This window comes from Nonomuraea sp. KM88, from assembly GCF_052245635.1.
Lineage (GTDB): Bacteria > Actinomycetota > Actinomycetes > Streptosporangiales > Streptosporangiaceae > Nonomuraea.
Window position 1 is genome coordinate 1,184,029 of record NZ_JBQQCC010000001.1, and the last position, 53,564, is coordinate 1,237,592.

Sequence of the window (53,564 nt, forward strand, 5' to 3'; positions counted from 1 at the left end):
CCGACGTGCCCTTCACCCTGGACACCCTGACCCTCCTCGCCCCGTACGCGCTGGCTTTCGCCCTGGTCGGGCTGATGGAGTCGCTGATGACCGCCAAACTGGTCGACGACATCACCGACACCCGCTCCTCCAAGACCCGCGAGTCCATCGGCCAGGGCATCGCCAACATCGTCACCGGCTTCTTCGGCGGCATGGGCGGCTGCGCCATGATCGGCCAGACCATGATCAACGTGAAGAACGGCGCCCGCACCCGGCTGTCCACCTTCACCGCCGGCGTCATGCTCATGGTGCTGTGCATCGTCTTCGGCCCCTGGGTGTCGCAGATCCCGATGGCCGCCCTGGTCGCCGTCATGATCCTGGTCTCGTTCGGCACGTTCGACTGGCACTCCGTCGCCCCCGCCACGCTCAGGCGGCTGCCCGCCGGCGAGATCACCGTCATGGTGATCACGGTCGCCGTCGTGGTCGCCACGCACAACCTGGCCATCGGCGTGGTCGTCGGCTCCCTGACAGGCCTGATCATCTTCGCCCGCCGCGTCGCCCACCTGGCCCAGGTCTCCGCCGTCATCGATCCGGACGGCGGCCAGGTCGTCTACGCCGTCACCGGTGAGCTGTTCTTCGCCTCCAGCAACGACCTGGTCTCCCAGTTCGACTACGCGGAAGACCCCGACGACGTGGTCATCGACCTGACCGACGCCCACATCTGGGATGCCTCCTCCGTGGCCGCCCTGGACGCCGTCGAGTCCAAGTACGCCGCCCGCGGCAAGACCGTGCGGATCATCGGGCTGAACCAGGCCAGCGCCAAGATGCACGCCACCTTGTCCGGCGAACTGTCCGGCAGCCACTGACGCCCACGCCGCTCCCGCACCGGCCCGTCCTGCCACGGAGCCGCGTCGTGCCCTACAACTGGGCGGTGATCTCGCCGGCCAGCTGCCGGGCGGTGCGGCCGGCGCCGATGAGGGTGGCCGAGGCGGGACCGGTCCAGTCGCCGTAGCCGAGCAGGTGCAGGCGCGGTTCGGCCAGGGCTCGGGTGCCGTCGGTGCCGATCAGGCCGCTGGGGCCGCGCAGCCGCAGCGGGGCCAGGTGGGCGAGGGCGGGCCGAAAGCCCGTGCACCACAGGATCGCGTCGAAGGCCGCGGCGCTGCCGTCGGCCCACGCCACCCCGGTGGTGGTGATGCGCGAGAACATCGGCTCGGCCTTGAGCGCACCGCGGTCGCGAGCTTCCCGAACAGGCGCGACGGCGACGATGTCGCCCAGGTCTGCGATGCCGCCGGCGCCTACGGGGTGCTGCCCGGCCAAGGTGGCCCGGTGGCGGCGGGTGGCCAGGTCGAACAGGGCGCGGCCGTCGACCTCGTCGGGCAGCAGCCGGGGCGGGCGCAGCGTCGCCCAGGTGGTCTGGGCGACCTGGGAGAGCTCGGCGAGGATCTGCGCGGCGGAGTTGCCGCCGCCGACGACCAGTACCCTGCGGCCGTGGAAAGGCTCGGGGCCGCGGTAGCCGGCCGTGTGCACCTGCTCTCCGCGGAAGTCGCGCATGCCGGGGTAGTGCGGCACGAAGGGGCGCCACCAGGTGCCCGTGGCGCTGACGACGATGCGGGCGTGCCAGGTGCCGGCTGAGCTCTCGACGGCGAGCCGCGCGCCGGCGCGTCGCACGGTCCGCACCGTGGCGGGGCGGATGATCGGCAGCCGGTAGCGCTGCTCGTAGTCGGTGAGGTAGGCGACGACATGGGCGGCGTCCGGATAGCCTCCGCCGGCCGGGATCGGCATCATGCGGCCGGGCAGAGAGCTGTACTGCGCGGGCGAGAAAAGCCGCAGTGACGGCCAGGCGTGCTGCCAGGCGCCGCCTGGGACCTGCTGGGCGTCCAGGATGACGAAGTCGGCGCCTGCTCGCCGCAGGTGGTAGCCGGCAGCCAGCCCTGCCTGCCCGGCCCCTATGATCACGACATCGGCCGGCCGCGGTGCCGCACTCATACGGTGAGGGGTTCCACGTCCACCGAACCGCAGGCCGAAGCCGTCGCGGCGAGCGGGGCGAACAGCGCTCCAAGCTTGTTCACCACCTCAGGGATGATGCGGTAGTAGACCCAGGTGCCGCGGCGTTGGCCGTCGATCAGCCCGGCGGTGCGCAGGACCTTGAGGTGGTGGGAGATCGTGGGGGCGGTCAGGTCGAAGGCGTCGGTCAGGTCGCAGACGCATGCCTCGCCGCCGGCGTGCGAGCCGATCATCGACAGCAGGCGCAGCCGCACCGGATCGGCGACCGCCTTGAGCAGCGCGGCCAGCTCGGCGGCGTCGTTCTCGGAGAGCGGCTCGCGGGCGATGGGCGCGCAGCACTGGATGGTTACGGGGGCGGCCATGACGCGACTCCTTAATTCGATGTCGGTCTAAATTATAGGCGGTGGTAGGCGAGCAGCGCGAACGCCGCCATCGCGCACGCCGCGGACACCGCGCCCATCACCCACCCGTACCCGGCGGCCTGGGCGAGCGCGACCGCGCCGAGGGGAGCCAGGGCCTTGTCCGAGACGGAGAAGACGGCGATCCGGCCGGCCAGGGAGGCGTAGGCGGCGGTGCCGTAGCGTTCGACCAGCAGGTGCGGCAGGGTGACGGAGGCGATGCCGAAGCCGAGCCCGAACAGCAGCACCGCACCGATCGCGCCCGTCACGGTGTGCCCGATCAGCGGCAGGAGCATCGCGGCGACCCCCTGCAGGGCGAAGATCACGGCGGCGATGAGGGCGGCGGGCAGGCGGGTCCGCAGGCCTGTGATGATCACCCGGCCGGTCACCGACAGCACGCCCAGCAGCCCGGCCAGGGCGGCGGCCAGGACGGGCGAGTGCCCGAGGTGGATGAGATAGGTGATGAGCAGCACGGCCATGACGGCGACTGCGCCGCCGCTGGCGGTGAAGGCGATCACCAGCAGCCAGAACGGCCTGCCACGGGTGGCCTCTTCGACGATCCCCGCCCGCTCCTCGGCCGCGGCGGACGCCTCCGCCCTGCCGGTCACGGTGCGACGGCGCACGACGAACGCGTGCAGCGGGATCGCCGCCACGCCGTAGATCAGGGCGAGGAGGACCAGCGCGGTACGCCAGCCATGGCGGTCGACGAGCAGGCCGGTGAGCGGCAGGAAGATCGAGGAGGCGAACCCGGCGACGACGGTCAGCGCCAGCAGCCCGTTCGCCCGGCCGCGCTCGTCGCCGGCGAAGATCGAGACGATGACGGCGAAGGCGGCCTCGTACAACACCATGGAGCAGGCGACGCCGATGGCGGCGAACGCCGCGTACAGCTGCGGCAGGCTCTCGACCCTGGACCAGGCCAGCACCGCTCCGGTGCCCAGCAACGACCCGGCGGTCATCAGGGCGCGCCCGCCCCGGGCGTCCAGCCACCGGCCGACCAGCGGCGCGCACAGGGCCGCGATCAGGACGGACAGGGTGAGGGCGGCGGCGACCTGGGCGCTGGTGGCGCGCAGGTCGCGGGCCATCGGGGCGAGGAAGACGGAGAAGGCGTAGTAGAGCACGCCGTAGCCGATGGTCTGGGTGACGGCCAGCGCGGCCACCACCGACCTGCCGCGCGACGGAGCGCCGCCCTCGACGGCGGGGACGGCGCTGCCGGCTGTGGCGCTCACGCGCGCTCGCTGGAGCAGGACATGGACCCCCGCTCGCCGGCGGTCGCCGCCCACGCGCCGTTGCCGGTGGGGTATCCGTCGGACATGCTCAGCGTTCCCTCCAGCCGCAGCAGCCGCCGCCGGACTCCGCCGGGGCGGTGGCGCCCACCGTGGCGAGCGGGAGCGGGGCGGACAGCAGCCCGCCGCTGATGCCGGTGGCCAGGCCGACGCGCTGCTCCTGGGCTTCGGCGAGGTTGGAGGAGCACACGCCGGTCTCCGGCAGGTCGAGCTGGACGTCGCGGGCGGCCTCCCAGTCGCCGGCCAGGGCGGCGACCACGGAGCGGACCTGCTCGTACCCGGTGGCCATGAGGAACGTGGGGGCGCGGCCGTAGCTCTTGACGCCGACCGCGTAGTAGCCGAGCTCCGGGTGCGCGAGCGCGTCCGCGCCGTGCGGCGGGACGGTGCCGCAGGAGTGCTGGTTGGGGTCGATCAGCGGTGCCAGCCGCCGGGTGGAGCCGAGGACCGGGTCGAGGTCGAGACGCAGTTCGGAGGCGATGGAGTGGTCGGGGCGGTAGCCGGTCGCGCTGATGATGCGATCCGCCGTCACGCTCTGCTCGTGCCCGGACGGGTCGCGGCTGACCACCTCGACGCCTTCCGCCGTGGCGTTCACGCGATGGGTGAAGAAACCGGTCAGCAGGGTGATGCGGCCGGATTCGACGTGAGCACGCAGCCGCGTGCCCAGTGCCCCGCGGGCCGGGAGCGCGTCGGCGTCGCCGCCGCCATACGTGCGGCTCGCGCTGCCGCCGCGGATCGCCCAGGTGATCGGCGTGTCCGGCAGCTCGGCCAGGGCCAGCAGGGTGGTGGCGGCCGAGTGCCCCGCCCCGACCACCAGCGTGTGCCTGCCCTCGTAGCGGTCACGGTCCGCGCCGAGCACGTCGGGCAGGGCGTGGTCGACGAACACCGCACCCTCGCCATGCGCGGGCAGGCCGCTCGCCCCGAGCACGTTCGGACTGGTGTAGGTGCCGGACGCGTCGACGATCGCCCGCGCCCGCAGCTCTTCGCCGCTCTCCAGGCGGATCAGGAACGGCACCTCCTCGCGACCTGCCGTGCGCACGCGGTCGTAACCGAGGCGGCTGATCGCGGTGACCTTCACGCCGAGGCGCACCCTGTCGCCGAACAGCTCGGCCAAGGGGGCGAGGTAGTCATCGATGAGCTCGGCGCCGGTGGGGAGCCACTCGCCGTCCGGAGCGATCCAGCCGCCGTCCTCCAGCAGGCGGCGGGCGGCGGCGTCGATGTTGTACTTCCACGGGCTGAACACGCGCACATGTCCCCACTGCGCGACCGAGGCGGCGACCTGGTCGCCCGCCTCCAGGATCAGGAAGTCGATGCCGCGCTCGGCCAGATGGGCGGCGGCGGCCAGGCCGACCGGACCGGCGCCGATCACGACGACCGGCAGCGCGCCGGTCTGCTGAGGGGTGGTGAACTGCTCGATCTCGATGGTGGTGGTGCCACAGCAACTGTTGCTCATGACTGCTCTCCATGCAGGGGGCGGGGTTAACGGTACGACAGGCTGTAGGTACGGGCGCGCTCGCCGGCGGCACCGGCGCGGCGGGTGGTGTCGCACGCCTGAGCGGCCCTGGCGTCGAAGATGACGTCCGAGGTGGGCGAGGCGCTCCGGCGCGGGAGGGTGAACAGAGCGCGCATCGCCACCTCCTGAATAGAAGTTCATCTAACCAGTGGCCATCATGCTCCGCTGATTAGAGGATTGTCAAATTAGCCGCGCGTCGAAGCAGATGGTCAGAGGCCGGCCTGCGCGGGGGCGTCCCGCACGTGAGCGGCCAGCGGGCCGACGACGTAGGCGGCGTCCCGGCTGACGCCGCGCAGCGTGTTGGAGGCGAACGAGCGCTGGAACTCCAGCCCCAGATAGACCAGCCCGGGCAGCACCGTGGAGACGCCGCCCTGGTGCACGGGCAGGCCTTCGGGGGTGAGGGCGCCGAGCGGGCGCAGGTAGTCCAGGCTCGGCAGATAGCCGGTGGCCAGCAGGACGACGTCCACCGGTTCGCGCTCGCCGCCCTGCCAGACGACGGCGTCGCCGTCGAAGCCCGTGAACATCTCCCGCCGCTCCAGCCGGCCGGACTCGAGCGCGGCGCGGTAGTCGCCGGTGTCCATCACCAGCGTCTGCCGCACGCTGTGGATCAGCCATTCGGGCGGCAGGTCGTCGAATCCGCTGCTGGTCAGCCAGTGGTGCACGTCGTGGCCGTCGCGCCGCTGGGGCAGGAAGGCCAGCGGCCGGCGCGAGGCGATGCTCACCCGCGCGACCTCGCCCAGCTCGTAGGCCACCTGGACGGCGGAGTTGCCGCCGCCCACCACCACGACGCGCAGCCCGGCCAGGTCTCTCGGGTCGCGGTAGTCGGCCACGTGCAGCACCTGGCCGGTGAAGCCGTCCTGGCCCGGCCAGGCGGGACGAACGGGCCGGGAGAAGGAGCCGCTGGCGGCCACCACGCCGCCGGCCCTCACCTCCTGGCCGTCGGCGGTGCGCACGACGAACGCCCGGCCGTCTCGCTCCACCGCCTGCACCCGCGTGCCGGTGCGGATCTCCACGTCCAGGCCGGCGGCATATCTCTGCAGGTGGTCGGCGACCTCGTCGCGGCGGGGGTAGCGGTCGGGATCGCCGGGGAAGTCCAGGCCGGGCATGGCGCTGAAGCGGGCGGGCGAGAACAGGGTGAGGCTGTTGTAGTAGCCGGGCCAGGAGCCGGCCGGCCGGTCGCCGGCCTCCAGGACAAGCGGGGTGAGGCCGGCGTCGCGGACGGCGTGGGCGGCGGCCAGGCCGGACTGGCCGCCGCCCACGATGGCGACCGGGTCAGGGGATCTGTGCATGACCGGGACGATATATCTCTGTTTTTAGATATGTCAAAGCATAGATATGGTGGTGGAATGACTCGGCAGGAGGTGGTGATGGCCCAGCAGACGGCACCCGGCGCCGAAGCCGCGCCGGACAGCGCTCAGTGCTGCCCGGCCGCCCCGCAGCCGGAGGCGACCGCCGAGATCAGCCCGGCCGTGCATGCCTTCCTCAAGGCCCTGGCCAACCCAGCCCGCCAGCGCATCATGCTGCTGTTCGCCCGCGGCGCCGAACTGTCGGTCAACCAGGTCGCCGAGCTGGCTCACATCGGCCAGCCCCGCGCCTCCGAGCAACTCGCCGAGCTCAAACGCGGCGGCATCCTGACCTCGCGCAAGCAAGGGAAGGTCGTGCTCTATCGCGCGGACAAACAGCGCGTCGTCCAAGCGCTTGCCGACCTGCAGGAATACCTGCGCTACTGCTGCTGACCAGGCCCAGCTGGGGGACGGTCGCCAGAACTCGTCGGCCTGCCCCTCGCTCCACGCCGCCCCGACGGTGTGGCCGCCACGGCCGCGAAGGCCCGGCACCCTGCCGTTCGGCCAGGTCTCCGGCAGGGCCGGCAGCAGGTGCAGTTCACCGGTGTGGCTGTGCAGCAACATCTCGGCGATGCCGGAGGTCGCGCCGAAGTTGCCGTCGATCTGGAACGGGGCGGTGCAGGTCGAACCTGTTGGGCGCGAGCCGGGCCGGCGTGACGAGGGCGCTGACCATGTCGTGAGCTCGCCCGCCCTCCTCCAGCCTGGCCCAGTAGTTGATCTTCCAGGCAGGCGGTCGTGCCGGGAGGAGCCTACGAACCCGCGGCCCGGCAGCTGGTGTGGCGGCCCGCTCCCACCGGATCGTTCGCGGTCGCGGTGGTCACGGCGGGAACGTCCGACGGGCCGGGTGCGTCCGGACATCGGTGTGCCGGTGTGCCTTCGCGGCCGGTCAGGACCGGCTCCATGGCCTGCCCCGGATGGGATCCGCCGTCCGAGGGAGGCGACAGCGTGACGGTGAACGCAGTGTCGGTGTCGCCGAGCGGCAGTCCCTACGTGCGGGTCCATCGCTGGTTGGACGCGCCGGTGCAGGTCCAGATCTGCAGCCTGGTGCCGTTGGCCGTGGCGTTGCCCGCCACGTCCAGGCATTTGCCCGCCCCGACGGCGGTGATGCTTCCGTCGGTGTTGAAGCGCCATTGCTGGTTGCTCTGGCCGTTGCAGTCCCAGATGATGACGCTGGTGCCGTCAGCGGTGGCGGCGTTGTTGACGTCCAGGCACTTGTTGCCGTAGACGCGCAGCTCGCCGGCGGTGGTGGAGGTCCACTGCTGGTTGTTCTGCTGGTGGCAGTCCCAGATCACCACCTGGGTGCCGTTGGCCTGGGAGGCGCCGTTCACGTCGAGGCACCTGCCGGAGCCGACCCCCTGGACGCGGGTGGCGGGCGGGGTGGCGGTGCCGCCGCTGACCCGGTACACGACGGTGCCGTGCGCGGGGACGCTCGCCGAGATGCTCCCTGTTGTCGTGGTGACGGCGTTCGTCCAGGCGTCGCGGAGTGTGAACGGGCCGCCGGTCAGGCCGATGGCGGAGGCGGTGGTGCTGATCGTGGTGGTGCTGCCGCCCTGGTTGAACAGCGCGACCGCGACGTCGCCGTCGCTCAGCCGCTTGGCCAGGATGCGGCGGGTTCCGTCGTTGGTGACCTGGGTGGCCTGGAGGCCGAGCGGGTCCTGGTTGATGGCGATCAGATTCTGGTTCTTCATGATCGTCGCGGTCGCGTCGTCCATGTTCCGGACGTCGTTCCCGGCGATCAGCGGGGCGGCCATGACGGCCCAGAGGGCGAAGTGGCTGCGCATCTCGGTGTCGTTCATGCCGCCCCGGCCGACGACCATCATGTCGGGGTCGTTGAACTGCCCGGGCCGGGCGTTGCCCGCGAGGGGGACGTTGACGTTGACGATGTTCTGGATGCCCATCGGGTAGCCGTTGGTCTGACCGGTGTTCCAGGCGTTGGTGATGTCCTCGGTCGTGCGCCAGATGTTGGCGACGTCGCCCCAGTTCCGCTGTGGGCCGGTCTTGTCGTGGATGCTGTTGGAATTGATGCTGTAGAGGATCGGCCGGCCGGTGGCGGCCAGCGCGTCGCGCATCTTGGCGAAGGTGCGCACCTGGTCGTCGATGGTGCCGGTGGGGGAGCACCAGTCGTACTTGAGGTAGTCGACGCCCCAGGCGGCGAACTGCCGGGCGTCCTGGACCTCGTGCCCGAGGCTGCCGGTCGCGCCCGGGTAGGCGCCGAAGTACTGGGCGCAGGTCTTGTCCAGCGGCGCCTGGTAGAGGCCGAACTTCAGGCCTCTGGCGTGCAGGTGGTCGCCGAGCGCTTTCATGCCGCTGGGGAACCGCGACAGGTTGGCCTGGAGGTTCCCGGCCGAATCGCGGTTGGGGTCGAACCAGCAGTCGTCGACCACGACGTACTCGTATCCCAGGTCGCGCATGCCGGAGCTGACGAGCGCGTCGGCCGTCTGTTTGATCAGCGTTTCGTTGATGTTGCAGCCGAAGGTGTTCCAGGTGTTCCAGCCCATCGGCGGGGTGCGGCCCACGCCGTTGTCCAGCGCCTGTGCCGGAAGAGCCGAGCCGGCCGCCGCGGCGCCCGTCGTCAGGGCCAGCAGCACGGTGACGCTGAAGGCGAGTCGTTTCCTGCTCATCGATGTCTCTCCTCAACGGGTCGGAAATGCCGGCTCAGGGGACAGGGCTGTGGATCCGTCCCCTGAGCCCGCCGGTCAGGCGCAGGTGAGTGCGGGGAGTCGCCGCGCTGCCGGTGGCGGTGAAGCCGAAGGTGGTGCTCGTGCCGGCCGCGAGCGAGCCGTTCCACGACTCGTTGCGGACCGTCATGGAACCCGCCCTGCCAGGTGCTGGTGACGCGGATGGTCGCCGTGCAGGTTCCGAGGGGTCAGGGTGCCCTCGGCGGGCTCGGGCGGGCTCTGCGCTCAGGGGCACGGAATTCCTTTCCACGGATCAGGGGGCGCAAGGGGAAATGTTAACGCTAACATTCTGTCCTGCAGGGACGCATGGGCATCTTCTGGTGACGTGTTGCCGCGGAGTACATCCGACCGGCCGGCTGGTCGTCAACGAGGGTGAACCCCTGCCGATCCCAGACGCTGCCGCCGGAATGCCTCTCGCCTGGAGTTTCGTCTCCACGGAGAACGCGTCGCACCGACCGTGCAGGTGAAAGTTTCACTCGTCGGCGCCCTATAGCTTGTGGCGGATCTGGAGTTACGTTGCTGCCGCCCACGCCGGGGCACCGGCCCTGCCCAGCGGTCCAGCAGGCGTGTCACCGCGGTCGCCGAGCAAAAGGCCCGCGGCTCTTCCGCCGGGCCGATACCGCAGCGTGGTGCCGTCGCCGGCGCGAGGGCTTCGGCGAATCCGTCGGTGCGCGTCCTATCGCGACGTCAGGAGTGGCGCGGTGGCGTTCAACAGCGCGCGGGACAGAAAGGGTGGATGATCTTCATTAAGTTTCTGTCAGGCGAACGGTTGACGAGCCGCGTCAGGGGCCTTTACCTTCCCTCCAGAAAGCGTTGGCGCGAACAACGGTGCCAGGGAGACAGTCGCTCGTCCGCGACGCCCGGTGCCGGACCTGTTGTTCGCGTTCTGCGGGCCCGGCCGAGACATCGTTCGACAGCATCCCCCGTCTGGGAACCGGCGCGGGCCATTCCGGATGGGAGCGCTCCCGATACCGGTGTCGCCCGCGATCACCCGAACCGACGGGCGCCAAGGGGGCGCGGATCAGCGCCGACAAGCCAGAGGAGGAGACATGACGCATGTCCGGAAAGAGCCCGCGAGCAGGGAGCGGATGTGGCCGAGCCGGAGAAGCGTGCTGGCCACGATGGGGGCCCTGCCGGTCCTCACGGCCTTGACATCGGCCGCGACCGCCGCGCCGGCCGCGGCCGCCACGGCGGTCATCGATCCGACGGCGCGGCGGCAGACGATCCGGGGCTTCGGCGGCATGGCTCACGCGGCGTGGATCGGCGACCTGACGGCCGCCCAGCGCGAGACGGCGTTCGGCACAGGCGACGGCCGGCTGGGGTTCAGCGTGCTGAGGATCCCCGTCCCCGAGAACCAGGCGGACTGGAGCCGTGACCTGGCGACGGCCAGGCGCGCGGTCGAGCTAGGGGCGACGGTCATCGCGTCGCCCTGGAATCCCCCCGCCTCCATGGTCGAGACCTTCGTCCGCGGCAGCCAGACGGACGCCAGACGCCTCAGGCACGACATGTACGGCGCCTATGCCCAGCACCTGAACGACTTCGCCGCCCACATGCGGAACAACGGCGTGAACCTGTACGGCATATCCGTGCAGAACGAGCCCGACTACGCGCACGACTGGACGTGGTGGACCCCCACCGAAATGGTGCGGTTCTTACGCGAGAACGCCGGCTCGATCAGCACCAGGGTCATCGCGCCCGAGTCCTTCCAGTACCTGAAGAACATCTCCGATCCGATCCTCAACGACTCCGCGGCGCTCGCCAACGTGGACATCATCGGGGCCCACCTCTACGGCACGCCGTACGCGAACTTCCCCTACCCCCTCTTCCAGCAGAGGGGCGCGGGCAAGGAGCTCTGGATGACCGAGGTCTACCACCCCAACAGCTCCGATTCGGCGGACCTGTGGCCGCAGGCGCTCGACGTGGGGGAGCACATCCACCACGCCATGGTGGACGCCGAGTTCCAGGCGTACATCTGGTGGTACATCCGGCGTAGCTACGGTCCCATGCGGGAGGACGGCCAGATCAGCAAGCGCGGCGCCTGCATGGCGCACTTCGCCAGGTTCGTCCGGCCGGGGTACGCGCGGATCGAGGCGACGGCGAACCCGGCGTCGAACGTCTACGTCTCGGCGTACGCGGGCGGTGACTCCACGGTCGTCATCGTCGCCGTCAACAAGGGCACCTCCGCGACGAGCCAGCAGTTCAGCCTGGCGAACAGCTCCGCGTCCAGCGTCTCGTCCTGGCTGACCGACGCGAGCAGGAACCTCGCCTCCCAGGGCGCGACCGGCGTGTCGAACGGCTCCTTCACCGCCACGCTGCCCGCTCGCAGCGTGACGACCTTCGTGACCGGCGTGACCCAGACCCCCGGCGGCATCGACACCAGCGCCTGGTACGTGCTGGTCAACCGCAACAGCGGCAAGGCCCTCGACGTCTACAACCTGTCCACCGCCGACGGCGGGCGCATCACCCAGTGGTCGCGTAACAACGGCAACCAGCAGCAGTGGCAGTTCGTCGACTCCGGCGGCGGCTACTACCGCGTCAAGTCCCGCCACTCAGGCAAGGTCCTGGACGTCTACGACTTCTCCACCGCCAACGGCGGCGCCATCGTCCAGTGGGCCGACCACAACGGCGCCAACCAGCAGTGGCGGACCGCGGACAGCGGCGGCTACCTCCGCCTCATCAGCAGGCACAGCGGCAAGGCCCTGGAGGTCCAGAACGCCTCCACCGCCGACGGCGCCAGCATCGTCCAGTACGACGACTGGAACGGCGCCAACCAGCAATGGCAACTCGTGCGGGTCGGCTGACAGGCCCTCCCGCCACCCGTGACGGCACACGGACCACCCGGCCTCCAGGAGTGTCCGGCGGGCTGGTGCCGAAGGACTGAGCCGAGCGCAACCCCTCATGGAACGAGAAGCGAGATGTCTGATCTATCGCGAAGACAAGTGCTGAGATTCGGCGCGGCCGGCGCCGGAGCCGCGATGTTGCCGCTGTCCTGGACGGCCGCCGCCCGAGCCGCCTCGGCGCCCCCCGCGGAGGTGCGCGCCGCGAACGACCTGGCGCTATGGTACGACGAGGAGGCAGGCACGGACTGGCTGCGCGCGCTGCCGATCGGCAACGGCCGCCTGGGCGCCATGGTGTTCGGCAACGCCGGCACCGAGCGCCTGCAGCTCAACGAGGACACCGTCTGGGCCGGCGGGCCCTACGACCAGAGCAACCCCCGGGGGGCGGCGGCGCTGGGGCAGATCCGGCAACTGGTCTTCCAGAATCAGTGGAACCAGGCCCAGACCCTGATCGACGAGAACATGCTCGGCAGGCCCGCGGGCCAGCTGGCCTACCAGACCGTCGGCGACCTGCGGCTCGCCTTCGGCGGCACCGCCGGCGTCTCGGAGTACACCCGGCACCTGGACCTCACCACGGCCATCACGTCCGTGTCCTACCTGCAGAACGGCGTGCGCCACCGGCGCGAGGCGCTGGCGAGCGCGCCGGACCAGGTGATCGCCGTCCGCCTGACCGCCGACCGGCCGGGCTCGATCACGTTCTCCGCGACGTTCGGCAGCCCTCAGCGGACGACCCGCTCCAGCCCCGACGCGGCGACGGTCGCGCTCGACGGCGTCTCGGGCGACTTCGAGGGAGTGACCGGCTCCGTCCGCTTCCTGGCACTGGCCAGGGCCGTCGCCGAGGGCGGCACCGTCACCAGCTCCGGCGGCACGCTCCAGGTGTCCGACGCCGACAGCGTGACCCTGCTGATCTCCATCGGCTCCAGTTACGTGAGCTACGACGACGTCGGCGGCGACCACCGGGGCATCGCCCGGCGCCATCTCGACGCCGCGGCCGGCAGCGCGTACGACGACCTGCGCGACCGGCACGTCGCCGACTACCAGCGGCTGTTCGGGCGCACGACGCTCGACCTCGGCCGCACCGCGGCCGCCGACCAGCCGACCGACGTGCGCATCGCGCAGCACGCGAACACCGACGACCCGCAGTTCTCCGCGCTGCTGTTCCAGTACGGCCGCTACCTGCTGATCTCCTCCTCACGGCCCGGCACCCAGCCGGCCAACCTGCAGGGCATCTGGAACGACTCGCTGACGCCGGCGTGGGACTCGAAATACACCATCAACGCCAACCTGCCCATGAACTACTGGCCGGCCGACACCACGAACCTGGCGGAATGCTACGAGCCGGTGTTCGAGATGATCAACGACCTCGCCGCCAGCGGCGCCCGCACGGCCCGGGTGCAGTACGACGCCGGCGGCTGGGTCACCCACCACAACACCGACGCCTGGCGGGGGACATCGGTCGTGGACGGCGCGTTCTGGGGCATGTGGCAGACCGGCGGCGCGTGGCTGGCGACCCTCGTCTGGGACCACTACACCTTCACCGGCGACCTCGACTTCCTCCGGCGGCACTACCCGGCCATGAAGGGCGCCGCGCAGTTCTTCCTCGACACCCTCGTGGAGGAGCCGAGCCTGCGCTACCTGGTCACGAACCCGTCGAACTCCCCGGAGCTGGCCCACCACTCGGGCGTCAGCGTCTGCGCCGGCCCCACGATGGACAACCAGATCCTGCGTGACCTGTTCGACGGCTGCGCCCGGGCCTCCCAGGCTCTGGGCACCGATGCCGACTTCCGGACACGGGTCCTGACCGCCCGGGACCGGCTCCCGCCGATGAAGATCGGCTCGCGCGGCAACGTCCAGGAGTGGCTCCACGACTGGATCGAGCCCGAGACCAGCCACCGGCACGTCTCCCACCTCTACGGCCTGCACCCCAGCAACCAGATCACCAGACGCGGCACCCCGGCCCTGCACACCGCCGCCCGGCGCACCCTCGAACTGCGCGGCGACGACGGCACCGGCTGGTCGCTCGCCTGGAAGATCAACTACTGGGCGCGGCTGGAGGAGGGCAGCCGGGCGCACGCGCTGCTCCGCCTCCTGGTGCGGACGGACCGGCTCGCGCCGAACCTGTTCGACCTGCATCCCCCGTTCCAGATCGACGGCAACTTCGGCGCCACGTCCGGCATCGCCGAGATGCTGCTGCAGAGCCACGCCGGCGAGCTGCACGTGCTGCCCGCCCTGCCGGCGGCCTGGCCGACCGGCACGGTGCGAGGCCTGCGGGGACGCGGCGGCTACACGGTGGACGTGACCTGGAGTTCCGGCGCGGCCACCGAGACCCTCGTCACGTTCGACCGCGACGCGACGATCAACGTCCGCAGCCGCTCGTACGCCGGGACCGTCCAGGTGACCGACACCACGACCGGCGGCGCCGTCACCGTCACCAGACCCGAGCCCGACGTCGTCGCCCTGACCGGCCAGGCCGGCCGCGCCTACCGCGTGACGGCGTCCGCCCCGCCCGCCGCCTACGTCCGCCTGGCCAACGTCTCCACCGGCCTCGTCCTGGACAGCGGAGGCAACGTCGCCTCCGGCTCGGTGCTCAAACAGTGGAATTATGACGGCAGCCCCAACCTGCAGTGGCAGCTCCTGGACCTGGGCGGCGGCTGGTACCGCATCGTCAACCGCACCAACGGCATGGTCATCGACAGCTGGGGCGACACCGCCAACGGCGCGAGCGCGCGGCAGGCGGCCTGGAACGGCGGCAACAACCAGCAGTGGCGGCTCAACGCGGTGAGCAGCGGGCGCTATCAGATCATCAACCGGGGCACGGGGACCGCTCTGGACGGGATGGGCAACAGCACCGTCGGCTCCACCGTGGCGATGTGGACGCCCAACAGCAGCACCAACAACCAGTGGACCGTCACGGGCACGTGAGGGCCCGGCAAGCCAGGCGGCGAAGCCGTGGACGTGGCGGAGCGCGGGGCGTCGCGGGGGCCGGTGCCGGGCTGGGAGAGCGTCGCCTCGCCATCAGGTCCGGCGGGCGTGCGACGCGAGGCGGTCGGCGAACCAGGGGCGTGGATCGAAGCCGGTGCGGAGTTCGGCCGGGGAGCGTTCTCCAGGCCGGCTACCGGCACAACCCGAAGTTCACCGGGGTCATCGGCGCGGTCCGTCTCACCTGTCGTGGAGGATCGGGCGCAGGACCTTCTCGTACGCCTTGGCGTACGTGACCATGCCCAGGTCGCTCGGATGCGATCCGTCGACCATTTCCTCCGCCTGCGGGAGTTTGTCGGCCTTGAGGTACCAGAGGTGCTTGACGCCGGAGGCGCGCAGGTTCATGTACGCCGCGTGGAGGGCGGCCGCGTTCTGGGCGTTGCGATCCCGGCGGAACTGGACGAACTGACCGTCCCCGTACCGGCGGTCCTCGACGAGGAGGATGGGGGTGTCCGGGCGCGCCTCGCGCAGGATGCGGACGAAGGGTTCGGCGCGTTCGGAGATCTGCTGCGGGTTCATGTTGGGGGAGCTGTCGACGGCGTAGACCGACGCCTCGAGCTCGGTCATCAGCTCGGCGATCTCGGGTTCCATCCTCGCGTTGCCGGAGAATCCCAGGTTGATGGTGGGCATGTCGAAGCGGCGGCCCAGGAGCGCCGTGATGGACATGCCGGGCCGGGACGCCACCCCGCCCTGCATGATCGAGCTGCCGTAGAAGACCGCGGGCCTGGCGGTGCGCGGGGCGACCCCGGCGAACGAGGCGCCGGCCTCGACGCCGATCTGGAGCTGCTGCGGGCTGTTGTACAGCGGGAGGTAGGCGGTGTAAAGGCGCTCTCCGGGGTCGACCGCGAGGCCCATCTGCTGGTCGACGGTCTGCGCCGTCGGGTGCGTGTTGGCCAGCCAGGCGTCCTGCCCGGCTCCGGTGCGCGCGTACAGGTCCACGCCGCTGTGGCCGATGGCCGGCATGTGGTACATCGCGGTGGTGGCCAGGTTGAGCCGGTAGCGGGCTCGGAAGATCGTCGAGTTGGTCACGAACCGGGTCGAGATCCCGGAGGAGTTCCTGCTCCGCACCCAGACCTCAGGGGTCACGAGGCCTTCGGCCCTGGCCGGCAGCCGGTCGTAGAAGGCTGCCGTGTCGGACCAGCCCTTGCCCTCGACGCCCCAGTGGGACACGTCGTACCAGGCGACGTCGCCCTCGACGGTGGGCGTCACCTCGACGAACTCCGTGGGCCACGCCGCGGGCGGTTGCGGGGCGGCGTGGGCCGGCGTGGGTAACAGGCCGGGTATCGCGAGGGCGGCTCCGCCGGCGCCGGCGAGTCCGAGGAGGTGACGGCGATTGACCATGTGGTTTCCCATCGGTGCTCCCTTGTCGATCGATGTTTCTCAGGGCTCGGGCCGGACGGGGAAGGCGCTGGTCGAGGCAGGGTGGTCATGCGTCGGCCCTGATGCGACGATGATCGGACCCGGCCTGACGGTCGCGGCCAGCCGTGGGACGGAGGAGTGGCGGTGCGTCGGCGCTCCGCCATGGTTCACCGGGAGGTCATGATTCCTCGGTGACTTTATGAGCTGGTATACAAGTCGTCAATACCACTTCATGGCCGTGGCGTAAAATGCGGGATAAGCGAGGGTGCCGCCGTGAAGGGCTGGAGGGGGTGGACGTGAGCGACGCAGACGCTCGTCGCGGGCGCAAGCACAACATGGTCCGGGAGCGGATCATGAGCCTGCTCGAGGACCTCAACGTGGGCGATCCGATCCCGCCGGAGCGGGTGCTGGAAGAGGACTGCGGGGTCTCCAGGCTCACGGTGCGGCGAGCCGTCGACGACCTGGTCAGGGACGGTCATCTCATCCGCAGGCAGGGCAGCGGGACCTACGTCGCGCGGCCCACGATCACGCAGTCGCCGGCGGCGTCGTCGTTCTCGATGAGCCTGCGTCAGCGGGGGATCACGCCGTCGACCCGCGTCGTCGGGGTGGAGCGCTCGGACGCGGGCGTCCGGCTGAGCTGGCGGCTCCAGATCGCGCCCTCCGACGCGATCGTGACCGTACGGCGGCTGCGGCTGGCCGACGGCGATCCGATCGCGATCGCCACCACTACGCTGCCGGACGCCCTGGTCCCCGGCCTGCCCGCCGGAGAGCTGGAGGAGAAGTCCCTCTACCGGCTGCTCGCCGATCGGTACGGGCTGAAGGTGGCCTCGGGGACCCAGACCATCGAACCGACGGTGCTCAGCCCGGAGGAGTCCGCGATGCTCGACGCGCCGCCCTACTCTCCCGCGTTCCTGTTCCGGACCGCGACCCGCACGTCGGACGGCGTTCCCGTCGAGTTCACCCGGACGTTGTTCAGAGGCGACCGGTACATGATCACATCGGAGCTGGACCTGACGGCCACGCCGGAAGAGGACCTCGGGCACCCCCGCGGGGTGACGCACACCGCGACGTCCCTGGGCTGACGGCGGCCCTCCGGCGACTGCAATTGGTGTACAAGAGGTATTGACACCTAGGGCCTTAGATATCACCATTTCGTGCAGCGTGACCTTGCGCCCCTCTCTTCGCGGGCCTATCGATCCGAAGGCGGTCACTCATGCGCACACCCCTGTTACGCGTCGCCGCAGGCGCGTTCTCTCTCGCACTCCTCATGTTCGGGTCGGCGGCCTGCGGATCCGGCGGCGACGATGACGCCGCGTCCGCGTCCGGCGGCCCGGTGACGTGGTACACGCCGATGCCCGAGGAACCCGCTCGACGGCTGGCCGAGGCGTACGAGGCCGAGTCGGGGATCGAGGTCGAGGTGCTGCGGCAGAGCGCCGGCGAGCTCCTGGCGAGGCTGAAGGCCGAGGCCGGCCGCCCGGCGGCCGACGTGATCGGCCTGGCCAGCGGGGACGCCGGCCCGCTCGCCAAGGAGAAGCTGATCCGGCCCCACAAGTCCACCGTCGAGGGCGTCGACAAGCGGTTCGTCGACCCGGCCGGCTACTGGCACGCCAACGAGCTCATCCTGATGACCGTCGGCGTCAACGCCGAGCGGTGGAAGGAGGAGACCGGCGGGGCCCCGCTCCCGAAGACGTGGGACGAGCTGCTCCGCCCGGACCTGAAGGGCCAGCTCGTCATGCCGAACCCGACGCTGTCCGGGACCGGGTACACGTTCGTGGCGACGCAGTTCTTCCGGCACGGCGACGACGCGGCCGCGTGGAAGTTCCTCGACTCGTTCCACGAGCTGGTCGGCCAGTACACCGACAGCGGGGGAGCGCCGTCCCAGCTGGTCGCCACGGGTGAGTACGCGGCCGGCGTGTCCTTCGCCCACGACCTGCTCAACGTGCGCGGGGCCGGGTTCCCCATCGAACTCGTCTACCCCAAGCCCACCGGCGTCGTCATCTCCGGCAACGCGCTCGTCCAGGGGTCGCCGAATCCCCAGGGAGCCGAGAAGTTCATCCAGTGGCTCCAGGGCAGGAAGGCGTCCCAGATGATCGTCGACCTGGTCCACTCGTACCCCGTGCGGAACGACGTCGACCTCCCCGACGGCGCGCAAGGGCTCGCCGAGCTCGACCTCGTGGACTACGACCCCGTGCGCGCCGGCGAGATGCGCGACGCGGTGTCGAAGGAGTTCGCCAAGCGGTACGGGGTCTGACGCCGTGCCCTCGACGACCCGACGCGCCGTCCAGGAACAGCGGACCGAGCAGGAGCCGGCACCCGGGACCCGGCCGGACTGGCAGCGGCGCAGCCGCAGGCGGCTCCTGGCCGACCGGATCACGGTCGGCACCCTCGCGGTCTACGTCGGCGGCCTGCTCATCCTCCTCGTCCTGGTGCCGACGGTGGCCATGCTGTTCGAGCCCGACGGCGAGGCATGGAGCGGGCTCGCCGAGCCGCGCGTGGCCCAGGCCGCGAAGAACACCGTCGTCATCGGCGTGGCCTCGACGCTGAGCGCCACCGTGGTCGGCTTCCTGTTCGCCTACGCCCTCAGCCGGCCCGACATCAGGGGCCGGGCCGTGCTGCGGGTGATGGCCCTCCTCCCGCTGATCTCGCCGCCGTTCGTCGTCGGTCTCGCGGTGCTGCTGCTGTTCGGGCGGCGGGGGCTGGTCACGCACGAGCTGCTGGGGCTGGACGTCAGCCTCCTGGGACTCGGCGGTCTCTGGCTCGTCCAGACGCTCGCCTTCTTCCCCATGGCCACGCTGACCCTGCTGCCGACGCTGAAGAACATCGGCTCCACCCTGGAGTGGGCCAGCCGGGACCTCGGCTGGACGTGGTTCCAGACCTTCCGCCGGGTCACGCTGCCGCTGGCGTTCCCCACGATCCTGAACGCGCTGCTCCTCGTCGGCATGTTCGTCATCACCGACTTCGGCAACCCCGTCCTCATCGGCGCCGGGTACCAGGTTCTCTCGGTCGAGGCCTACGTGCAGGCCGTGGGCAGGCAGGACTTCGGGATGGCGGCGGTGCTGTGCGTGCTGCTGTTCGTGCCGACGCTTGTCCTCTTCCTGATCCAGCGCCGCGTCCTCGCGCGGCGCTCCGCGGTGACCGTGTCGGGGAAGACCGGGAGCCTGCCTCCCGCGCCGCTCCCCGCGACGGTGCGGCGCGGGCTCCTCGCCGTCCTCGGCATGGTCAGCGTCCTGATGATCCTCATCTACGGGAGCATCCTGGTCGGCTCGTTCACCCGGGCGTGGGGCGCGGACTGGAGCCTCACGCTGGACCACTGGCAGACGGCTCTCCTGCGCGGGGACGACATCCGCAACTCCGCGCTGTTCTCCGCCACGGCGGCGATCATCACGACGATCAGCACCCTGGTCGCCGCCTACGTCGTGCACCGCACGAAGGTCGTCGGCCGTGGCGTGATGGACGGGCTCGCGGTGCTGCCGTCGGCGATCCCCGGGACGATGATCGGCATCTCGTGGCTGCTCACGTTCAACGAGGCGCCGCTCGCTCTGACCGGCACCGCGCTGATCCTGGTGCTGGTCATGGTGGTCCGCGCCATCCCGGTCGGCTACCGGACCGCCGTGACCACGATCAACCAGATCAGCCCGTCGATCGACGAGGCCGCCACCGATCTCGGCGCCTCGCGGGCCCGGGTCATCGTCCAGATCATGTTCCCCCTGCTGGGCGGCGCGTTCACCACGTCGCTCGTGTTCGGGTTCCTCCACGCGATCAACACGCTGAGTGCCGTGATCTTCCTGACGTCGCCGGGAATCGGCCTGGGCGCCCCCACCATCGTCAACCTCGCCGAGTTCGGCCAGTGGGGCGCCGCGACCGGCGTCGCGGCCGGCCTGATGGTGGTCAGCTTCGCCGGGCTCGCCGTCGCCAAGCTCGCCCTCGGCTCCCGGCTGCGGCTCTACGACCTGTGACACCTGCTGATGGAGATTCCATGATCGAACTGAAGTCGTTGTGCAAGTCGTTCGACGGGGTGCCGGCCGTCCGTGACCTCGACCTCGTCGTCGGCCGCGGCGAGTTCCTCTGCCTCCTCGGCTCCAGCGGGTGCGGCAAGAGCACCACGCTGCGGATGATCGCCGGCTTCGTCCGGCCCGACAGCGGGACCGTGCTCATCGACGGCGTCGACGTGTCCGGCTTCGGCCCGGACGCCCGGCCGACGTCCATGGTGTTCCAGGACTACGCGATCTTTCCGCACCTCACCGTCGCGGAGAACATCGAGTTCGGGTTGAAGGCCCAGAAGCTCGCCAGGGACGAGCGGGCCCGCCGCACCGAGGAGGCGCTCGAACTCGTCGGCCTCACGGGCCTCGGCGGCCGGCGGCCGAACGAGCTCTCCGGCGGGCAGCAACAGCGCGTCGCCGTCGCCCGGTCGCTGGCGATCCGGCCGTCGGTGCTCCTCATGGACGAGCCGCTGTCCAACCTCGACGCGAAGACCCGCATCCAGTTACGCACCCAGCTGCGCGAGATCCAGCGCGACACCGGGACGACGATCGTCTACGTCACCCACGACCAGGAGGAGGCGCTGGCCCTCGGAGACCGGATCGCCGTCATGAGGGACGGCTCGCTCGAACAGCTCGGCAGCGCCCACGAGATCTACCTGGCCCCGTCCAGCGGGTACGTCGCCGACTTCGTCGGCATCACGAACTGGCTGGTGGGGGAGTTCGCCGGCGAGTCGGCCGGGTCATGGGAGGTCGACGTCGCCGGCGCGGCGCTCCCGGCGACGCCCGCGGGCGCGTCGGCCTCCGTCGCTCCCGGCTCGCTCGTCGACGTGTCGGTACGCCCTGAGGACGTGTCCCTCACCGAGGAGGACGCCACCGACGGGCGGGCGCTGCGCGGCGTCGTCCGCGACGTGCAGTTCCTCGGCCCGGTCGTCCGCACGTACGTCGACGTCGACGGCTCGGTCGTGATCGTGCATTCGGCTCAGAGCGACTGGTCTCCCGGAGCGGCCGTCCGGCTGGCCGTCGGGAACGGCGCGGCGCGGGCTTTCGCCAGGACCGAGGGGGCGTGGCGCCCACCGGCTGCCGCCGCCCGGCCCGGGAGCGCCGTCGCGACCGCGGCGAGCTGACGGCATGCGCACCGCACACGGAGAGGCGGACCTGCGCGAGCTGCTCGTCGAGCGGAGCCTGTCCGGCGACATCCGGACCACCCGCCGGCAGTCGCTGGCGTACGCGCTCAAGATGCTCGGAGGAGATCCGGACAACACCTTCGGGCTGCAGGACTGGCGTACGGCGACCGTCGACGAGGTCGTGACCGCCGTCGACGCCGGCATCGGCGACCGCATCACGCACGGCGATCCCGACCTGGGGTACATCGCGCCGGAGAACACGCTGGCCGGCATCCGGGCCCATGCCGACGCCCTGGCTCCCTTCCTGCGTGACGGCGGCGCCGCGGTGCTGCTGGCGACCGGGCACCCGACCGGGCTGCTGGAGCACTACGCCGAGCTGGCGCGCGCCCTGCGGAACGCGGGCAACCGGATCGTACGCGTCCTCGACGACCACCGTCTCGGCCTCGCCGTCGGCGCCCACTCCGCCGGTGAGTCGGGGATCCGGTTCTTCGGCGGGGTCGGGTGCGCTTTCCACGACGAGGCGATCCTGCACACCCACCGGCCCGAGTACATGGAGGCCATGATCGCCGCGGCGGCCGATGACGGCGTACGGATCGATCTCGTCATCGCCGACCACGGCATGGCCGGCGCGGCGATCGCCGCCGGCCTGAACACGCTGTCGATAGCCGACGCCAACGACATCGCCCTGTTCCTGGCCCGGGCCCGGGGACGGCACGAACCCGTGCTCCCCATCGAGGACAACTTCACGCCCGCCGAGTTCGCCCCGGTGACCGAGTTCATGCTCCGGCGCGCAGCCGGCATCGCTGGATAAGGAGATGAGTATGTCTCGTCGCGGTTCGATGCGATGGAAAGTTCCCTCCGCCCTGTTATCGGCGGCTCTCGCCCTTGTCCTGACGGGCCCGGCGTACGCGCGGACGGAGGCGCCCGCCGTCGCGGCCACGCTCGACGCGCCGCGGACCACCGGCCGCACCGAGACCTACCGCGAGTCCCGGCCGGTCGCTCCGGGGGTCGAGCTGAGCACGGTCGAACTGCACGGTCCCGACGGCGCCACCGGGGAGCCGGGCTGGCTGCAGACGTACCAGATGTCCGTGGACCTGACGTCCGGCGTACAGATCGGCCGGCTCTTTCCCGGCCGGGTCGCGGCGAGACGTCCGCTCCTCGACATGGCGCGGGAAGCGGGCGCCGTCGCCGCGGTGAACGCGGACTACTTCGACATCTCCGCATCCGGCGCGCCGTGGGGTGTGGCCATCCAGGACGGCGAGCTCCTGCAGTCGCCCCTGCCCAACACGAAGGCGACGCAGACCGACCGGACCGCGGTGATGTTCTCCGAGGACCAGGTGGGCGCCATCGGCGAGATCGTCTTCGAGGGGACCGTCGAGCTGCCCGGTGGCCGGACCGTCCCCCTGGACGCGCTGAACAAGGCGGAACTGCTCGACGGCCAGATCGGCATGTTCACCCCGGTGTGGGGCACGTACTGCCGCTGCCATCCGGTCAAGGGCGTCGAGCGGACCATCGAGGTCGTGGTGCGCGGCGGCGTCGTGGCCGAGGTGGTGGACGTCCCCCGCGAGGGCGCGATCGCCGAGGGCGCGTTCGTGCTGGTGGGGCGGGAGGCCGGGGCGGACGCGCTGTCCTCGTTGCGGGTCGGCGACCCGGTCTCCGTCGACTACGACGTACGCGCTCCGGGCGACATGAAGGTCAAGGCGGCCATGAGCGGCCGTCAGCTCCTCGTCGCTGACGGCGAGCCGCTCGAGCTCCCGGCGGAGAACAACACGCCGGAGCCGCGCACCGCCGTCGGCTTCTCCGCGGACGGGACCAGGATGTGGCTGGTCGCGGTGGACGGCCGCCAGCCCCAGTTCTCCCGCGGCATCGGGCTGAACGAGCTGGCGCGGATGATGGTCGACCTGGGCGCGCACAGCGCGCTGAACCTCGACGGCGGGGGCTCGACGACGCTCGTCGCGCGCGACCCCGGCCAGGAGGACGCCGAACTCGTCAACCGGCCGTCCGACGCCGCGGGCACCCGCCCGGTGCCCACCGGGCTGGCCATGTTCCTTCCCGAGGGCAGCGGCAGGGCCACGGGCTTCTGGGTGAGCACGGCGACGGAACGAGACCGGTTCCCGGGTCCGGATCCGGCCGCGTCATGGCGTACCGAGCGGGTCTTCCCCGGGCTGACCCGCCGGCTGAGGGCGGACGCGTTCGACGAGACGTACGGTCCCGCCGATCTGCCCGGCAAGGCCAGGCCACAGTGGCGGGTCGCGGACAACCGGATCGGCCGGGTGGACCGCGATGGTGTCTTCCGCGCGCTGTCGCCGGGCAGCACGACCGTGACGGCCAAGCGGGGCAGGGCCACCGGGGACATCGAGATGACCGTGCTGGGTGAGCTGGCCCGCCTGGACACCGGCTCCGGCCGGCTCAACCTCCTCGAAAAGGGCGCCACGGGGACCTTCGAGGTCAACGGCTCGGACTCCGCCGGGTACGCGGCCCCCATCGACCCCGCCGACGTCACCCTTGCCTACGACGACGCCGCGCTGAAGGTGACCGCGGACGGCACCGGAGCGTTCACCGTCACCGCCCGTGCCGACGACGGCGAGCACGTCGTCTCGGTGTCCGCCGGCGGCGTGACGACCGAGCTCATCGTGGGCATCGGGACGTCCCAGGACGTGGTGGACACCTTCGAGGACACGTCGAACTGGCGCTTCTGGAGCCTGCGCGCGACCGGAACCGTCTCGTCCACCCCGGACGGCCACGTCGGCGACGGGCTGAAGCTGGACTACGACTTCACCCAGAGCACCGAGACGCGCGGCGTCGGCATCTGGCCGGCCGCCAACCTCCTTCCGGTGGCCGGCGAGCCGACGGCGTTCAAGATCTGGGTGAACGCGGAAGGACACGTCCACCGGACGCGCCTCGAGGTCGTCGACCGCGACGGCACCCTGCACACGATCGAGCCCGCGTTCATCACCGAACCGGGCTGGCAGCAGATCACCTATGAGGTGCCGGACACCGTGACCTATCCGGTGAGCCTGCGCCGGATCTTCTTCAACGAACTCGATCCGGACGCCGGCTACGTCGGCACCCTGGTCCTGGACGAACTGACCGCCGTGGTCGCGAGCTGACCCCGCGCCCCACCCGGACCCGGGCGTCGTCGATCCCGCACGGGACGCCCGGGCGCGGTGCGATGAACCGGGTGGGTCAGCGGCCGCCGGATGAGGCCCGCTCGGCGAGCATGACCGGCGTCCTGCGGAAACCGCCGGGCGACATCCCGTACTCGCGGCGGAACGCGGCCGAGAAGGCGAACTCCGTGGAGTATCCGACCTGCCGCGCGATCGCTGCGAGGGGCGCGTCGGACTCGCGCAGGAGGATCGCGGCGCGCAGCGCGGCGGCGATCCCGGGGTCGTCGGCCCGTGGCCAGCCGGGCGCGTCGTGCTCCTCGTGCCACTGGCGCAGCACCTCCACCAGAACGAGATCGAGCAGCGCTGGCGGGACGTCGCCGTCGGCAGCCGCCACCCGCAGCTGAACCCCTACCTCGGGATCGAGCGGTACGGGACGGCGCTGGCGGACGCCGCCGAGGGATGACCGCAGGGGCTCGTGGAGGTCGCGCCCGGCAACCGTTCGACCTCGTGCTGCGTGCCAGTGAATTGCTCCTGCCGGGATCGGTTCTCGCACGCCCTTTTCCCGGCGATGTGTTAACGCTAACTTGGGCTTGGTAGACGGATTTCTCTCCGGGCGGGCGTCAACGATCACGCGGTGAGCGTGCGCGAACCGGCAGTGCCGCCGGTCCATGGCGCATGCCCTCAAGGAGAGAACCATGACAAGCACCACGTCTCGTCGTGCCCGCTCGAGCGCGCGCGACCACGCCAGGTACCAGGACCATCTCGGCCGGAGCGGCCGACGCGACCTTCCGGCCCGTGAGCAGACCACGTGACGACGCACCAGAAGGGTTCCCTCATGGACACATTCCGGGCCAGGCGGCTGCTCGCCGGGCTGGCAGCCCTGCTGCTCCCGCCGATCGTCGCGGTGAGCTTATGGACGACGCCCGCGTCGGCCGCGACCAGCCAGTTCCGCGGCATGAACTGGGCGGTGCCGGGCGACAACTTCAGCACCGGCCCGCTCGTCGTCGACGGGCTGAGCAGCTCCGACAGCCATGCCACCGTACAGGCCAAGGCCAACGCGCTGTACGACGACATGCAGTCGACACTGGGTGTGAACACGGTCCGGCTGCCGATCAACACCCACACCGTCGGCACCACCTGGTGGAACGCCTACCGCGGCGCCATCGACGCCGCCACGGCGCGCGGGTGGAAGGTGATCCTCGCGTACTGGGAGGACGGCGCGGCCTCCGGGGGCCGCATCACCGACCTGCCGGCGTGGAACGCGATGTGGTCGGCCGTGACCTCCCAGTACGGATCGAACAGCCTCGTGTACTTCGAGCCGATGAACGAGCCGCACGGCTACAGCTCGGCCGAGTGGCGCGACATCGCCGCCGGCTGGCTGGACCACCACTACTCGGCCCCGCCGAACCGGGTGCTCGTCGGCGGTGCCGGCTACAGCCAGGACCTCCGTGACCTGTGCGACGACTCGCGTTTCGCCGGCACGCTGTTCTCGTTCCACCACTACGCGTTCTTCTACCCGGCGAACACGTACGACGGCTGGCGGTCCCACGTACGGACCCGCCTCGGCAACTGCGCCTCGCGTGCGGTCGCCACCGAGTTCGGGGCTCCGATGAACAACGGCCTGAACTACGCCGACCCGAACAGCACGGACAACTTCGTCCGCCACATCCGCGCCGTCACCCAGGTGATGCGGGACAACGCTATGGGCGGCACCTACTGGCCGGCCATCGGCGGCAAGCCGGGCGACATCGGCTACGACTGGTACTCGATGTACGCCAAGAGCGGCAGCGGCACCGACCTCAACCTCACGATCCGCAACCAGTCCGGCGCGAACCGCCTGCGCTACGGCTGGGGCGACGACGTCGACGGCGGCGGTGACGCAACGACGACCCAGATCGTCAATCAGAACTCCGGCAAGTGCATCGACGTCCTGGAGGGCTCGACCGGGAACGCCGCCGAGATCATCCAGTACACCTGCACCGGGGCCGCCAACCAGCAGTGGCAACTGCGCGATCTGGGCAACGGCTACCACAACATCGTGGCGCGGCACTCCGGCAAGTGCCTCGACGTCAACAACGCCTCCACCGCGAACAACGCGGCCGTCATCCAGTACACGTGCGGCAGCGGCACCAACCAGCAGTGGGAACTCCGCACCGTGTCCGGCACGAGCCACGTCGAGATCGTCGCCCGGCACTCGGGCAAGTGCCTCGACGTGTCCGGCCAGTCGACGGCGAACGGCGCCCGCCTCCAGCAGTACACCTGCTGGGGCGGCGCCAACCAGCGCTGGGACGCTTGAGGCCACACCGGACAGGAGCACGTGAACACGAAGGCATCGGGCCACGAGCGGCGAGCAGCCTACGTGATCCTGGACGGCGCCCTGGAGCGCCGTCCAGCCCGGGTCACCGCACGCAGCAGCCGGCCGAACACGGTGAGCAGACCGTCGTACCGGTGGAAGACCGGATCGAACGCCGGAGGGTGCTCGGCGGGCCCACCATGGACGACGTCGCGCTGAGCCCGCGCGAGCTGGGAGGTGCTGCTTCGCCGCCCAACGCTAACAGCTGGCCCAGAGCGGGCTGGTGATGAACCAGGAGATCGCCGTCTGCGAGCGCTGAGGGAAGGCCGAGACCCTGGCCCGTGCCGATCGCCTCGTCCGACCGGGCGACCGCCGCCTGGCCCGGGTCGGAGGTAACCGGCCGGGGCAGCGCCGCCTCCCGCGACAGAGGCTGGCGCGTCGCCCCACAGGTCGCCTCACCTTCTGAGATGTCGCGTTGCCGGATCAGCCGGCGGGGTCCCAGGTCACATGAGGCGAACCCGGCAGCGCAGTGGTGTCGAGGTACCTGGGCTCGAGGACGCGCTCGGTGAACTTCCAGCCATCCGGGGTGCGCTGGTAACGGTCGTGGAACAGGCCGTACATGAGGACCGACCTGCCGTCGCGCTGGCGACCGATCTCGAAGATGGATTCCCGGCCGGTCGCGGTGTCACCATCGAGTTGGATCGTGCCCGGGTGCACGTTCTGCACCCAGAACTCCCACGCACCCTGCAGCCGTTCGATACCGGCGCGGATCTCCTCCCGCCCGGTGAACTCGACGTCGGCGGGGGGTATCCGCCACACCGCGTCCCGGGTGAACAGCGACGCGAAACGGTCATAGTCGCCGATCATTGCCGCGTCGGCGTGGTCGCCCCGCAGCGCCTCGATCTCGACGCGGTCGGCGATGGCCTGCAGATCTCTCATCGGTTTCCTCTCTCCTGCGAACGTGATGGATGACGTCATCGGGCTCCTGCCGGAGGGTGCCGCGGGGTGCGTCCGCACCAGCGGCGCTTCGCTGAACGTCTAGGTCTGGTGGCGTATCTGAAAGGGCCTGAGGTGATGGATGTCGGTGATGTGGAGGGGACGGGCGGCGTGTTCTGCTGGGGTCCAGAGTTCGTCGTGGTCGCGGATACTCGCTCTGGCCTTTCGGCGGTTGTGCTCACGGGCCTGCCTCCCAGTTCGCCGCGCCATCTGCCCCGATCCGCTTGCCGACGTAGCAGGATCGATCGTCCATGGTGGCCTTCTCGCCGCAGTGGCGGTTACAGATCATCGACGAACGAGTCCGGCGCGTCGGGACGGCCGGCGAACGTGATGGGGCTCACACCGCAGTGGCGAGTTGCCGACGAGCACGGCAACCTGATCTGGATCTCCTCCGCCAAGCCAGGCCGCTCCAGCGAGATCACCACCGCTCGCCGCCACACGATTACCGCCTGGCTGCGCCGCTTCGACCTGGGCACTCTCGAACAGCTCTGAGCTTGGGGGACAGGTTTGTCCCCCAGGCGGCTGCTCGTCCGTCGCCTGGATATGAGCGACAACCCTCCCAGCCTTCCGCGTGCCCGGCATCGACGTCGCCTACGAGTGATCGCATTCATGTGAGCGCTAGGGATGCCCCGCTCAAAGGCTGACCCGGTGCGGCCGCCGGCCGTGAGCGTCGCTGAGCCGAGGACGCACAGGCCAAGCACCCCATGACCGCCCCGAAGAGCGGCCCAGATCGCCCCGCGAACATCGCTTGCCCATCCGGGCGGCGCAGACCAGGACCTGACCACCCCGACCACGACCCAGCACCTTCAAGCAAAGGAGCGAACCAACATGGCCCTTATCTTCGAGCGTGTCACCGTCCCCCTCCGCGACGGTGTCAAGGTCGAGGGTCTGCTGTACCGGAGCCAGGACGAGCCGAGACCGACGCTTCTCCTGCGGACGCCTTACGGCGTCGACAAGACGAACATGATCAGCGTGCCGGAGTATCTGTTCTTTCTCAAGGCGGGATACAACGTCGCGTGGATGGCGTGCCGGGGAACGTACGGCTCCGATGGGGACTTCCGCAGCATCGAGGACGAACGCGACGACGGCTACGACACCGTCGACTGGCTCGTGCGTCAGCCGTGGAGCGATGGCAGGGTCGCGACCTACGGCGCGTCATACGCCGGACAGACGCAATGGGCGATCGCAGCTTCCCGGCACCCGGCCGTCAAGGCACTCGCTGTCGAGGTGTCGGCCGCCGACTGGTATACCGGCCTCTGGTATCACCCCGGCGGGGCGATGTTCCATCAGCTCGCCCTCACCTGGCACTTCGGCATGCGGATGCAGGAGCAGGTCCGTGCGATGGCCTCGGGCGGCGGCGACCAGACGCTCGTGGCCGACCTCGGCGCCCAGCTAAGGAGCGGTCCGAACACCTATGACGATGTTCCGCTCCATCAGCAATCGCTGGTCGCCGGCGATGAGCGCCTGCAAAAGATCCTCGACAATCCGGAAAACAACGACTACTGGAAGGCCCTCGACAGGTCGCGGTCCTTCCCCGACATGACGCAGCCGATTCTCATGATCGCCGGCTGGTTCGATTTCTTCATCAACGGGCAGATTCGTGATTTCGCGCGTTACCGCACGACCGCGGCGACTCCGCAAGCACGGCGAGGGACACGGATCATCATCGGTCCCTGGGCGCACTGGCCGCTGGAGAACAACTTTCCCGAGGTCGATTTCGGGATGGCGGCGACCGCGCAGGGAGCCGACCTCATTGGAGAGCACCTCCGCCATTTCGCGCAGTGGCTTCCAGTCGGCGACGCGGTCTCTCAGCCGGCGGCACCCGTCAAGATTTTCGTCATGGGCGTCAACGAGTGGCGTGAGGAGCAGGACTGGCCGCTACCGGACACCGCCTACACCGACCTCTACCTGGACGCCGCCGCTTGCGGGCGTGACGGCTCGCTTCGCAGGTCTCCCGCGGCGAGCCGGAACTCCGCCGAGTACGACTACGACCCCAAGAACCCTGTCCCGAGCCGCGGGGGCAACTACAACGGGTCGTATCGCACGGATGGACCAGTAGACCAGCGGCACATCGAGGAACGAGCCGACGTGCTGTCCTTCACCACGGAGCCGCTGACGCAGAACACCGAGGCTACGGGCCACGTACGGGCCACGCTGTTCGTGCACTCCAGCGCTCCTGACACCGACTTCACAGCCAAGCTGGTCGACGTCCACCCCGACGGTAGCGCCCGCCACGTATGTGACGGCATCCTTCGCATGCGCTATCGCGACGGGCTCGAAACGCCCACCCTGATCAACCCCGGCCAGGTGTATGAGATCGAGGTGGACATGTCGGTGACCTCCATGGTGTTCCTGGCCGGCCACCGGATCCGCATCGATATCTCCAGCAGCAACTTCCCACGATTCGACCGGAACACGAACACCGGTGGTTTTATCAGCCGGGAGGCCGTCGACGACGCCGTGGTCGCCCATAACGCCATCCTCACCGGACCGGATCATCCGAGCCGGGTGACGTTGCCATTGATCCGGCGATAAGCGAGACACCTGGGAAAGCTCGTGTCTCGCGGTTTTCCCTTGATCGCCATGCATGTGGCGAGGGGGATGTGTCCGCGTGCCTCCACTGGTCTGCGCGGCGGATGCGGAGATGCCCGGGGAGCATCGGCGGTGTTCCGAGAGCGCAGAAGCGACCCGCTGGACGGGCCAACGAGCCGTCCTGCCGTCGGACAGCGAACGGTGCGAGCCGAGCCGGAAGCGGAAGCTGATTGCGCAGCTCAGGACCTGTTGGGCTGGTGTCACGGTGGTCACCGGGCACCCGATTTCTCCGACTACACCCGTGAAACCGCGGCCACCGGCGGCTCGAACGCCTGACAGCCGCGTTTCCCGGCGACTCAGCTCAACGAATCGACGAACAACAGGAAGGGATGAGATGTCTGATCTGCAGGACAAGGTAGTGATCGTGACGGGTGGCGCCCGCGGGATCGGTGCGGCCGTGGCCGCCCGCATGGCTCGGGACGGAGCCACGGTGGTGGTCACCGACCTGCTCGACGAACAGGGAGCGAAGACCGCCTCCGAGATCCGGGGCCTGTTCCTCCGCCACGATGTGACCAGCGAGGATGGCTGGAAGAGCGTGACGGAGGCGACTCTCGAGCGCTATGGCCGGGTGGACGGCCTGGTCAACAACGCCGGAATCGCCGCGGGGGCACCTCTCGAGAGCGAGACGCTGGAGCAGTTCGAACGCGTGCTGAAGGTCAACCTGACCGGGGTGTTCCTCGGGCTGAAGGCGGTCATCGAAGCGATGCGGGCGGCCGGCGGCGGCTCGATCGTCAACATCGCCTCCGTTTCGGGCCTGATCGGGCTTCCTGGGGCCTCGGGGTACGGGACGTCCAAGTGGGGCGTCCGCGGCCTGACCAAGATTGCCGCGACGGAACTGGGCCGCCACCGGATTCGCGTCAACGCCGTGAACCCGGGCGTGATCTACACCCCGATCACCATGGAGCGTAACGCGCAGTTGGGAGAAGGCAACTTCCCGCCGGCCCCGCTGGGCCGGATCGGCGTCCCGGAGGAGATCGGCGAGGCAGTGTCCTTCCTCATCTCGGACGCGGCCTCGTACATGACCGGTGCGGAAATCACGGTGGACGGCGGCTGGACGTCCGGACGGGCCATGATGACGCAGCACCCCGACACCTGACCCTCGGGTCAAGTCGATTCCCTTGAGGTCGGGTCGCCGACGTCTCCTCCACCTTCACCCGGGACACCTGCACCAGCGTCTGTCCGGAGGCGTCGGACAAGAACCGCGTCGGGACTGATGGAGACTTTGGTGTGCCCTGGGTTCGATGAAGTCGCCGGTGCACGTCGTGGCGGGAAGACCCAAGCGGGCTGAGTTCCGTGGTTCGGCGTGCCCAACGACATGGGTGACGGCGATCCGGATCGCCGTCACCCCGGGAGGTTACACGGAGGGCTGGGAGACGACGACCACGTGGGTGGTCTTCGCCGGCTCGGTTGCCGAGTTCCCCACCAGCTGGATGACGTACGTGTGCTTGCCGGCCGTCGTCGGCGTGTCAGCGAAGCTGAACGACCCGAGCAGGACCGGTGACCCGACCGTGAGGGCGCCCCATACGACGAGGCCGAGATAGCCGAGACCGGATGAACCGTACGTCGGGTCGGCGTCGGCGACCGCGAACAGCCCCAGGCCGCCGACGACACCGGTCACCGTGATCGCGATCGGTGTCCACAGGAGCACATGGGCCCACACCCGGTACGTCCGGCTGTAGATCCGCCGGACCGGCGGCACGTTCGGCTGCGGGGGATACCCGACAGATTCGCCCATGCCGCATTTCTACCAGCCCGCCTGGCCCCGCACTGCCGGGTCGGGTCGCGGCGAGGCAGGGTTCCACGGTGCCGCGGCCTCGGCGACCGCGGTGCTCCGGAGCGGCGTTTCCTGGGGATTCTCCCGCCGTTGCCGCATCTTCTGACGGCCTGCTGCTACGGTTGGCTCTCCATTATTACCATAAGGGGACGTATGTTCGGCATTGTCCGCCCATGCCAGCACGTCCTGTGCAAGGGCCTCTACGCGGCCTGGATGGGCCACTTGTGCGGACTCTGCTTGGCCCTCCGCGACGAGCACGGACACCTGTCCCGTCTGGTGACCAACTACGACGGCCTGCTCGTGTCCGTCCTGACCGAGGCCCAGACGTCCGCGCCCACGTCACGCCGGAAGGCGGGCCCGTGCGCGCTGCGCGGCTTCAAGGGCGCCGACGTGGTGGAGTCCGAGGGGGTACGGCTGGCGGCCTCGGTGTCGCTGCTCCTGGCGGCCGGCAAGGTGAACGACCACGTGGCGGACGGCGACGGCATGTACGCCTGCCGCCCCCTGGCCGCCGGCGCCACCCGCCTGGCGGGCCGCTGGTCCTCCGCCGGTACGGCCACGGCCGGCACGCTGGGCTTCGATCCCACCCCGCTGACGGCGGCGGCCGCCCGCCAGGCCCTCCTGGAACGCATCCCCGCCCAGAGGCCCCCGGGCAGCGGCGCGGCGACCGGATTGCGAGAGTTGACGGGGCCCACCGAGGACGCCGTAGCGGCGGCGTTCGCGCACACGGGGGTGCTCGCGGGCAAGCCCCACAACCGCGAGGCCCTGGCGGCGGCCGGTCGCGGGTTCGGAAGACTGGCCCACCTGATCGATGCGGTGGAGGACCTGGCCGACGACCGGGCGTCCGGGGCGTACAACCCGCTGGCCGCCACCGGCACCGACCTGGACGAGGCGCGCCGCCACTGCGACGCCGCGCACGCCGACCTGCGCGCCGCCGTGAATGCGCTCGACCTGCCTCGCCGCGCCCTGACCCGCGCCCTGCTGGTACGGGAAACCGGCAACGCCGTCTCCCGAGCCTTCGCCACCGCCGGATCGCAAGCCGCCGCAGGCACGCACGGCCCCGGTCACGGCCCCGGTCACGCGCCGGGTCATTCACCGGGTCATTCACCAGGTCATTCACCAGGTCATTCACCGGGCCACCCGCCCGGCGATCCCGGCGCACCGCCGGGACGACGGCCGCCGAAGCGGGATCCCGGCGGGCTGCTGTCGCTGGCGTGCGGCGCGTTGACCTGCTGCACCTGCGGCTTGTACCGGCCCGCCTGGGACGACGGCCGCGAGGGCTCCTGCTGCGAGCGCTTCGACTGTTCCGGTTACGAGTGCTGCGGCAACTGCGGTAATTGTTGTTCCTGCTGCTCGGGCGAGGACGGCGGTTGCGGGTGCGACGGCTGCAGCTGCGGCTGCGATTGACGGCCGCGACTGCTCACTGCCGGGGCCAGGCACGCCGGGGAACCCGGTTGAGGACACGCGGCACCGCGAACCGGTCCCGGTCAGAGGACTTGATGCCGCCGAGGCCAACGTCAGTGCCTTGCAGCAGATCGAAGCGTTAGTCCTCAATCTGCAGTCCCTCGGTACGGGGAGGTCGGCCCCTCGATGCGGGACCGCTTTCAGGTGAACAGGGGGAGAAATGCGAAAAGCCCTGAATTCCCCATGGGGATCAAGGGCTTTGGTGGATCGGGCACTGCGCCTGCCGATCGCAGCGCAGCGCACCGCTTGACCTCACGGGCCGGGACGGATCACGCGTCGTCGTTGCGAGGCACGTCGAGGTGGGTGACGAGGTTGATGCCGCCGTCGACGTGGATCACCTCACCGGTGACGAAGGGGGCCTTGATGAGCGCCAGGACCATCGCTGCGACGTCGGATGGTTGCCCGAGCCGGCCCAGCGGTGTCATTGCCCCGGTGCGCGCCGCCCGCGTGGCGAGGCTGTCCGAGGTCAGCCGGGTCTGGAGCGGCCCCGGGGCGATCGCGTTCACCCGGACGTCTGGACCCACGGCCTTGGCCAGCAGCCTCGTCAGGTGGTCGAGCGCGGCCTTGCTGACGGAGTAGGGGATCGAGCTGCCGAGGGGGCGCGAGCCGCCCACCGAGGTGATGTTGATGATCTGGCCGCCGGGCTCCATGACCTTCACGGCGGCGACGGAGACCTGCCACGTCCCGACGACGTTGACGCCGAGGATCCGGTGCCAGTCGTCGGCGGTGATCGCGTCCAGGTCGGCGTGGGGGACGGGTCGCGACACCCCGGCGTTGTTCACCAGCAGGTCGAGCCGGCCGTGCCGCTCCACGGCCGTCTCCACCAGGCGCACGGCGTCGGAGGGATCGGCGATGTCGGCCTGGACGTAGCTCGCCCCCGGGAGCTGGGCCGCGAGCCGCTCACCGGCGTCGACCGAGGTGGCCGAGTTCACCACGACGGTGAAGCCGTCGGCCGCGAGCGCGCGGGCGATGCCTTCGCCGATGCCGGAGCTCGAGCCCGTCACGATGGCGACACGTGGCGCGCTCATCGGGCGGCTCCCTCGGTTACGGGCGCTTTCACCGCGTTCACGATCGCCCGGCTTCCGCCGGCGAGGATCGAGGTGTCGTTGCTGACCACCACGTAGTCGTAGCCCCGGGCCAGCGCGGCCCTGGCCTGGTCGCTCGTGGCTGACGCGGTGCCGATGGGCACGCCTGCCGCGGCGGCGGCTTCCAGCGCGGCCGTGACGAGCCGGTCCACCTCGTCGCCGCCCGCCGCGACGCCCATCGACATCGACAGGTCGGCCGTCCCGACCAGCGCGGCACCGACGCCGTCGAGGGCCAGGATCTCCCTGGCGTTCTTCATCGCCGGCTCGCTTTCGAGCTGGACGACGCACAGAACCCGCTCGTCGAGGTAGTCCGCCCGTGGCAGCAGCCCCCAGCGACCCGCTCGGCTGGTGCCGCCGGACCCGCGGTCGCCGCGCGGCGGGAAGCGGGTGGCCCGCACGAGCGCCCGGGCCTGCTCCACCGTGTCGACGTGCGGCACGATCACACCGGCCGCGCCGGCGTCCAGGACCCGCTGGATCACGCTGAGGCCGTGGTCGGGCACCCTGACGAGGGGGTCCACCCCGAGGGCGCGGGCCATCGCGATGTGGGTCGAGGCGGCGCCCAGGTCGAGTGTCGTGTGCTCGAGGTCGATGACCACGAAGTCGAAGCCCGCGTACGCCATGATCTCGACGCTCTCGGGGCTGGCGAGCTTGATCCAGGTCCCGAGCGTGCCGCCGTTGATTCCGTCGCGCATCCGTGTCATGGCTCAGACCTCACCGGCGGTCTCGTTGGGGGTGGAGGTCCAGAAGACCAGCCACTTGCCGAGCTGTACGACGACCGCATGCAGGGCGATGCCGACGGCCGACAGCACGACGATCACCGCGAAGGTCCTGGCCACGTCCAGGGTGAAGTTGGTCGCCTGGATCAGGTAGCCCAGACCTTCCGAGCTGCCCACGAACTCCGCGACCACGGCGCCGGTCACGGACAGGATGACGGCGACCTCCAGCCCCGCGAAGATGTGCGGAAGCGCCGACGGGATCTGCAGGTGCCGCATGACCTGCATGCGGGACGCGCCGAATGACCGGAGCATCTCGACCTGCTCGTAGGCGGCGGACCGGAATCCCAGGATGGCGTTGATCAGGAGGGGGAAGAACGCGATCAGGGCCACGGTCAGCACCTTCGAGCTGATCCCGATGCCGAACCAGACGATCAGCAGCGGCGCCATGGCGACCTTGGGGATGGTCTGGGTCAGGATGAGCAGCGGGAAGAGCACCCGCTCCACCGTCCTGAACTGGGTGATGAGCACGGCGGAGACCAGTGCGGAGCCGACCGCGATGCCGAACCCGATCAGGATCTCCTTCAGGGTGACGAGCGAGTGGGTGATCAGGCTGCCGTCCTGGAAGCCTTCGACCAGGGAGGCGGCGACGGCCGTGGGCGCGGGGACGAGGATGTCGGAGACGTCGAAGATCTCCACGACGGCCTGCCAGACCACCAGCAGCCCGATGAACACCAGCACGCTGTAGGTGATTTCCGGTACTCGGCGGCGTCGGGCCGGGGCGTCCGAGCTCGTGGGCGCCTCCACCGGCACGGTCTCGCCGTCCGGGACGGCGGGTGCCTCTCGGCCGGCTGCGTGGCGTTTGGTGTTGGTGGACATCAGTGCTCCTAGTGGGCGCTGTGCTCGGAGTCGAGCAGCTTGCGGATCTTCAGGACGATCTCGCCGAACTCGGGCGTGTTGATGTTCTCGAGCCGCCGTGGCCGAGGGAGCGCGACCTCGACGACGTCCGCCAACCGGCCGGGTCGCGGTGTCATGACCACGACGCGGTCGGCGAGGAGCACCGCCTCGGGGATGCTGTGCGTCACGAACAGCACGGTCTTGCGGTCCTGGTCCCAGATCTTCAGCAGGTCCAGTCCCATCTGGTCGCGGGTCATCGCGTCGAGGGCGCCGAACGGCTCGTCCATGAGCAGGATGCGCGGGTCGTGCATCAGGGCGCGGCCGATCCCGACCCGCTGCTGCATCCCGCCGGACAGCTCGTTCGGGTACCGGTCGCCGAACTCCTCCAGGCCGAGCATCACCAGCAGCTCGTCGGCCTTCGCGTGGGTGCCGGCGTCCCGGCGCTGGTGCAGGTCAGGCGAGGTCAGCAGGTTCTTCCGCACGGTACGCCAGGGCAGCAGCAGCGGCTGCTGGAAGACCATCCCGAGCTGGTTGCGGTGGGTGTCGTCCGACGGCCCGAAGGTGACCTGTCCTGAGGTCTGGCGGGACAGCCCCATGATGATCCGCAGCAGCGTGCTCTTGCCGCAGCCGCTGGGACCGACGATGGAGATGAACTCACCGGCTCGGACACTGAGGGACACGTCGTCGAGAGCCTGGACGGTCCCGCCGGACTTCGTCGGGTAGAGCATGGACACCGAGTCCAGGCGGATCACGTAGTCGGTGTCGGTACTGGTCGGCATGTCTGTCATTCCTCACCTGGTTCGAGCGCAGGCTGCCCGCGCCTCGGTTGTCGTGCCAGCAGCGATCAGCCGGCCCCCTCGGGCCACGTGCCGCCCATCTCCTTGGTCAGTCGCTTGCAGACGGCCTTCAACGCCGTGGCCTCCCGGGAGTCCAGCGCCGCCGGCAGCATCCGCTCGGTGCCGACGGCCGCGATCGTGGCGCAGATCCCGGTCGCCGCGAACACCGGCGCCGCGACGACGCAGATGCCGCGGTGGTTGACGTGACTGCTCATGCCGGCCTGCCGGATCTCCTCGATGCGTTGGCGCGTCTCGGTGCGCTGGGGCTCGGGGAGGCTGCCGGTGAGCCGGTCGGCGTTGAACTGGTCGGGGAGGAAGGCCAGGAAGACCTTGGCCTGCGAGGAGTCCAGCGCGAGCTGCGAGCCCACGCGCACCGTCACGAGGGTGGGGTGCTCGGCCTCCTCCACCAGCGAGACCACCGGTCCTGAGGTGCCCCACAGCGACAGCACGGTGCTGACCTTGATCTCGCGGACGAGCTCGCGCATGTGGGCCGGCGCCATCTGCATGATGCGCTGCCGGCCCAGCGCGAAGCTGCCGAGCTGCAGGATCGACCGTCCTGGACGGACGAGTGCGGAGTCCTCCACGCGCTCGAGCAGCCCGCAGCCGATCATCGAGCTGAAGTAGCGGTGCACCGTGGTCCGGTTCAGGCCGAGCCGGCGGGTGGCCTCCGCGACGGAGAGCTCAGGAGTCTCAGGACCGAACAGTCCGAGGATCTGCGCGGTCCGGCTCACCGCCTGGATGTCCTGCTCGCGAGCAGTCACCTGTCTGTCGTCCTGGCGCTCCGTCATCGGCCCCCACCCCGTCGCGTTGATGTCCGTAGAGAGTTCTCGTAGTTCGCAGTACGGACAGAGGGTATGCACGCCCTCGGGATTGCTGCAAGGTTTTCCACGTGTTTCAGGCAAGTGTTTCGGTACGCACCCTATTGACAGACCGGATAGCGAACTTTCAGTCTGTGATGCGAACGGTGATGTGAACTTCCGCCGACACCCGGAGACTTCATGACTGACACCCCCGCCATCATCAAGCTGCTCGACGGCTGCGTTGACCTGCACTGCCATTCCGGCCCGAACCCGTTCCCCCGACGGATCGACCACGCCGAGGCCGGTAAGGACGGCGAGCGGCTCGGCATGCGCGGCGTGCTGGTGAAGTCCCACCACCACAACACGGTCATGGACCTGCTCGCGATGAACGACCGGCTGGCCAAGATCAAGACTCCGGTCTTCGGCGGCATCACCCTGAACAGCATGATCGGCGGCATCAACCCCCAGGCGGTGGCCATGTGCCTGCGCATGGGGGGCAAGGCCGTGTGGTTTCCGACGTTCTCGGCCGGCCGGCACATCGAATGCCATCCGGAGGGCGTCGGCTTCCCCACGGCGAGCGTCGAGGTGCCGTCGTCCAAGGTCGACGTCCACCAGGAGAACGGCGAGCTCATCCCCGAGGTCTACGAGGTGCTCGACCTGGTCAAGGAGACCGGCGCGATGGTGACCGGCGGGCACATGGAGACCGAGTCGATCGCCCAGCTGTTCGCCGCGGCCAAGGACAAGGGCGTCACCAGGATGCTGCTCAACCATCCCGACTACGTCATCGGCGCGGACGAGGCGAAGTGCCGTGAGCTGGTCGGCTACGGAGCGTTCATCGAGCACGAGACCGGCTTCTACGACCCCGAGGGGACCAAGAAGTGGGACCCGAGACTCCTCCTCAACTGGATCGAGAGGATCGGCCCCGAGCACACCGTGATGGCCTCCGACCTCGGCCAGAAGGACCGGCCGCTGCCGGTGGACTCCTACATCCGGGTCGCGACCGCGCTGCTGGACCTCGGCCTGGACGAGAGGTCGCTGCGGCAGATCTTCTGCGACAACCCGGCCTTCCTGCTCGGCCTGGACGACTGAACCGGCATCTTGCCGCTGACCAGAAAGGACAGACGATGACCACCCTGGCCACCCCGCCCGACGTGGAGTTCTCCGACCTCGGTACGGGCGATCCCGACGAGACGACCCCTGGCGGATCATCGACGTGGTACTTCCGCGGACACAACTTCGTGCTCGCCTACACGACGCTGGTCGCCGGCGACGTGCTGGACCGGGATGATCAGCCGGACGAGTACGTCGCGATCCTCCCGTACGAGGAGTGCAGCGTCGTCATCCGTGCGTCGCGGGAGTCCGAGTCGGTCTCGGGCAAGGCCGTGGTGATGGTCCCGCCGGGCAGCAGCGCGATCGTCGGCGTCGACGACTGCACCGTCGTACGGCTGTTCAGCTCCCGGTCCACCGACATGCTGGACAAGGCACGCAACCGGGACGCGTACGCCGATCCCCACCCGAACACCAAGCCGTTCGAGCCGTGGCCCGACCCGCCGGAGGGTCACCGCATCCGGGCCTACCGGCTGGCCGACCTGCAGGTGACGCAGGACGCCATCCGCCCGGGCCAGATCGTGCGGTGCAGCACCTTCATGGTCAACTTCCTGGCGCCCAGGATCGGCCCGCGCGATCCGAACACCCTCTCGCCGCACGACCACGACGACTTCGAGCAGTGCTCGCTCGCCGTGGAGGGTGAGTACGTCCACCACCTGCGGACCCCGTGGTCCAGGCGGCGCAGCGAGTGGCGCGAGGACCGGCACCTGGAGTGCGGCAGTCCTTCCGTGGCCGTGATCCCGCCGCCCATGATCCACACCAGCGAGGCCGTCGGTCCGGGGACCAACCAGCTGATCGACATCTTCTGCCCGCCGCGCCTGGACTTCTCCCTGACGCCGGGCCGAGTGCTCAACGAAGACACCTACCCCCTCCCCAACCAGTAAGAGGCAGGTTCCATCGTGAAGACCGGACGAGCGGTGAAAGTCGTCAGTGGTGCGGTCGCCGTCTTGTGCGCGGTCGTAACGCTGAGCGCGTGCGGTTCCGACAGCGGATCCGGGGACCCGGCCGAGTCCGGCGAGCTGACGCCGGTGACGTTCGCGATGGCGTCCCCGAGCTGGAACGCCGGCTACGCGGTCATGGCCGTCGTCGAGGCCGAGGGCTTCTACGAGCAGGAGGGTCTGAAGGTCACGACCAACCTGTTCCCGTCGGCCACCCAGGCGGCGCAGCAGGTCGCCGGCGGCGGTGCCGACCTCGGCCTCATGACGGTCGAGCCCGTGGCCATCGGCCACGACAAGGACCTGGACCTGGCCTACTTCAGCTCCTACTGGGCGAAGTGGATCTACAGCCTGCAGGTGCCGGACGGTTCGGCCGTGCAGAGCATCGCCGACCTGAAGGGCAAGAAGATCGGCGTCTCCGCGGTCGCGAGCTCCGGCGCGACGTTCGCCCGTACCGCGATGGAGCTCAACGGGCTGGGCCAGAACGGAGCCACGCTGGTGCCGATCGGCGCCGGCGCCCAGCAGATCAACGCCATCAAGAGCGGCCAGGTCGACGCGCTGGCGCTCTGGGACATCCAGTACCAGATCGTCAGGAACGCCGGCGTCACCCTGACGCCGCTTCCTGTCAAGGAGACGGCGGACGCGTGGGGCGGCGGCTTCGCGACGTCCCGCAAGAACCTCGAGGCCAAGAAGGACGTCCTCGAACGGTTCGGCCGTGCGGTGGCGAAGGCGTTCGTCTTCGCCAAGGCCAACCCCGAGGCCGCGATCCGCGACCTGTGGAAGCTCTATCCGGAGACCCGCGGGTCGGAACCGGAGGAGAAGGCGCTGGCCGACGGGGTCAAGGTCCTCGAGGTACGCCTGGACGGACAGGGCTTCGACGACAAGACCCTGGGCCGGATCGACGAGGCGGCGTTCACCCGTTCGCTCGACTTCATGGCCTCAGCCGGGCTGATCAAGAAGTTCCCGGTGAAGGAGATCTACACCGACGAGATGTTCAAGGCGTTCAACGACTTCTCCTACGACGACGTCGTCAAGCAAGCAGAGAGCGCCAGTTGAATGCGGCTGGGGATCGCGCTCGACCTGAGCTCCCAGGAGCCGGTCCGCCCACAGGTGGATCGCGCGGTCACGCTGCTCGCCCGCGCGGAGCGGCACGGTTTCGACTCCGCGTGGGTGGGTGAGAGCTATCACGCGGCCGCTCAGCCGTTCCACCTCCCGTCCGTCCTGGTGGTCCTGGGGCATCTGGCCGGGCGGACGTCCCTGGCGCTGGGATCGGCGGTGCTGCTCCTGCGCGCGTACAGTCCGGAGAAGCTGGCCTACGAGGCCGCGCTGCTCGACCAGCTGTGCGGCGGGAGGCTCACCCTCGGCCTCGGGCTCGGCAGCCCGGAGGTCGCCCAACGGGTCGGGCTGCCCGCGTCAGGTCCGGCCGGCGCGGCCTTCGACGCCACGCTGAAGCTGCTGCGCGACGCCTGGTCCGGCGTCCCGGGTGCCGGCGCGCCGGTGGCGGTCCCGCCCCCGGTGCGGCGCGGCGGGCCGCGGATCCTGGTGGGCGGCAAGGTGGCCGCCTCGGCCCGTCGTGCCGCGACGCTCGCCGACGGATTCTACGGCGCGACGAACTACCGCGACGACCTGCTGTTCAAGCAGGCGGCCGCCTACTGGTCGGGTCGCGGCGGGACGGCGGGAACGGTCGCCACCACCAGGTTCTGCGTCGTCCACGAGGACGCCGCCACCGCCCGCGAACTCGCCGCGCGCCACCTGAAGGCCGCGACCGGCTACTACACCGGACGGGGCCTGTGGCCGGGTGCGGACGGCCCTGCCGAGCCCGAGCTCCCCATGGTGGGCACGCCCGACGACATCGACGCGACGATCGACCGGTACGTACGGGCGGGGGTCACGTCCGTCCAGCTGCGGGTCGCCCCGCTCGGCACGCCGCCGGAGGTCGCCCGCCACACGCTCGACCTCGTCGGGCGGCACGTCCTCCCGCACTGGCACGACACGAACACGAGCTCTGATGGGAAAGACCGACGATGACGAGACGGCTCAAGAGCCTGACCGGCCTGTTCGCGGGCGTCCTGCTGGTGGCCACGCTGGGCGCGTGCGGTGCGGAGGGGGGCGACCCGGCGGGCGGCGCCGGCCTCGACAAAGTCACCTTCGCCCTGAGCGCGCCCAGCTGGAACGCCGGCTACACCACCCTGGTGGTCCCCGAGGCCGAGGGCTACTTCAAGGACGAGGGGCTCGACGTCGAGGTCCAGCTGTTCCCCTCCGGCACGCAGTCGGCGCAGCAGCTGGCCGCCGGGGGCGCCGACGTCGCGCTGATGACCGGTGAGCCGGTCGCGATCGGTCACGCCAAGAACCTGGACCTGGTCTACTTCGCGTCGTACTACCCGCACTGGATCTACAGCCTGCAGCTGCCCCAGGGCTCGGCTGTGCGGAGCGTCGCCGACCTGAAGGGCAGGAAGATCGGGGTGACCGCGGTGGCCAGCTCGGGCGGGACGTTCGCCCGTACCGCGATAAAGCTCAACGGGATGAGCGAGAACGCCGCCGGCCTGGTGCCGATCGGTGCCGGCGCCCAGCAGATCAACGCCATCAAGAGCGGCCAGGTCGATGCGCTGGCCCTCTGGGACACCCAGTACGCGATCGTCGAGGACGCAGGGATCGAGCTCACCCCGTTGCCCGTGCCCCAGACCGCCGGCATCTGGGGCGGCGGGTTCGCGGCGACGCGGAAGACGATCGACGAGAGGAAGGACGTCCTGGAGCGGTTCGGTCGCGCCATCGCGAAGGGCTTCGCCTTCGCCCAGGCCAACCCCGAGGCCGCGATCCGCGACCTGTGGAAGCTCCACCCGGAGACCCGGGGCACCGGACCGGAGAAGGACGCGATGGCGTCCCAGGTCAAGATCCTCCAGGTCCGGCTGGCCGACCAGGGCGTCGAGGACGGCGACTGGGGCCGGATCGATCCGAAGGCGGCAACCGGGATGGTTGAGTTCATGGCCTCCGCCGGGCTCGTGGGCAAGGCGTTCCCGGCCACGGAGATCTACACGACCGACCTGCTCGACGCCATCAACGACTTCCCCTACGACGACATCCGCAAGCAAGCGAAGGACGCCTCCTGAGATGGGGCAGGAAGTGGAGACGACCCGAATGAGCAGCTCATTCGTGTACGCGTCGGTCCGGACCCCGTTCGCCCGGTTCAACGGAGCCTTGGCCGACACGAGGACCGACGATCTGGCCGCGACCGCGCTGAAGGGGCTTCTCGACCGCTCGCCGGGCCTGGATCCCGGCCTGGTCGACGACGTGTTCTGGGGCAACGCCAACGGCGCCGGCGAGGACAATCGCAACGTCGGCCGGATGGCCGTGCTGCTGGCGGGCATGCCCGTCTCGGTGACCGCCACCACGGTGAACCGGCTCTGCGGCTCGTCGCTGGACGCCGCCATGATGGCCGCACGGATGATCGAGGTCGGCGACGCGCAGATCGCGATCGCCGGAGGCGTGGAGTCGATGACGCGGGCGCCGTGGGTCCTGCCGAAGCCGTCGCGCCGGTTCCCGGCAGGCGACGTCACCGCCGTCTCCACGACGCTGGGCTGGCGGCTGGTGAACGAGCGGATGCCCGCCGAGTGGACGGCCTCGCTGGGCGAGTGCAACGAGCAGTTGCAGGAGAAGTTCTCGATCTCGCGCGAGCGGCAGGACGAGTTCGGCGCTCGCTCGCACCGCCTCGCGGCGGAGGCGTGGCGGAAGGGCTTCTACGACGACCTCGTGGTGCCCGTCCCCGGCACCGACCTGGTCCAGGACGAGAGCATCCGGGCCGGCACCTCGCTCGAGGCGCTGGCAGGGCTGAAGCCGGCGTTCCGGCCCGACGGGACGATCACCGCCGGCAACTGCTCACCGTTGAACGACGGCGCTAGCGCGGTCCTGCTGGGCTCGGCGAGCGCGGCCGCGACCATCGGCCGTGACCCGGTCGCGCGGATCGCCGGTCGCGGCTGGGCGGCGCTGGAGCCGCAGCAGTTCGGCTACGCCCCGGTCGAGGCCGCCAACGGCGCGCTCGAGCGGGCGGGCATCACCTGGGACGACATCGGCGCCGTCGAGCTGAACGAGGCGTTCGCCGTCCAGTCGATCGCCTGTGTCGACGCCTGGCTCGAGCTCGGGCTGCGGGACGCCGAGGTCGTCAACGCCAAGGGCGGGGCGATCGCCATCGGGCACCCACTGGGTGCCTCGGGCGGGCGCATTCTCGGGACCCTCGCGGCGCGGCTCGCGGAGTCCGGTGAACGATGGGGCGTGGCAGCCATCTGCATCGGTGTGGGTCAAGGCTTGGCGGTCGTGCTGGAGAACGTCGCATGACGCTGCTCTGCACCTCTGTCGACGAGGCGGTCAGCGGCATCGCCGACGGCTCGACGGTGCTGGTCGGCGGCTTCGGCACGGCCGGCATGCCGTTCGACCTGATCGACGCGTTGATCCGGCAGGGAGCGCGAGACCTCACCGTCGTGTCGAACAACGCGGGCAACGCCGACACCGGGCTCGCGGCGCTGCTCGCGGCCGGGCGGGTGAGCAAGATCGTGTGCTCGTTCCCCCGGCAGACGGACTCCTGGGTCTTCGACGAGCTGTACCGCAGCGGGAAGATCGAGCTCGAGGTCGCGCCGCAGGGGAACCTTGCCGAGCGCATGCGCGCCGCCGGAGCCGGGATCGGCGGGTTCTACACCCGCACCGGAGTCGGGACCATCCTCGCGGAGGGAAAGGAGACCCGCGAGATCGACGGCCGGACGTACGTCCTCGAGCTGCCCATCGCCGCCGACGTCGCGCTCATCAGCGCCCACACCGCGGACACCCTCGGGAACCTCGTCTACCGCAAGACGGCACGCAACTTCGCTCCCGTCATGGCGACGGCCGCGACGACCACCGTCGTGCAGGTGCAGCACGTCGTCGAGCCGGGAGCGCTGGATCCTGAGACCGTGGTCACCCCAGGCATCTACGTCGACCGGATCGTGCGGGTGTCGTCATGAGCATGGTGTCTCCGAGCATCGTCGAGCACACCGACCGTGGCCCGCTCGGACGGGACGAGATGGCCCGGGTGCTCGCGGGCGACATCCCCCGCGGGGCGTACGTCAACCTCGGCATAGGTCAGCCCACGACCGTCGGCGACCACCTCCCCCCGGAGTCGGGGGTCATCCTCCACACCGAGAACGGCATGCTCGGCATGGGGCCGGCGGCGACGGGCGACGCGATCGATCCCGACATGATCAATGCCGGCAAGTTCCCGGTGACCGAGCTGCCCGGCGCCTCGTACTTCCACCACGCCGACTCGTTCGCCATGATGCGAGGCGGCCACCTCGATCTGTGCGTCCTCGGCGCCTACCAGGTCTCGGCAGCGGGGGATCTCGCCAACTGGCACACCGGCGAGCCCGACGCGATCCCGGCGGTCGGCGGGGCGATGGACCTCGCCGTGGGCGCCAGGCAGGTCTACGTGCTGATGTCGCTGTTCACCCGGACCGGCGAGCCGAAGCTCGTCAGGGAATGCACGTATCCGCTCACCGCGCTGCGGTGCGTGGACCGGGTCTATACCGACGTCGCCACATTCGAGATCACCGGCGGGGACCACGTCCTCGTCCGGGAGACGTGGGGGATCTCGTTCCACGAGCTCCGCTCGCGCGTCGACGTCCCGCTCACCGTGGCGGCACCGTGACCACGCTCGTCAGGAGGTTGGAGAGCGACATGTCCGCAAGGCGCCAGTTCTACATCGGGGGCGCGTGGGTCGATCCGGCCGCGCCGCGGACCTTGGGCGTCCTCGACCCCGCGACCGAGGAGACGTTCGCGGAGATCAGCCTCGGGACGGCCGAGGACGTCGACCGCGCGGTGGTGGCGGCGCGCGCGGCCTTCGCCGCGTACTCGCACGTCAGCGTGGAGCAACGGCTGGCGTACCTCGAGCGGATCATCTCCGGCTTCCGGGCTCGGCTGCCCGAGATCGCCCGGACGATGACGCGCGAGATGGGGTCGCCGATCACGTTCTCGACGGAACGCCAGGCCACGGTGGCGCTGTTCCACTTCGAGGAGGCGGCCCGCGTGCTCGCGGACTACCGCTTCGAGGAGGAGATGGGAGCCGGGATCGTACGGCGCGAGCCGATCGGCGTCTGCGGTCTCATCACGCCGTGGAACTGGCCGCTGAACCAGGTCGCGTCGAAGGTGGCCCCGGCCCTTGCCACGGGATGCACCGTGGTGCTCAAACCGAGCGAGATCGCGCCGCTCAGCGCCATGGTGCTCGCCGAGGTCATCCACGACGCCGGGCTGCCGCCCGGCGTGTTCAACCTCGTCAACGGTGACGGTCCCACGGTCGGTGAGGCCATCGCGGCGCACCCCGACATCGACATGGTCTCGCTCACCGGCTCGACCGGTGCCGGCATCAGGGTCTCCAAGCTCGCGGCCGACACGGTGAAGCGCGTCGCGCTCGAGCTCGGTGGCAAGTCGGCCAACATCATCCTGCCCGACGCGGACCTGGAGTCCGCGGTCGTCACCGGGGTGCACTCGTGCTTCACCAACGCCGGCCAGAACTGTCAGTCGCCCACGCGGATGCTCGTGCACCGCTCTCAGCGCGACGAGGCGTACGCCGCTGCGCGACGGGCGGTCGAGGAGGTCCGTCTCGGGGAGCCGCTCGATCCGTCGACCACGATGGGGCCCGTGGTGAGCCAGGCTCAGCTGGAGAAGATCACCGCGCTCGTGCAGTCGGGGATCGACGAGGGCGCGACGCTCGTGGTCGGCGGCCCGGGGCGCCCCGACGGGCTCGACGAGGGGTTCTACGTCCGCCCGACCGTGTTCGGCGACGTCACGCCGCAGATGCGGATCGCGCGCGAGGAGATCTTCGGCCCCGTGCTCTCGATCCTGCTCTACGAGACCGAGGACGAGGCCGTCGAGATCGCGAACGACACGCCGTTCGGGCTGGCGGGCTTCGTGCAGTCGAAGGACCCCGACCGCGCCCGCAGGGTCGCCAACCGCATCCGCGCGGGCCGCGTCTACCTCAACGGCGCTCCGTTCGACCGCAGCCTGCCGTTCGGCGGCTACAAGCAGTCCGGGAACGGACGAGAGTTCGGGCGATTCGGCTTCGAGGAGTACCTCGAGGTGAAGGCCGTGCTCGGCTATCCGCAGTGAACGAGAGGACGACCTGGTGAACCCTGACCACAGCGAGCGGCTGGCAGTCCTCCTGGACCGCGCGGAGCTCTTCGACCTGGTGAGGCGGGAACGCTTCGCCCGCGACCAGCGACTCTTCGACGTGATGCGTGACTGCTTCCACGACGACGCCTACGTCCGGACCACGTGGTACGACGGACGCGGCGGCGAGGCCTACGTCGAGGCGACGAAGACGTGGATGGGGCGGACCGGGAACAGCAAGCACTGGGTCTTCCCCGCCTACGCGCGGGTCGACGGCGACCGGGCGACCGTCGAGAGCCCGGCGAAGATCTTCAACCGGACCACGGTGGAGGGAGTGGAGGTCGACTTCCACGCCTACTGCCGGTTCTTCTCACGTGCCGTTCGGGACGAAGGACGGTGGAGGCTGATGAGCTTCGAAGTCCTGCTGGAGCGCGACGAGCTGCGCCCCGTCCACGCGGGTGAGGTGCTCCCGGTGGACGTGGCCCAGCTGGCTGGGCTTCGGCCGTCCTACCGGTTCCTCACCTGGATCCAGTCGACCCGCGGCGTGACGGTGAGTCAGGACCTGCTCGGCGACGACCGGCCGGCCGAGCTCGACGCGTTCCACAAGGGTGAGACCGCCTGGCTCACCGGCGGGGGATAGTCCAAAGTTCTCACTGATACGGGATCAAGGAAGCCGCAGGTAGCACCTGCGTCGAAAAGTAAGGCGGGTGAGACTTGAACCCACGAGCAACCACCGAGCAGCCACGCATTCTTGACTATGGCCATTATGGGTGTTGGGGGCGGCCATCTCGACTGGTCAGGGCCACAGTGACGCATCGGAGGAGTGGAAGGGGGCCGACGGTTTCCGTGGTCTGTTTCCCGAGAAGGTGAAGCACCGGATCAAGATCTGGCGGTGGCCCTGCGGCCACGCGGATACTGATGGACGAGCTCACCCGGCGCAAGTCCTTCGCCCGGTGAGAAAAAATAGCTAGAAAGCCATCGATGGCTGGGTTCCGGCTCGCACCTCACGCGTCAAAAGGTGACGCTGGCCGATCCTCGTCGGGACGCGGCTCCGTGAAAAGTCCTGCGGCCGTGGCCGGGTCGAGTGCGCCGTCACCCACGGGAATGACGCCAGCATCTGGGGTTGCCCATCCTCGACAGCGGCAGTCTCATCCTCGACCTCCTCCGCGAGCGTCGGCAGGACATATTCCTGGCCAAGCCCCGCCAGATGGAGCGGCAGGGGCAGAGCGAGGGCCTGCGGGTAGTCCGGCGGCTGACGCAGCAGATGGACGGAGAGCGCCAGCGACTCCGGATCGTCACCGTCGTCCTGATGGCATCCGAGAACGGCGATCTCCACCAGCCCGGGATTCCAGCCCGGGACACTGGTGTCGATCCTGGTGTCGCCCTCACCGGCCCGGCGGGGGGCCCGTTTGTCAGCCTTGATGGCCGAGGTCTGGAACTGGACGGGCTTGGGGGTGGTGCTGTAGAAGACGCGGCTCGCCCCGTCGAACGGCGGAACCCAAAGGTGAGACGGCAGTCCGTTCGCCTCGTCCTTCGGGTTGACGCCCCACCATTGAGCGGTCTCCCGGCCCTGCGCGGTTCGCATGCGGACGAGCCGAAGATTGGGGTGCAGCCGTCGGGCCGGCGCGTGGCCGTCGCGGATGCGGTCTGGTTCCACGTGGCCGTCCTGCAGCCACGTCCAGTGCGAGCGGGCGTTCTGTCCATGGGCGAGGAGCAGCGTGGGAGCGCCGCGCAGGGAGCGCAGCATCTTCTGCAGCCACTCTTCCGTGTCGCGCCGCTGCTCGTCCATGGCGCGGTGGTAGCTGCCCGGCTCGCTGTTCTCGGCGCTGGGCACAGTAACCTCTGCGAGCCGCGTCAGCTTCAGCAGCAACGAGGGGTACGGGATCCACGTTCCCAGCGGCGTTCCACCTTGGCCAGCGCGTAGCGCTCACTGAGCGGGGCTCCCGGCAGGTACGGCACTCGCGGTCGCAACAACACCGTCGTCCTGCGCCGGTACGGCAGGTGGACCCTGCCGGTCGTCGATCTGACCCGTGTCGTCCAGCGGCGGATGCCGAAATGCAGATGAGATCGGGGGAGAGGGTCGAAGGGAACGGTGTGCAGGGTGATGTTGAGAACGACCGAATACCACCAGGTACGTGTGCTGGAAGCGGTTGAGAGACCAGTTCGGCGCCCTTGTCTTTAAGGCCGCGGGGCACGGCGCGAAAGTGGAGCCGGCCGGCGGCGTGCTCGTACGAGCCGAGCGCCAGGACGCGCCTCGCCAGCCAGTCGGTGCTGAGCGGGAACTGGTGCGCGAGGGGCGCGGCCGTGCCACCGATCGGGGTCGTGGGGCAGCGGAGCAGCTCGGCTTCGACCATCTCCCAGACGGGCGGGGACGCCGCTAGCTCGGCGCGGACTCTCAAGCTCTCCCTGCATGAAGGCGGCCGCGAGACCTTCCAGTACCTCCTCGACCGGTGGCTCGGCACGCATATACGTCAGATCACCACCAGGTGCAGGCCCTTGTCGGCGTACAGCTCGGCGATGGAGAGCTGCTGGAACCGTGTCATGGCCTTGCGTACGCCCGCCTTGACCGGCTTCTCCAGAGCGTCGAAGCTCTCCCAGAAAGTGTTGGCGAAGGCGAGCTGCGGCACGCGGAACCTCCAGGGGCGAGTGGTGGGGCACCAGGGTATGGCCGAGCCGTTCGGCGGAGCCAGCTATCCCGGACGATTGCGACCAAGGAAGGGCTGCCCGCTAGGAGAGGGGCTCCTATCGCACTAGGAAGATACTTCCTAGTGCGATATGCTCCTCATCATGGCCGAGATCCTTCCCCACACATGCGGCAGCTCGCCGAGGTGGCAACAATCGTGGCGGCCGCAGGCGCTACGGCTGACTGGCTGTACCACCTCAAAGGCGACATGTGCGCGCTACGTGTGATCAAGGATGGCGTCATTCTCGGTCCCCGTCATGATTCCTGCCAACCCGGATCGCGACCCGGAGCTCTTTCGCGAAGCCGTCAAGCGGCTGGAGGCGGTCGTAGAGAGGATGAGCCGATGAGCAAGACGATTACGTATGTCGTCACCTACGAAAACCGGCGGTGGGTGTCGCGCTGCCCTGCCGGTGAGGTCGAAGGAGTCGGCGTGGCAAGCTCCCTGTCCCGACTGGAGCGCGACTTGGCGGAGATTCACGCCTGGGCATGGCCCGAGGAGACTCCCGCCGTGGAGTTCGTCTTCGATCTCCCTGAGGAGGTGGCGGGAGTGGTGGCGGAATACAGTCGCGAGAAGGAACTGGCCGAAGCGCATGCCAAGCGCGCTGCGGAACTAGCGGTCAAGACCGCGAGGGTGCTGACCAGCCACTGGTCGGAGCCGGACACGGCACGTGTCATGGGTTTGTCCAAGCAGCGTGTCCACCAATTGAAAGTGAGCGCCTGACGGCTGCCAGGGGGCGTATGGATCGCCTGAGCCATGAGGGTGGACATAGGCCGTCGCGCAGACATCTGAGCGTGGGGCGGACCCGGCAAGAGATCAGTCCTTCCACTCGCCGGCCCCGCCGAGTTGGTCGATCTTCTCGCGTGACAGCCCGGTGAGTGCGGCGACACTTGAACCGAGCGAGCCGTCTTCGGGATGTTGCTCGCCGTTCTCGTCCCAGTACGGGGCCGGTCCGTCGCCGGGCAGGGCGCGCCAGGTGATGCCGTCGGCCATGAGCTAGCCGCCCCAGTGGCCGGTCACTGGGCTGCGGCCGAGGAACTGGGCGCCCTCCTAATCACGTTGAGTTGACATGGCGGGCGGGTTGCGGATCGGCCGGACGGGCACCGGCTTCGCAGACGAACCAGACGATCTTGCCGCCCGGCATCGGATCGACACCTCATCGTTCGGTGTAGGCCGCGACGATGGCCAGCCCGCGTCCGTGCTCCTCGTCCGGCTCCGCAGGCAGTGGGGTCGGCCAGACGGGGCTGTGGTCGGCCACCTCGCCCCGGACGTTTCCGCCCTGCCGGTGCAGGGACAGGGTCATCGCGGACTTCGCGTGGACCACTGCGTTGGTCACGACCTCGGAGACGACCACGGCCAGGTCGTCGGCCAGGCCGGACAGGTCCCACGCTGCGAGGGCCTCGCGTACGAGCTTGCGCGCGATGCCGGGCGTCTCGGGGGTGGCGGGCAGGTCCCAGCAGGCCTCTGCGTCGTCTCGTACGAAAGGTGGAGCGGACGGGTCGGCTCGCGCGGCCTTGCGGTCGCCGCGCCGCTGCCCGCTGCCGCTCCCGTAGCCGGGCTGGACGGGCAGCACTCCGGGCTGGTACGCGAACTGACCTCGGCAGAGCAGATTTCGCGGGCGGAGTTCGAGCAGCTGGCGGCGCGCTGGAAACTCCTGCCGGACGGCGCGCTGGATCGCATCAACGAGGCCGCCTACGAGCTGGCGGGCGAGCCGCTACTGGATGGTGACGACCCCATCTGGGTCGACCGGAACCTGCTGGGAGAGATGCTGACGTGACATCGACCGCGATCCGTCCCCGAGAGCGTGACGCCCTGCTGCAGTCCCTGCGGGCCGGCGTCGTGCCGCGCATCGGGCAGCGCCACATCCAGGTGGGACGCGAGCCCGAGGTGAAGGCGCTGGTGACCGACATCGACCGGATCTCCGACGGCGGCTCGGCGGTGCGGTTCGTGATCGGCGAGTTCGGCGCTGGCAAGACGTTCTTCCTGCATCTGGTGCGTTCCGTCGCGATGGAGAAGAAGCTGGTCACAGCGCACGCCGACCTCAACCCGGATCGGCGCCTGCACTCCAGTGGCGGTCAGGCCCGCAGCCTGTACGCCGAGCTGATGCGCAACCTGGCCACCCGCGCCAAACCGGACGGGGGAGCGCTGAGCAGCGTGGTGGAACGTTTCGTCTCCACCGCGCTGGCCGAGGCCCAGCAGACCGGCACCGACCCCTCCCAGGTCATCCGGGCCAGGCTGGCGCATCTGAGCGAGATGACCGGCGGCTACGACTTCGCCGAGGTCGTCGGCGCCTACTGGCGCGGCCACGACAGCGGCGACGAGCAGCTCAAGTCGGCGGCGGTGCGCTGGCTGCGCGCCGAGTACGCCACCAAGACCGAGGCCCGCTCGGCGCTCGGCGTACGCACGATCATCGACGACGCGACCGTCCACGACCACCTGAAGCTGATGAGCCGCTTTGTCCGGCTGGCAGGCTACGACGGGCTGCTGGTGTGCCTGGATGAGATGGTAAACCTCTACAAGCTGGCCTCCACCCAGGCCCGCAACTCCAACTACGAGCAGATCCTGCGCATCCTCAACGACACCCTGCAGGGCACCGCCGCCCATCTCGGGTTCGTCTTCGGCGGCACCCCGGAGTTCCTCGCCGACTCTCGCCGCGGCCTGTTCAGCTACCCGGCCCGGCCCTGCAGTCACGGCTGGCCGAGAACGCCTTCTGCTGGCCGACGACGCGCTGGCCGCGTTCATGTACCACTGCGCCAACCGCATCGGCGTAGCCGCAGGTGGCCGGGTTGAGGTCACCGCTGGTGGCCAGATTTAAGTCCCCACGTCCTTGAGTGCTTGTCCGTGTGTCGTGGGGCGGGGTGTGCCCCTGAACGGTGATCGTAACGGTGTCGAGCCAGTCACGTGATCACCGCTCAGGGAGTCTGCCGGGCCATGAAATCTTCGGGGGAAGTCATGGACATCATCGCTGCTTACCGCGAGGTAGGCACCTATCGTGGGGCCGCTGAGATGTGCGGCACCACCCACAAGACCGTCAAACGCATCATCGAGCGGGCGCTGGCCGGGGACAAGGCGCCGCCCCGCAGGCAACGCGAGCACAACTACGACGCGGTCGCCCAGCTGGTGGCCGACAAGGTCCGCGCGACGCATGCGAGGATCTCGGCCAAACGGCTGCTGCCCTTGGCGCAGGCCGCCGGGTACGGCGGGTCGGCGCGCAACTTCCGGCGGCTGGTCGCCGAGGCCAAGAAGGCATGGCGGCGTCAGAACCCGCGCGGGCGGCGCCCGGCCATCTGGACACCAGGCGAGATGCTGGTCATCGACTGGGGCGACGCGGGTGACGGGCTGCACGTGTTCTGCGCCGTGCTGGCCTGGTCACGTTTCCGGTTCGTCCGCTTCGCCGACAACGAGCGCGCCGAGACCACGCTGGCCTTCCTGGCCGCGTGCTTCGAGGCTCTCGGCGCGGTGCCCAAGGTGGTCCTGGCCGACCGGATGGGCTGCCTGAAGGGCGGCGTGGTGGCCAACAAGGTCATCCCCACCGCCGACTACGTGCGCTTCGCCACCCACTACGGCTTTCGGCCCGACTGGTGCGAGGCGAACGATCCGGAGTCGAAGGGGATCGTGGAGAACCTGGTCGGCTACGCCAAGCGGGACCTGGTCGTTCCGCAGGCGCCGTTCGAGGACCTGACGGTGG

At 69.9% G+C, this 53,564-nt stretch carries 52 protein-coding genes and 2 pseudogenes (1 of these 54 running past the window's edge); 31 read left to right on the forward strand and 23 right to left on the reverse strand.

Annotated elements, in window-relative coordinates; genetic code table 11:
- A protein-coding gene (locus ACTWPV_RS05440) for a SulP family inorganic anion transporter (protein ID WP_443150896.1) crosses the window boundary here: on the forward strand, positions 1 to 845 show its 3' portion. 622 nt of this gene lie to the left of the window's left edge; the window shows 845 of its 1,467 coding nt (coding positions 623-1,467); its start codon lies off the left edge, out of view; it ends in the stop codon at positions 843 to 845.
- A gap of 52 nt (positions 846 to 897) precedes the next feature.
- Here the strand turns inward: ACTWPV_RS05440 and ACTWPV_RS05445 are convergent, their stop codons facing one another.
- The 6 genes from ACTWPV_RS05445 to ACTWPV_RS05470 form a co-directional block, all read right to left on the reverse strand.
- Entirely contained in the window at positions 898 to 1,965 is a 1,068-nt protein-coding gene (locus ACTWPV_RS05445) for an ArsO family NAD(P)H-dependent flavin-containing monooxygenase (protein WP_443150835.1), read from the reverse strand.
- Complete coding sequence (locus ACTWPV_RS05450) at positions 1,962 to 2,345, reverse strand: metalloregulator ArsR/SmtB family transcription factor (RefSeq protein WP_443150836.1); 384 nt, start codon at positions 2,343 to 2,345, stop codon at positions 1,962 to 1,964. The genes ACTWPV_RS05445 and ACTWPV_RS05450 overlap by 4 nt, the downstream gene beginning before the upstream one ends.
- A gap of 32 nt (positions 2,346 to 2,377) precedes the next feature.
- A complete protein-coding gene (locus ACTWPV_RS05455) occupies positions 2,378 to 3,607 on the reverse strand; it encodes an MFS transporter (protein WP_443150837.1) in 1,230 nt (409 codons plus the stop codon).
- 88 nt (positions 3,608 to 3,695) lie between these two features.
- Positions 3,696 to 5,114, reverse strand: coding sequence for an FAD-dependent oxidoreductase (locus tag ACTWPV_RS05460; protein ID WP_443150838.1), 1,419 nt, complete (start codon positions 5,112 to 5,114; stop codon positions 3,696 to 3,698).
- Between the two features lie 26 nt (positions 5,115 to 5,140).
- Positions 5,141 to 5,290, reverse strand: a complete 150-nt coding sequence (locus ACTWPV_RS05465) for a hypothetical protein (RefSeq protein WP_443150839.1) — start codon at positions 5,288 to 5,290, stop codon at positions 5,141 to 5,143.
- Positions 5,291 to 5,383: 93 nt separating this feature from the next.
- Positions 5,384 to 6,463, reverse strand: coding sequence for a flavin-containing monooxygenase (locus tag ACTWPV_RS05470; RefSeq protein ID WP_347642421.1), 1,080 nt, complete (start codon positions 6,461 to 6,463; stop codon positions 5,384 to 5,386).
- Positions 6,464 to 6,520: 57 nt separating this feature from the next.
- Here ACTWPV_RS05470 and ACTWPV_RS05475 point away from each other — a divergent pair, with 57 nt between their 5' ends.
- Entirely contained in the window at positions 6,521 to 6,910 is a 390-nt protein-coding gene (locus tag ACTWPV_RS05475; protein WP_443150840.1) for an ArsR/SmtB family transcription factor, read from the forward strand.
- A 39-nt stretch (positions 6,911 to 6,949) separates the two neighbouring features.
- On the opposite strand, the pseudogene ACTWPV_RS05480 reads toward ACTWPV_RS05475, so the two are convergent.
- The 3 genes and pseudogenes from ACTWPV_RS05480 to ACTWPV_RS05490 form a co-directional block, all read right to left on the reverse strand.
- Positions 6,950 to 7,600, reverse strand: a pseudogene (locus ACTWPV_RS05480) (glycoside hydrolase family 95-like protein); the annotation flags it as partial.
- Entirely contained in the window at positions 7,504 to 9,138 is a 1,635-nt protein-coding gene (locus ACTWPV_RS05485; RefSeq protein ID WP_443150841.1) for a glycoside hydrolase family 27 protein, read from the reverse strand. The pseudogene ACTWPV_RS05480 and the gene ACTWPV_RS05485, both read right to left, overlap by 97 nt.
- 34 nt (positions 9,139 to 9,172) lie before the next feature.
- On the reverse strand, positions 9,173 to 9,325 hold the full coding sequence (locus ACTWPV_RS05490; protein ID WP_347642424.1) for a cellulose binding domain-containing protein: 153 nt from the start codon (positions 9,323 to 9,325) through the stop codon (positions 9,173 to 9,175).
- Between the two features lie 919 nt (positions 9,326 to 10,244).
- On the opposite strand from ACTWPV_RS05490, the gene ACTWPV_RS05495 reads away from it, so the two are divergent.
- A complete protein-coding gene (locus ACTWPV_RS05495; RefSeq protein ID WP_443150842.1) occupies positions 10,245 to 11,996 on the forward strand; it encodes an RICIN domain-containing protein in 1,752 nt (583 codons plus the stop codon).
- A 138-nt stretch (positions 11,997 to 12,134) separates the two neighbouring features.
- Positions 12,135 to 14,954, forward strand: coding sequence for a glycosyl hydrolase family 95 catalytic domain-containing protein (locus ACTWPV_RS05500; RefSeq protein ID WP_443150843.1), 2,820 nt, complete (start codon positions 12,135 to 12,137; stop codon positions 14,952 to 14,954).
- 237 nt (positions 14,955 to 15,191) lie between these two features.
- Here ACTWPV_RS05500 and ACTWPV_RS05505 read toward each other — a convergent pair whose 3' ends face one another.
- Entirely contained in the window at positions 15,192 to 16,364 is a 1,173-nt protein-coding gene (locus ACTWPV_RS05505) for an SGNH/GDSL hydrolase family protein (RefSeq protein WP_443150844.1), read from the reverse strand.
- A 302-nt stretch (positions 16,365 to 16,666) separates the two neighbouring features.
- On the opposite strand from ACTWPV_RS05505, the gene ACTWPV_RS05510 reads away from it, so the two are divergent.
- The 6 genes from ACTWPV_RS05510 (at position 16,667) to ACTWPV_RS05535 (ending at position 24,584) form a co-directional block, all read left to right on the forward strand.
- The gene (locus ACTWPV_RS05510) at positions 16,667 to 17,452 is read left to right on the forward strand and encodes a GntR family transcriptional regulator (protein WP_347642428.1); all 786 of its coding nucleotides are present in this window, start codon (positions 16,667 to 16,669) and stop codon (positions 17,450 to 17,452) included.
- Positions 17,453 to 17,583: 131 nt separating this feature from the next.
- Positions 17,584 to 18,621: an ABC transporter substrate-binding protein gene (locus ACTWPV_RS05515; protein WP_347642429.1), complete on the forward strand. Its 1,038-nt coding sequence runs from the start codon at positions 17,584 to 17,586 to the stop codon at positions 18,619 to 18,621.
- 4 nt (positions 18,622 to 18,625) lie between these two features.
- Entirely contained in the window at positions 18,626 to 20,326 is a 1,701-nt protein-coding gene (locus ACTWPV_RS05520) for an ABC transporter permease (protein ID WP_443150845.1), read from the forward strand.
- Between the two features lie 20 nt (positions 20,327 to 20,346).
- A complete protein-coding gene (locus tag ACTWPV_RS05525) occupies positions 20,347 to 21,474 on the forward strand; it encodes an ABC transporter ATP-binding protein (protein WP_443150846.1) in 1,128 nt (375 codons plus the stop codon).
- Positions 21,475 to 21,478: 4 nt separating this feature from the next.
- Complete coding sequence (locus ACTWPV_RS05530) at positions 21,479 to 22,285, forward strand: phosphatase (protein ID WP_443150847.1); 807 nt, start codon at positions 21,479 to 21,481, stop codon at positions 22,283 to 22,285.
- A 10-nt stretch (positions 22,286 to 22,295) separates the two neighbouring features.
- Positions 22,296 to 24,584 carry a phosphodiester glycosidase family protein gene (locus ACTWPV_RS05535; RefSeq protein WP_443150848.1) on the forward strand — a complete coding sequence of 763 codons (2,289 nt, stop codon included), beginning with the start codon at positions 22,296 to 22,298 and terminating at the stop codon, positions 24,582 to 24,584.
- Positions 24,585 to 24,660: 76 nt separating this feature from the next.
- Here ACTWPV_RS05535 and ACTWPV_RS05540 read toward each other — a convergent pair whose 3' ends face one another.
- Positions 24,661 to 24,918 (reverse strand): helix-turn-helix domain-containing protein, encoded by a 258-nt coding sequence (locus tag ACTWPV_RS05540; RefSeq protein ID WP_347642434.1) that lies wholly within the window; start codon positions 24,916 to 24,918, stop codon positions 24,661 to 24,663.
- Here ACTWPV_RS05540 and ACTWPV_RS05545 point away from each other — a divergent pair.
- From ACTWPV_RS05545 to ACTWPV_RS05555, 3 genes are all read left to right on the forward strand, one after another.
- Positions 24,901 to 25,044: a hypothetical protein gene (locus tag ACTWPV_RS05545; RefSeq protein WP_443150849.1), complete on the forward strand. Its 144-nt coding sequence runs from the start codon at positions 24,901 to 24,903 to the stop codon at positions 25,042 to 25,044. The two genes, ACTWPV_RS05540 and ACTWPV_RS05545, sit on opposite strands and share 18 nt — an antisense overlap.
- Before the next feature lie 372 nt (positions 25,045 to 25,416).
- Positions 25,417 to 26,877, forward strand: coding sequence for a ricin-type beta-trefoil lectin domain protein (locus ACTWPV_RS05550; RefSeq protein WP_347642436.1), 1,461 nt, complete (start codon positions 25,417 to 25,419; stop codon positions 26,875 to 26,877).
- A gap of 152 nt (positions 26,878 to 27,029) precedes the next feature.
- The gene (locus ACTWPV_RS05555; protein WP_347642437.1) at positions 27,030 to 27,161 is read left to right on the forward strand and encodes a hypothetical protein; all 132 of its coding nucleotides are present in this window, start codon (positions 27,030 to 27,032) and stop codon (positions 27,159 to 27,161) included.
- 196 nt (positions 27,162 to 27,357) lie between these two features.
- Here the strand turns inward: ACTWPV_RS05555 and ACTWPV_RS05560 are convergent, their stop codons facing one another.
- On the reverse strand, positions 27,358 to 27,813 hold the full coding sequence (locus tag ACTWPV_RS05560) for a nuclear transport factor 2 family protein (protein WP_443150850.1): 456 nt from the start codon (positions 27,811 to 27,813) through the stop codon (positions 27,358 to 27,360).
- A 387-nt stretch (positions 27,814 to 28,200) separates the two neighbouring features.
- Here ACTWPV_RS05560 and ACTWPV_RS05565 point away from each other — a divergent pair, with 387 nt between their 5' ends.
- The 3 genes from ACTWPV_RS05565 (at position 28,201) to ACTWPV_RS05575 (ending at position 31,558) form a co-directional block, all read left to right on the forward strand.
- Complete coding sequence (locus ACTWPV_RS05565) at positions 28,201 to 28,362, forward strand: hypothetical protein (RefSeq protein WP_443150851.1); 162 nt, start codon at positions 28,201 to 28,203, stop codon at positions 28,360 to 28,362.
- 336 nt (positions 28,363 to 28,698) lie between these two features.
- Positions 28,699 to 30,405 (forward strand): CocE/NonD family hydrolase, encoded by a 1,707-nt coding sequence (locus ACTWPV_RS05570; RefSeq protein ID WP_443150852.1) that lies wholly within the window; start codon positions 28,699 to 28,701, stop codon positions 30,403 to 30,405.
- A gap of 391 nt (positions 30,406 to 30,796) precedes the next feature.
- The gene (locus tag ACTWPV_RS05575; protein WP_443150897.1) at positions 30,797 to 31,558 is read left to right on the forward strand and encodes a glucose 1-dehydrogenase; all 762 of its coding nucleotides are present in this window, start codon (positions 30,797 to 30,799) and stop codon (positions 31,556 to 31,558) included.
- 258 nt (positions 31,559 to 31,816) lie between these two features.
- Here ACTWPV_RS05575 and ACTWPV_RS05580 read toward each other — a convergent pair whose 3' ends face one another.
- A complete protein-coding gene (locus ACTWPV_RS05580; RefSeq protein WP_443150853.1) occupies positions 31,817 to 32,197 on the reverse strand; it encodes a hypothetical protein in 381 nt (126 codons plus the stop codon).
- Between the two features lie 192 nt (positions 32,198 to 32,389).
- On the opposite strand from ACTWPV_RS05580, the gene ACTWPV_RS05585 reads away from it, so the two are divergent.
- Complete coding sequence (locus ACTWPV_RS05585; RefSeq protein WP_443150854.1) at positions 32,390 to 33,640, forward strand: DUF5685 family protein; 1,251 nt, start codon at positions 32,390 to 32,392, stop codon at positions 33,638 to 33,640.
- 326 nt (positions 33,641 to 33,966) lie between these two features.
- Here the strand turns inward: ACTWPV_RS05585 and ACTWPV_RS05590 are convergent, their stop codons facing one another.
- From ACTWPV_RS05590 to ACTWPV_RS05610, 5 genes are all read right to left on the reverse strand, one after another.
- Complete coding sequence (locus tag ACTWPV_RS05590) at positions 33,967 to 34,725, reverse strand: SDR family NAD(P)-dependent oxidoreductase (RefSeq protein ID WP_347642443.1); 759 nt, start codon at positions 34,723 to 34,725, stop codon at positions 33,967 to 33,969.
- A complete protein-coding gene (locus tag ACTWPV_RS05595) occupies positions 34,722 to 35,483 on the reverse strand; it encodes an HpcH/HpaI aldolase family protein (RefSeq protein ID WP_443150855.1) in 762 nt (253 codons plus the stop codon). Before ACTWPV_RS05595 ends, ACTWPV_RS05590 begins: the two co-directional genes overlap by 4 nt.
- A 3-nt stretch (positions 35,484 to 35,486) precedes the next feature.
- Positions 35,487 to 36,374 (reverse strand): ABC transporter permease, encoded by an 888-nt coding sequence (locus ACTWPV_RS05600; RefSeq protein ID WP_443150856.1) that lies wholly within the window; start codon positions 36,372 to 36,374, stop codon positions 35,487 to 35,489.
- A gap of 8 nt (positions 36,375 to 36,382) precedes the next feature.
- The gene (locus tag ACTWPV_RS05605; protein WP_347642446.1) at positions 36,383 to 37,171 is read right to left on the reverse strand and encodes an ABC transporter ATP-binding protein; all 789 of its coding nucleotides are present in this window, start codon (positions 37,169 to 37,171) and stop codon (positions 36,383 to 36,385) included.
- Positions 37,172 to 37,236: 65 nt separating this feature from the next.
- Positions 37,237 to 38,016 (reverse strand): IclR family transcriptional regulator, encoded by a 780-nt coding sequence (locus ACTWPV_RS05610; RefSeq protein ID WP_443150857.1) that lies wholly within the window; start codon positions 38,014 to 38,016, stop codon positions 37,237 to 37,239.
- 210 nt (positions 38,017 to 38,226) lie between these two features.
- On the opposite strand from ACTWPV_RS05610, the gene ACTWPV_RS05615 reads away from it, so the two are divergent.
- From ACTWPV_RS05615 to ACTWPV_RS05660, 10 genes are read left to right on the forward strand one after another with little or no spacing between them, the layout of a single operon-like run.
- The gene (locus ACTWPV_RS05615) at positions 38,227 to 39,117 is read left to right on the forward strand and encodes a DUF6282 family protein (RefSeq protein ID WP_443150858.1); all 891 of its coding nucleotides are present in this window, start codon (positions 38,227 to 38,229) and stop codon (positions 39,115 to 39,117) included.
- Between the two features lie 35 nt (positions 39,118 to 39,152).
- Positions 39,153 to 40,019 carry a hypothetical protein gene (locus tag ACTWPV_RS05620; RefSeq protein ID WP_443150859.1) on the forward strand — a complete coding sequence of 289 codons (867 nt, stop codon included), beginning with the start codon at positions 39,153 to 39,155 and terminating at the stop codon, positions 40,017 to 40,019.
- A gap of 15 nt (positions 40,020 to 40,034) precedes the next feature.
- Positions 40,035 to 41,126 carry an ABC transporter substrate-binding protein gene (locus tag ACTWPV_RS05625; RefSeq protein ID WP_443150860.1) on the forward strand — a complete coding sequence of 364 codons (1,092 nt, stop codon included), beginning with the start codon at positions 40,035 to 40,037 and terminating at the stop codon, positions 41,124 to 41,126.
- Positions 41,127 to 42,098, forward strand: coding sequence for an LLM class flavin-dependent oxidoreductase (locus ACTWPV_RS05630; protein WP_443150861.1), 972 nt, complete (start codon positions 41,127 to 41,129; stop codon positions 42,096 to 42,098).
- Positions 42,095 to 43,177, forward strand: a complete 1,083-nt coding sequence (locus tag ACTWPV_RS05635; protein ID WP_443150862.1) for an ABC transporter substrate-binding protein — start codon at positions 42,095 to 42,097, stop codon at positions 43,175 to 43,177. The genes ACTWPV_RS05630 and ACTWPV_RS05635 overlap by 4 nt, the downstream gene beginning before the upstream one ends.
- A gap of 28 nt (positions 43,178 to 43,205) precedes the next feature.
- Positions 43,206 to 44,399: a thiolase family protein gene (locus ACTWPV_RS05640; RefSeq protein WP_443150863.1), complete on the forward strand. Its 1,194-nt coding sequence runs from the start codon at positions 43,206 to 43,208 to the stop codon at positions 44,397 to 44,399.
- On the forward strand, positions 44,396 to 45,058 hold the full coding sequence (locus tag ACTWPV_RS05645) for a 3-oxoacid CoA-transferase subunit A (protein WP_443150864.1): 663 nt from the start codon (positions 44,396 to 44,398) through the stop codon (positions 45,056 to 45,058). The genes ACTWPV_RS05640 and ACTWPV_RS05645 overlap by 4 nt, the downstream gene beginning before the upstream one ends.
- Positions 45,055 to 45,738 (forward strand): 3-oxoacid CoA-transferase subunit B, encoded by a 684-nt coding sequence (locus ACTWPV_RS05650; protein WP_443150865.1) that lies wholly within the window; start codon positions 45,055 to 45,057, stop codon positions 45,736 to 45,738. The genes ACTWPV_RS05645 and ACTWPV_RS05650 overlap by 4 nt, the downstream gene beginning before the upstream one ends.
- 29 nt (positions 45,739 to 45,767) lie before the next feature.
- The gene (locus tag ACTWPV_RS05655; RefSeq protein WP_443150866.1) at positions 45,768 to 47,195 is read left to right on the forward strand and encodes an aldehyde dehydrogenase family protein; all 1,428 of its coding nucleotides are present in this window, start codon (positions 45,768 to 45,770) and stop codon (positions 47,193 to 47,195) included.
- 16 nt (positions 47,196 to 47,211) lie between these two features.
- Positions 47,212 to 47,835, forward strand: a complete 624-nt coding sequence (locus ACTWPV_RS05660; protein WP_443150867.1) for a nuclear transport factor 2 family protein — start codon at positions 47,212 to 47,214, stop codon at positions 47,833 to 47,835.
- A 327-nt stretch (positions 47,836 to 48,162) separates the two neighbouring features.
- Here the strand turns inward: ACTWPV_RS05660 and ACTWPV_RS05665 are convergent, their stop codons facing one another.
- The 3 genes and pseudogenes from ACTWPV_RS05665 to ACTWPV_RS05675 form a co-directional block, all read right to left on the reverse strand.
- Positions 48,163 to 49,092, reverse strand: a complete 930-nt coding sequence (locus ACTWPV_RS05665) for an RNAseH domain-containing protein (protein ID WP_443150898.1) — start codon at positions 49,090 to 49,092, stop codon at positions 48,163 to 48,165.
- Positions 49,056 to 49,657 (reverse strand): annotated as a pseudogene (locus tag ACTWPV_RS05670) (pPIWI_RE module domain-containing protein). The gene ACTWPV_RS05665 and the pseudogene ACTWPV_RS05670 overlap by 37 nt, the downstream one beginning before the upstream one ends.
- Positions 49,658 to 49,666: 9 nt before the next feature.
- Positions 49,667 to 49,822 (reverse strand): hypothetical protein, encoded by a 156-nt coding sequence (locus ACTWPV_RS05675; RefSeq protein WP_443150868.1) that lies wholly within the window; start codon positions 49,820 to 49,822, stop codon positions 49,667 to 49,669.
- A gap of 399 nt (positions 49,823 to 50,221) precedes the next feature.
- Here ACTWPV_RS05675 and ACTWPV_RS05680 point away from each other — a divergent pair, with 399 nt between their 5' ends.
- The gene (locus ACTWPV_RS05680) at positions 50,222 to 50,599 is read left to right on the forward strand and encodes a hypothetical protein (protein WP_443150869.1); all 378 of its coding nucleotides are present in this window, start codon (positions 50,222 to 50,224) and stop codon (positions 50,597 to 50,599) included.
- Between the two features lie 93 nt (positions 50,600 to 50,692).
- On the opposite strand, the gene ACTWPV_RS05685 is transcribed toward ACTWPV_RS05680, so the two are convergent.
- A complete protein-coding gene (locus tag ACTWPV_RS05685) occupies positions 50,693 to 50,869 on the reverse strand; it encodes a hypothetical protein (RefSeq protein ID WP_443150870.1) in 177 nt (58 codons plus the stop codon).
- A gap of 163 nt (positions 50,870 to 51,032) precedes the next feature.
- Positions 51,033 to 51,449, reverse strand: coding sequence for an ATP-binding protein (locus tag ACTWPV_RS05690; protein WP_443150871.1), 417 nt, complete (start codon positions 51,447 to 51,449; stop codon positions 51,033 to 51,035).
- Positions 51,450 to 51,485: 36 nt separating this feature from the next.
- On the opposite strand from ACTWPV_RS05690, the gene ACTWPV_RS05695 reads away from it, so the two are divergent.
- From ACTWPV_RS05695 to istA, 3 genes are all read left to right on the forward strand, one after another.
- Positions 51,486 to 51,653, forward strand: coding sequence for a tellurite resistance TerB C-terminal domain-containing protein (locus ACTWPV_RS05695; RefSeq protein ID WP_443150899.1), 168 nt, complete (start codon positions 51,486 to 51,488; stop codon positions 51,651 to 51,653).
- On the forward strand, positions 51,650 to 52,666 hold the full coding sequence (locus tag ACTWPV_RS05700) for an ATP-binding protein (RefSeq protein ID WP_443150872.1): 1,017 nt from the start codon (positions 51,650 to 51,652) through the stop codon (positions 52,664 to 52,666). Before ACTWPV_RS05695 ends, ACTWPV_RS05700 begins: the two co-directional genes overlap by 4 nt.
- A gap of 141 nt (positions 52,667 to 52,807) precedes the next feature.
- Positions 52,808 to 53,564 (forward strand): IS21 family transposase (gene istA / locus ACTWPV_RS05705; protein WP_443150873.1); only part of this gene is annotated, 757 nt, incomplete at its 3' end.

What these genes read in the sequence shown, in the direction of transcription:
- ACTWPV_RS05445 (WP_443150835.1), bottom strand. Translation starts at nt 1,965, where the DNA reads ATGAGTGCGGCACCGCGGCCGGCCGATGTCGTGATCATAGGGGCCGGG.
- ACTWPV_RS05450 (WP_443150836.1), bottom strand. Translation starts at nt 2,345, where the DNA reads ATGGCCGCCCCCGTAACCATCCAGTGCTGCGCGCCCATCGCCCGCGAG.
- ACTWPV_RS05460 (WP_443150838.1), bottom strand. Translation starts at nt 5,114, where the DNA reads ATGAGCAACAGTTGCTGTGGCACCACCACCATCGAGATCGAGCAGTTC.
- ACTWPV_RS05465 (WP_443150839.1), bottom strand. Translation starts at nt 5,290, where the DNA reads ATGCGCGCTCTGTTCACCCTCCCGCGCCGGAGCGCCTCGCCCACCTCG.
- ACTWPV_RS05470 (WP_347642421.1), bottom strand. Translation starts at nt 6,463, where the DNA reads ATGCACAGATCCCCTGACCCGGTCGCCATCGTGGGCGGCGGCCAGTCC.
- ACTWPV_RS05475 (WP_443150840.1), top strand. Translation starts at nt 6,521, where the DNA reads ATGACTCGGCAGGAGGTGGTGATGGCCCAGCAGACGGCACCCGGCGCC.
- ACTWPV_RS05485 (WP_443150841.1), bottom strand. Translation starts at nt 9,138, where the DNA reads ATGAGCAGGAAACGACTCGCCTTCAGCGTCACCGTGCTGCTGGCCCTG.
- ACTWPV_RS05490 (WP_347642424.1), bottom strand. Translation starts at nt 9,325, where the DNA reads ATGACGGTCCGCAACGAGTCGTGGAACGGCTCGCTCGCGGCCGGCACG.
- ACTWPV_RS05495 (WP_443150842.1), top strand. Translation starts at nt 10,245, where the DNA reads ATGACGCATGTCCGGAAAGAGCCCGCGAGCAGGGAGCGGATGTGGCCG.
- ACTWPV_RS05505 (WP_443150844.1), bottom strand. Translation starts at nt 16,364, where the DNA reads ATGGGAAACCACATGGTCAATCGCCGTCACCTCCTCGGACTCGCCGGC.
- ACTWPV_RS05515 (WP_347642429.1), top strand. Translation starts at nt 17,584, where the DNA reads ATGCGCACACCCCTGTTACGCGTCGCCGCAGGCGCGTTCTCTCTCGCA.
- ACTWPV_RS05525 (WP_443150846.1), top strand. Translation starts at nt 20,347, where the DNA reads ATGATCGAACTGAAGTCGTTGTGCAAGTCGTTCGACGGGGTGCCGGCC.
- ACTWPV_RS05530 (WP_443150847.1), top strand. Translation starts at nt 21,479, where the DNA reads ATGCGCACCGCACACGGAGAGGCGGACCTGCGCGAGCTGCTCGTCGAG.
- ACTWPV_RS05535 (WP_443150848.1), top strand. Translation starts at nt 22,296, where the DNA reads ATGTCTCGTCGCGGTTCGATGCGATGGAAAGTTCCCTCCGCCCTGTTA.
- ACTWPV_RS05550 (WP_347642436.1), top strand. Translation starts at nt 25,417, where the DNA reads ATGGACACATTCCGGGCCAGGCGGCTGCTCGCCGGGCTGGCAGCCCTG.
- ACTWPV_RS05560 (WP_443150850.1), bottom strand. Translation starts at nt 27,813, where the DNA reads ATGAGAGATCTGCAGGCCATCGCCGACCGCGTCGAGATCGAGGCGCTG.
- ACTWPV_RS05565 (WP_443150851.1), top strand. Translation starts at nt 28,201, where the DNA reads ATGGGGCTCACACCGCAGTGGCGAGTTGCCGACGAGCACGGCAACCTG.
- ACTWPV_RS05570 (WP_443150852.1), top strand. Translation starts at nt 28,699, where the DNA reads ATGGCCCTTATCTTCGAGCGTGTCACCGTCCCCCTCCGCGACGGTGTC.
- ACTWPV_RS05575 (WP_443150897.1), top strand. Translation starts at nt 30,797, where the DNA reads ATGTCTGATCTGCAGGACAAGGTAGTGATCGTGACGGGTGGCGCCCGC.
- ACTWPV_RS05580 (WP_443150853.1), bottom strand. Translation starts at nt 32,197, where the DNA reads ATGGGCGAATCTGTCGGGTATCCCCCGCAGCCGAACGTGCCGCCGGTC.
- ACTWPV_RS05585 (WP_443150854.1), top strand. Translation starts at nt 32,390, where the DNA reads ATGTTCGGCATTGTCCGCCCATGCCAGCACGTCCTGTGCAAGGGCCTC.
- ACTWPV_RS05590 (WP_347642443.1), bottom strand. Translation starts at nt 34,725, where the DNA reads ATGAGCGCGCCACGTGTCGCCATCGTGACGGGCTCGAGCTCCGGCATC.
- ACTWPV_RS05595 (WP_443150855.1), bottom strand. Translation starts at nt 35,483, where the DNA reads ATGACACGGATGCGCGACGGAATCAACGGCGGCACGCTCGGGACCTGG.
- ACTWPV_RS05600 (WP_443150856.1), bottom strand. Translation starts at nt 36,374, where the DNA reads ATGTCCACCAACACCAAACGCCACGCAGCCGGCCGAGAGGCACCCGCC.
- ACTWPV_RS05605 (WP_347642446.1), bottom strand. Translation starts at nt 37,171, where the DNA reads ATGCCGACCAGTACCGACACCGACTACGTGATCCGCCTGGACTCGGTG.
- ACTWPV_RS05610 (WP_443150857.1), bottom strand. Translation starts at nt 38,016, where the DNA reads ATGACGGAGCGCCAGGACGACAGACAGGTGACTGCTCGCGAGCAGGAC.
- ACTWPV_RS05615 (WP_443150858.1), top strand. Translation starts at nt 38,227, where the DNA reads ATGACTGACACCCCCGCCATCATCAAGCTGCTCGACGGCTGCGTTGAC.
- ACTWPV_RS05620 (WP_443150859.1), top strand. Translation starts at nt 39,153, where the DNA reads ATGACCACCCTGGCCACCCCGCCCGACGTGGAGTTCTCCGACCTCGGT.
- ACTWPV_RS05630 (WP_443150861.1), top strand. Translation starts at nt 41,127, where the DNA reads ATGCGGCTGGGGATCGCGCTCGACCTGAGCTCCCAGGAGCCGGTCCGC.
- ACTWPV_RS05635 (WP_443150862.1), top strand. Translation starts at nt 42,095, where the DNA reads ATGACGAGACGGCTCAAGAGCCTGACCGGCCTGTTCGCGGGCGTCCTG.
- ACTWPV_RS05640 (WP_443150863.1), top strand. Translation starts at nt 43,206, where the DNA reads ATGAGCAGCTCATTCGTGTACGCGTCGGTCCGGACCCCGTTCGCCCGG.
- ACTWPV_RS05645 (WP_443150864.1), top strand. Translation starts at nt 44,396, where the DNA reads ATGACGCTGCTCTGCACCTCTGTCGACGAGGCGGTCAGCGGCATCGCC.
- ACTWPV_RS05650 (WP_443150865.1), top strand. Translation starts at nt 45,055, where the DNA reads ATGAGCATGGTGTCTCCGAGCATCGTCGAGCACACCGACCGTGGCCCG.
- ACTWPV_RS05655 (WP_443150866.1), top strand. Translation starts at nt 45,768, where the DNA reads ATGTCCGCAAGGCGCCAGTTCTACATCGGGGGCGCGTGGGTCGATCCG.
- ACTWPV_RS05680 (WP_443150869.1), top strand. Translation starts at nt 50,222, where the DNA reads ATGAGCAAGACGATTACGTATGTCGTCACCTACGAAAACCGGCGGTGG.
- ACTWPV_RS05685 (WP_443150870.1), bottom strand. Translation starts at nt 50,869, where the DNA reads ATGGCCGACGGCATCACCTGGCGCGCCCTGCCCGGCGACGGACCGGCC.